Here is a 47,158-nt window from a genome sequence, read left to right on the forward strand (position 1 = left end):
AAGCGTGAATTTCCCACGCGTGTATCAATACGCAGGTCTTATGGCAATGTTTTATCTGATATCTTCTATTCTTTCCTATATCCTGTCTGTATTGATGATTACAATCAGTCGAAAGGTAGTATATCAGATGCGTAAGGATGTCTTTGACCGAATGCTTAACCTGCCAGCCGGTTATTACGATACCCATCAGACAGGAGATATCATAAGCCGTATTTCTTATGATATTGATACAGTAAATGAATCTCTGTCCAGTGACTTAATTCAGATACTTACCACGCTGGTGACGGTTGTGGGGGCTCTTTATATGATGGTGATTATCTCTCCAAAGCTTGTGCTGGTATTTGTAATAACGGTGCCGTTATCAGGTCTGATGACCAGATTTATCACGAGCCGAACAAGACCTCTGTTTCGTGAGCGGGCCAGAAGCCTTGGAGCACTCAATGGTTTCGTGGAAGAAACGGTTACTGGGCAAAAAAGTATTAAAGCCTATTGTGAGGAAGAAGAGGTCATACGTAAGTTTTCTATTAAAAATAAAGAGGCTGTGGAAAATTATTATAAATCAGAATATTATGGAAGCATGACAGGTCCAATGGTCAATTTCATTAATAATCTGTCCCTGACCTTAATCAGCGTATTTGGTGCATTCCTTTATCTGACAGGTGTCATGTCAGTGGGCCAGATCTCCTCCTTTGTACTCTATTCCAGAAAATTCTCCGGTCCCATTAATGAGGCCGCAAATATTATGAACGATCTTCAGTCTGCCCTCGCCGCGGCAGAGCGGGTCTTTAGGCTTATGGATGAAATTCCGGAGCAGGAAGACAGAAAAGATGCGGTGGTAATTTCTGATTTAAAACAATCAGTCAAAGGCTGTGTAGAATTTGCTCATGTGGATTTTGGATATGAGCCTGGAAAACCCATACTGCAAAATCTATCCTTAAAAGCAGAACCTGGTAAGCTGATTGCGATTGTAGGTCCCACTGGAGCAGGGAAAACAACTATTATAAATCTGCTAATGCGCTTTTATGAGGTGGATGGCGGTAAAATTACCATTGATGATATGGATATAAGGGATCTGACCAGGAAAAGTCTCAGAAAGGCATTTGCCATGGTATTACAGGAAACATGGCTGTTTCAGGGAACGATCTATGAAAACCTGGCTTACGGAAAAGAAGATGCAACTTTGGATGATGTGGTAAAAGCGGCAAAAGATGCACGGATTCATTCCTTTATTGAGCAACTGCCGGAAGGCTATAATACCATCTTAAAAGAAGATGGAACAAATATATCTAAGGGTCAGAAGCAGCTTTTAACCATAGCAAGAGCTATGTTGCTTGATAGTAAAATACTAATTTTGGATGAAGCAACTTCGAATGTGGACACAAGAACTGAAATTCGGATTCAGCAGGCTATGCGTCGCCTCATGGCAGGAAAAACCTGTTTTGTAATTGCACACCGTCTCTCTACCATTCAGGATGCAGATCTGATCGCGGTTATTTACCAGGGGGGAGTTGCAGAGCAGGGGACTCATCAGAGTTTAATGGAAAAACGGGGCAGATATTATGAAATGGTCATGGCTCAATATGATTCTTAATAAGGGAACGGATGAAACAAAATCCGTTCCCTTTTCCTGGCTTTTACTGGTAATCACAAACTCCGGCCCATTTATTCAGAAGCTCTGCTTCTTCCGGCCGTTTCTTGGAAAGCTGGGCAGCTGCAACAATAGGAAGCCATGACTGAACATACTTTTTCGCAGTTCCGGTCTTCTTACAGAACAGGTTCATATACATATCTGCCTTATTCTGGTCCTGCAGACAGAACAGCAGATAGGTTCTCGCTACATCTGCACTGGCATTGCCCTGAGTGGCATGAACCCAGTCCAGAACAAACATGGTTCCGTCTTCCTTTACAATGATATTGGAGGGGTTAAAATCGCCATGGCAGAGTTTTGTATGCTTTGGCATGCTGTCAAGCTGAGTGCGCATGTCATATCTTGTTACGTCACCAAGCTCTTCAATGTCCTGGATCTGCTTGGATATTTTATCCTTCAGCTTATTTAAATGGGGACAATGCTTAGACATGACATTCAGGTGAAGATTTACCATCTGTTCCATATATTCAGGCAGTTTATCCGGATTTTCATCCATAAGCTGCTGGAGGGTTTTGCCTTCAATAAAGTCAAAGGTAATGGACCACTGGTTATCAAAAACACCGACTTCCAGTACTCTTGGAACATTAATTCCGCCAATTTCTTCTACTCTGGCGCTGATCAGTGCTTCGTTTAATACTTCAGCCTTTGGAAACTCAGCGTTAAAAACCTTAATTGCCTTTTCACCATCGTGAAAGACCTTTTTTGTTGCTGTTGTAGCGATTAATTCTGCTGCCATATGAACCTCTCCTTCCATCTTTGAGTCTAGCATATTAAGTAATTTTATACGTTTATTTTACTACAAAATACCGAAAAAGTATAGCAATTTATAGAAATATATAGAATAAATTACCAAATAATTTGTGAATCAGAAACAAAATATGGCTGCTCCATAAGCTGGAAGCGGATAAGCAATGGAATAATCCTGACCATCCCATGGAGTCTTTTCAGATTTATAAACCAGAGCTGTTTTTGCTTTTTTATACAGACCGTTGGAAGTATCCATAACAATTGTGTATTTTCCTGATTTTGGCACACCCACACGGTACTCAGGACGGGATACTGGAGTAAAGTTAAGAACAAACAGCAAGCTGCCCTGCGTGTCCTTTCCATGCCTTATAAAACTGAAAATACTATGCTCGTTGTCATTGGCATTTATCCAGGAAAAACCTTCCCAGACATAATCATTGTCATAAAGTGCAGGAAATTTCCGATACAGGTGTAGAAGATCTCTGACATAATTTTGAAGATCTTCCCCAAGGGGTTCTTTGGCCAGATACCAGTCCAGGGAATCTTTTTCATCCCACTCGTGGAACTGTCCGAAATCCTGTCCCATAAAAAGCAGCTTCTTGCCGGGATGACCAAGCATGAAGGTATAACCAAGTTTTAAATTAGAAAACTTATCCTCAAGAAGTCCGGGCATTTTGCCAATCATGGAACCTTTTAAATGAACCACTTCATCATGGGATAATACAAGTATATATTTTTCACTGGTAAAATATGTAATTCCAAAGGTCATTTTATGATGATTATATTTTCTGAAATACGGATCCAGCTTCATGTACTCCAGAAAATCATGCATCCAGCCCATATTCCACTTAAATGTAAAGCCAAGACCTGAATTTTCCGGCTTCTCCGTAACCTTTGGCCAGGCAGTGGATTCTTCTGCAATTACAACAGCACCTTTTCCTCGTTCCTTCATAACGCTGTTTAAGTGTTTAAAGAACTCAATTGCCTCAATGTTTTCATTGCCGCCCAGGCAGTTTTTCACCCATTCACCCTGGGATCTTCCGTAGTCTAAATACAGCATGGAAGCGACAGCATCCACCCGCAGCCCGTCGATATGATACTTTTCTACCCAGTAAAGAGCATTGGCAATCAGGAAATTATCAACCTCATACTTGCTGTAATCAAAAACCTTGGTTCCCCAGTCAGGGTGTTCCCCTTTACGTGGATCTGCGTATTCATAACAGGCCTCTCCATCGAATTCGGAAAGTCCGTGGGCATCCTTGGGAAAATGTGCAGGCACCCAGTCAAGTATGACTCCAATTCCATTCTGATGCATGTAATCAACAAAGTACATGAACTCTTCCGGTGTCCCGTACCGGGAAGTAGGAGCATAATAACCGGTCACCTGATAGCCCCAGGAACCGTCGTAGGGGTGTTCTGCAATGCCTAATAGCTCTATGTGGGTATAACCCATATCCTTTATGTATTCTGCCAGTTCATGAGCAGCTTCTTTGTATGTATAAAAACCTTCTTTATCCTCTCGGTTTTTTCTTTTCCAGGATCCTAAATGAACCTCATAAATGCTTAATGGCCCTGATAATGGATCCTGTTCTTCCCTTTTTGCAACCCATTCCAGATCATTCCACGAATATACAGATAAATCTGCAGTAATAGAAGCGGTCTGTGGGCGGAACTCTGCATAAAAAGCATAGGGATCCGCTTTAAAAAGAATCTTTCCGCTGCGTGTGGTCACAGAATATTTGTATAACTGTCCCAGACCGACTCCTGGTACAAACACTTCCCAAATTCCGGAGTCGGCTAAGGGAACCATAGGATTTAAGTCAGGGTTCCAGCCGTTGAAATCTCCCACTACACCAACCTGACTGGCATGAGGTGCCCAAACAGCAAAATACATTCCCTGTTTTCCGTTGCATGTTTTTGGATGAGCGCCCAATTTTTCATAAATTTCGTAATGCCGGCCGTTGTTGTATAAATACCGGTCAAGCTCAGTAATAAAACCTGTTTCCAATTCATTCGTTAAATCTTCCATTTGCTCACCCCTCCATTTTGGTACACGATTCCACAGGCAGAAGCAGCGTTTGCAACAGGTTACGTATTAAAGCGGGTTTTTGTCTGACTATACTTCACGGCTTTTAAAACGACGCAAAAGAAACTGGTAACGTAGCTGTGCGGCATTAAGCTCGTAAATGTAACAGTCAATTAATGTCGGGTCAACGACCTGTTCAAAATGATTTCTTGCTGCATCAATGGCGGTTTTGGAACGTTCGATTTCTTTTCGTAAATTCCGTTCCTCTTCCGTAAGGGAAAAGTGATTTCCTAACAATAAATTTTTCATACGATCATCTCCAGATAACAAATTAACGAGGTACTTATAAAACTCAGTATATCTGGAAATTGGAACTTTATTCATCTATTGCCTGAATCTCCATAAATTTATTGGACTGGATCCATAAAATTCTGGAGATACTGCCCAAGAGTACATAACTTTCTTGTGCTTTCTCCAAAGGTAAGAAAGTAATAATTAGCAGTTCCTTCCTGTCTGGCAGACACCAGTCCTGCTTCCTTGAGAATCTTTAAATGATGAGATATGGCCGGCCGGGATAAGTTTGTCTGATCCGTGATCTCGTTCACGTTCATTCCCCGGATATTTGTCTGAAACGAATCCGTACTGGCCAGAACTTCAATAATTGTTAGCCGGACCTCGTCTCCCAATGCAATAAAAAGCGGCATGCAGCTTTTGAAAAGCTCAGAAAATTCGCTATTTGCCACCTGAAACATCTCCTTTGGTTTAAAATAGTAAACTAATATTATATTAACACCCGGGGTGAAAAAGGTCAACTGATATTGTGTAAAATCACTTATATAAAATAAAAATATGATGAAATATTGTAAAATTTTACAATAAAACACGATCCGTGTTACATTCACCTGTTTAACAGTTTTTAAAAAAGTTGTAAAAAGCTGTTGACTTTTGTATTTATCTTGTGCATAATAAAGTCAGAATCCCGCATACGTTCTGTATACGGACTCTCTCATTATCAATGAATTGGAATTCTTTATTCCGTCGTTCAAGGCCGATATTCCGGCACTATTTCCAGATTTATAGTTTAAATAAAGGGGATGATATTGTAAAATTTGTGGTATTATTTTTTATTCTCGCAGCAGGTTCTTATTTTGATGTAAGAGAACACAGAATACCCAACAGGCTGGTGCTGACTGGTGTGGCGGGGGGAGTTATTTTATTTGGCTGGGAGGCAGGGAATCATGCAGTACTATGGGGAGCCATGTTGTTTTTGAGCCGTTTCTTAGCGGTAACAGCGTTGTTTTTTCTTTTGTTTCTAACTCGTATGATTGGAGCCGGTGATATTAAAATCATTGCTTTGATATTCGGATATCTGGGTTATGGCAACGGTTTTGCAGCAGTTGCCGGAGGTTTCATAATAGGGGCATTCTGGTCCCTGGTTCTAATGACTGTGAAAGGCTGTACCTTTCAGCGGTTTTCTTACTTTCTGACCTATGTCAGGTCATTGATTCAGACAAAAAAAATTACAGCTTATTATAGTTCCGCCCGGGATGGGTACGACGCAGTAATTCCGTTAGGATTCTGTATGTTTTTAGGAACAATACTTACGGTTGTTTTCTTTTATCAAGGAGGTTTGAAATGACAAAACGTATTATGGCAATATACGATGCGGACTCTGAATTCGGAGAACGGTTTGCAGAATTTGTAAATTTTAAAGAGAGGATTCCTGTGTCTAGTGTGTCGTTTTCATCGCTAGAGGAGCTTAAAAGCTACAGCTGTGATCATAATATTAAACTTCTGCTCATTAGTTCTAAAGTTTCAAACCAGGAGATCGGGCAGATTAGCGCAGAAAAAGTTGTTCTGCTTGAAGAAGAAAAAATTATTCCTGCAAATGAGTCCTATCCCAGTGTTTATAAGTACCAGGCGGCGGATCGCCTTATTCGGGAGATTATGGAACAATACTGCGCAGATCTGGAAGAGACAGGATATACCACACTGTCTGAAAGAAGCAGGGTGATAGGTGTCTATTCACCAGTAAACCGTTGTTTAAAAACATCCTTTTCTCTGGCTATGGCCCAGCTTTTGTCACGGGACATAAAGGTTCTTTACTTAAATATGGAAGATTGCTCTGGTTTTGGGAGTTTGACAGGAGAAGAGTATAAAAGGGGGATGTCAGATCTGTTTTATTATTACAGACAGGGCAGCTTTTCATTTGGACGGCTTGGTTCTGTTATATATACATGGGGAGATCTGGATTATGTGCCGCCGGTTCAGTATCCGGAAGATCTGGCATTTATTTCATCTCAGGAGATAGCGGGACTAATTAAGCAGATCTCTAAGGAGAGTACATACGGTACCATTATTCTTGATCTGGGGCAGATGGGAAAAAGAGCGGCTGACGTTTTGGAAGTATGTGACGGAATCTATATGCCTGTAAAAGATGATTGTGTATCAGCAGCCAAAGTTGAAGAGTTTGAAGCATACCTTGCTGCTTCCGGTCACAATGCCGTAATGAGCAGGATTCAGAAAATCAATCTACCCTATCACTGCACCTTTGGCAGAAAGGATAATTATCTGGATCAGCTTTTGTGGAGTGAATTAGGAGATTATACCCGGCAGCTGTTAAGAAAACAGCCATAGGGAGGGAGAAGATATGAACGAAGAACAACGCATCAGGATGCGGGAAGATATTATGCTGGAACTAAATCAGCATCAACAGATTTCAGATGAAGAGCTTTACACCATGATCGATGAGAAGATAATCAGATTGGGAATGACTCAATATCTGCCCTTAAGAGAAAAATTAATATTAAGAGGCTGGCTGTTTGACTCCTTCAGACGCCTGGGGATTCTTCAGGAGCTGGTAGATGATAAAACTGTCACAGAAATCATGGTAAATGGGGCAAATAACATCTTTATTGAGCGAAATGGCCGTATGGAGCGGTGGGAAAAGGAATTTGAGAGTCAGGAACAACTGGAAGATATGATTCAGCAGATTGTCAGTCGTGTAAACAGGACTGTGAATGTTTCAAGACCCATTGCAGATGCCAGACTGGGCGACGGTTCCAGGGTTCATGTTGTCCTGCCCCCGGTTTCCATTGACGGACCAGCTGTTACAATCAGAAAGTTCCCAGAACCTATCACCATTGCTAAGCTTTTAAAGCTGGGATCCATAACCAGTGAAGCAGCAGACTTTTTAAAAGCAATTGTGGAGGCTGGATATAATATTTTCATCAGCGGAGGAACCAATTCCGGTAAAAGTACTTTTTTAAATGCCCTTTCTTCTTACATCCCCCAAAACGAGCGTATTGTAACAATTGAAGATTCTGCAGAGCTTCAGATCACTCATATCTCCAATCTGGTACGTCTGGAAACGAGAGGTGCCAATGGAGAAGGGGAGGGAGAGGTAACCATCGGCGATTTAATAAAGGCAGCTCTTCGCATGAATCCATCCAGGATTATCGTGGGTGAAGTTAGAGGAAGAGAAGCACTTGATATGATTTCTGCCATGAATACCGGACATGATGGAAGTTTAAGCACCGGGCATGGAAACAGTCCAAAGGACATGCTGTCAAGGTTAGAGACCATGGTGCTCATGGGAACAGATATTCCTCTTTTGGCGGTGCGCAGTCAGGTAGCGGCAGCAATTGATATCTTAATTCATTTAGGCAGATTAAGGGATAAAAGCAGACGAGTCTTATCAATTGTGGAGGTAGCTGGATATGAAGAAGGTGAAATCAGACTTAATCCCATTTACCGGTTTGAAGAAGGGGAAACCGACGGGGGAGATGCAAAAAAAGTTGGGGGAAGCCTTAAGAAGGTTGGAGATCTTAAAAACACAGAAAAGCTTAAAGCAGCAGGCATTGAATTATGATATTTATATCCTTTCCATGAGGGAGTGGCTATATTATAGTGGACAGGGAGTCTTAATTGCAGCACTTTTTTCTTATATTTTCTATCGCAGTCTGGTGGTATTTCTTATTTTCATTCCTTTCGGAATTATAGTTCCGTTGACAAAAAGAAAAGAATTAAAAGGCAGACAGCTTCAGCAGTTGAATCTGGAATTTAAAGAAGGCATTTTACTTCTCTCCTCCTTTTTAAGTGCAGGTTATTCAGTAGAAAACTCTATTATTTCTGCGTCAGGAGAATTATCTGTTCTTTATGGCGAAGAGGGACTCATAACAAAGGAATTCCGGTTCATTGAGAGCCAGATTCATATGAACCGGTCCGTTGAGCAGGCATTTCTAGAATTTGCATTAAGAAGCGGCCTGGATGATGTGAAGAACTTTGCAGAGGTATTTTCCACTGCAAAACGCAGTGGAGGAGAATTGGTTTCTATTATCAGTCATACAGCAGATGTAATTCGGGACAAAGTACAGGTTAGGCAGGAGATTCTGACTATGACGGCTTCCAAGCAGTTTGAACTAAAAATAATGAATCTTATTCCTTTTTTCATAGTCATTTATATTGATTTCACATCCCCAGGCTTTTTTCAGATTATGTATACCACTGGAGCGGGGAGAATTTTAATGACCATATGTATGATCCTTTATATGATTGCTTACCACATAGCAAAGCGAATTATGGAAATTGAGATATGATTGGGGAGCCTTATGAAAAAACAATTAAATATTAAATGGAGACCGCCTGTAACAAAGGTACAGGCTGCATGTGCAGCGGGCGGAATTGTTTTATATGCAGTTCTGGAACTTTCCACTTTTTGGGGCAGGCAGGATGTGTTTTACGGAGAGGGACTTAAAAGAGCCGGACCAGGGCAGGGAGAGAACATTTATGAGGTTTTGGTAAAAGGACTGGATAAAGATCAGGAAGATAAAAAATTATTAATAGAAATTCCTGTTAGGGAGCGGAGATATACAGACAAAGAAGCAGAGGACCTGTTTGATCAGCTGGAAACCCAGCTTCCAACCCAAATACTTTCAGAAAATGATTCTCTTAACTCAATAAGACAAAATCTGAACCTGAAAACAAGACTGGACAGTTTTGGATTAACCGTGCGCTGGGAAACCAGTGACCCTGAGCTCATTGACTCCTTCGGAACAGTTTATAACAAGGATATTCCTGAAGCAGGGAAAGAAATTCTGATTCTGGCTATGGTATCAGATGGTATCCACCATCAAAGCTATCAATACAAATGTAAAGTATATCCACCTGTTCTGACGTTGGAAGAGAAAAAGAAAGCAGCCTTTCAAAAATGGGCAGATGATCTTGATACGAAGCAGCAGACAGATACATCACTTATTTTACCGGATGTATATGAAGGACAAAAACTCAAGTACTCTAAACCAAAAGAAGGAAGTTATGGGATTTTACCTGTGCTTGGTCTTGTGCTGGCTGTACTTTTGCAGGTCAGGACTCAGATTGAAAAGCAGAAAAAAATCAGGCTGAGAGAGCAGCAGCTTTTAATGGATTATTCAGAGGTGGTTTCAAAGCTTGTAGTTTATATTGGAGCAGGTTATACAGTAAGGGGGGCATGGGAACGAATTGCAGCAGGATACAGGGAGTCTCTTAAAAATGGAAGGCGTGTCATGCGCCCGGCTTATGAAGAGATGGTACATACGGCATCACAGTTAAAAAGTGGTTTGTCGGAAAGCCGTGCTTACAATGAATTTGGAAGGCGTTGCAGCCTCCAGCCATACATAAAGCTTGCAGCTTTACTGGAGCAAAACCAGAAAAATGGAGGCAGGCAGTTAAGAAATGCACTTGATATAGAAATGGCTTCGGCTTTTGAGCAGAGAAAGAATGCAGCCAGAAAGCTGGGAGAAGAAGCAGGTACAAAGCTTTTGCTGCCCCTTCTTCTAATGTTATTCGTTGTCATGACTATGATCGTAGTGCCTGCATTTCTTGCATTTTACTAGAGAGGAGGTGATACCATGGCCTTAATATTAAAAGAGCAGATCCAAGATTTTATAAAAGAAGAAGATGGAGTAGGGGTTATTGAGATTGTATTAATTCTGGTAGTTTTAATTGGACTTGTTATAATTTTTAAAACTAATATTAAAAAATTGCTGGATGGCATTTTTGAGGAGATTAATAAGCAGTCGAAAGAGGTGTATTAATGCACAACAATGGTCATATAACGGTATTTCTAAGTTTAACCCTTTTATGCATTGTCAGTTTGATGTGCGGACTTTTAGAGTCCGCACGGACTGCAGGAACGAGATGGTATTTAAAGATTGCTGCGGATTCCGCAATGGATTCTGTATTTAGCAGATATCACAGAGAGGCGTGGGATAAGTACCGGATTTTTCTTCTGGAAGATAAAAGCGGGAATGATCTGGAACAGAAATGGCAGGAGTATATAGCACCATATATGGAGCATTCTGGCTGGTATGGTGTGAATATAGAGGGTGCCAATGTGTTACATCGTGACCTCATAACCAGCGCCGGTGGGAAATATATGAAGCAGGAGATCCTGGATTATATGAAGTATGGAATTTTTGATCACATACCAGATGAGGCAGGAGCCGTTACAATGCTTGCTGATCTTAAGGAAGCTGCTGTAGTAAAAGATCTTTCCACGTCATATGGGGAACATACAAAAGAAGCAGTACGTCTGGAGCATGTGATTGAAGAAATTAATAGTTCCTTAGAAAAGCAGAAACAGATCTGGAATGAGGCAAATTCATGTTTGGGCAATTACAATGGACAGGAATTTATAAAAAAAGCGGTTGAATTGGAAAAAGAGACGGATCGTATACCGGCTCTTGTAAAATCTTATGGAAATATTGCAGATAAATTATATGTTCAGTTACAGCTGACAAAAAGCAAAAAATCAGAAGAAATGGATCAGTTAAGCGATCCAATCCAGATAACATTAAACAGTGATACCGATTGGTTTGATTCTTATGTGAGGCAGGATGGAGAAAGGCGAAAAGAAGTCGAAGCACTTGCCACAGAGGCTATTAATATTAAGAACACAATAGAACATTCAAAAGACCGGGCGTTGGAAGTAGAACAAATAATTGATGAATGGGAAAGCAGTTCAGATGACGATGATGATGATGGACCAGATTTATCTGAGTTATGGGGTTCTGTCAGGGATATCTGGTGTGAAATCCATATTTCTATGCTGCCCTATACCAATGGTGTGAAAGATCCTCAAAAAGAAAAGATTTTAGAAAAGGTGGAAAGTCTTGTGCGAAATGGTCTTATGAGTCTTGTACTTCCAGAGGGGACACAGATTTCCAAAGGGCAGCTTGACCTTAATTCGTTTCCATCTACGATCTATTCAGAGGAACAGGGGGAAATTGATGGTTTGATAGACCGTATTTTATTTGAGGAATACTGTGGACGTTTTCTTACCAGTTTTTTATCAGAAGAAGATAAGGCAGTTAAATATGAACTGGAGTATTTAGTCGGAGGGATGAATAGCGATGAGAAAAATTTTTCGCAGGCTGTAACAGAAGTTCTGGCCATAAGGGAAGGTCTCAATCTGGTACATATTTTAATGGATCAGGAAAAAAGGAAAGAAGCAGAAGCTTTGGCAGGTGTGATTACCGGAGTGACAGGAACTGCCCCTCTTACGGGACTGGTGGCTTTCTTTGTTATGAGTATCTGGGCAATGGGAGAAGCCATTATGGATGTCAGACGGCTGTTACAGGGAGAAAAGGTTGCATTTATCAAGTCAAAGGATAACTGGAGGCTTTCACTTCAGGGTTTGTTGGATTCAGGAAGCAGTGGTTCGTTTGAGGGTGAGGGAAGTGACAATAACGGTGTTAGCTATACTGGATATTTAAAATTGCTCCTGTTTCTCTCCCATAGTACCCGGCAGTATTACAGGCTTATGGATGTTATTCAGATGAATCTTCGGACAACCGATACAGAGTTTCGTATGTCTCATTGCGTATATGGGGCAGAAATTCAGGGAAAAGGGCGTGGGCAGCATTTCTTTTTCGGAGTGCTGGAACCTGTTTATTCCATAGAGGTGCGGACGGAAAAAGCATATTAGGATAAGGAGGCGAATAATTATGCCCTTTTTCAGAGAGTTAATAAAAATCATTTGTAAAGCAAAGGTTACTCTCCAGGTACATTTCCCCTTGACAAGAAAAAATATCTCTGCAAAAAGGGTATTATTATTCGCTTCCTTTCAACCAAAACCGGGCAGTCTGACAATCGAAGCAGCTATGGCACTTCCGCTTTTTCTGTTTGCAGTCATAATACTGATGACGCCAATGAAACTTTTAAATGACGGAAGAAAAGTTCAGACAGCGCTTGAGATTACAGGAGAAGAGTTAAGTCAGTATGTATCAGCTTTAAAAGAGTTAAAAAGAGGCAAAGATTTAAGTGCAGCGGGATTAAATGAGCTCCCGGATGGTTTTCTGGAGGGAATAACAGAACAGAGTATTCTTCTATATGCAAGAATGAAAATGGGAAAATATGAAGTATACCGAGATGCCCAGTCTGTATCTTTTTTAAGATCCTCAGTTTTAAAAGATAAAGAAACCATTGATTTGATTATGGATTATCGGATCCGCCTTCCATTTCCTGTTTTAGGGCTGAAAAGTGTTCCAATGTCCGCCCGGTGTTTCAGGAGAGCGTGGATTGGAAATACACTGTTCTATGAGGAAGAGTCCGGTGATATAGAAGAGATGGTTTATGTAGGAAGAGACAGCACCAGATATCACAAAGAAAGAACCTGCCATTATTTATTCAATCATATAAAGGCAGTGAATGAGAAGGATCTGGAAAGTATCCGCAATACTGGCGGAGGGATATACAAACCCTGCAGCAGATGCAGCAGTCTGGCAAAAGAAGGCAATATTGTCTATATCATGCCGTCAGGTGAAAAATTCCACAGCAGTAGAGAATGCAGCGCAATTACGGCATATGTGAGAATCGTTCCTATATCGGAAGTGATTCATTTAGGTGCTTGTTCTTATTGTTCTCAGTAAGGAGGTAATGATGATTGAACGATTAAATTTTATTATTTTTGGTATGTTTCTTCTGACCGCAGCCTGGGAAGATGGGAGAAAGAAAAGTATCAGTATCTGGCTCCTTTTAAGCGGCGGTGCCGCAGGACTGGCTTTGAGCTTATTACAGAGAGAGAATTGTTTTAAGTTTTCTGGCTGTCTGGTTGGTCTTGCTTTATTAACCTTAAGTAAATTATCAAAGGGATCGGTGGGCACTGGGGATGGCTGTTTCTTTATAATAAGCGGTTTGTTTTTGCCTGCACAGTCCAATCTGATATTATTTTTCTATGGCTTAAGTCTGAGCGGTATTTTCTGCGGTCTGTTCTTTCTGTTAAACCGGGTAAAAGGAATTGATGTTGGAAAAGAGAGAATCCCATTCATTCCATTTCTGGTTCCGGTCTGGCTAATCATGGTGATGAGATGAATAAGCGCTTAAATGGAAGTTATACGGTAGAAGCCGCCTTTGTTATGGCTGTCATATTATTCTCTCTTATGATATCCATTCAGTCTGCCTATCGCCTGAGAGATGAGGTGGCAGGGACTATGGCGCTTTCTGAATCAGTGCAGAGATTAAGGCACAATGAGACGGAGTCGCCTGGTGATGCTGCAAAATGGGCGGTACACAGGGCTGGAACTCCATTTTCATGGAAGGAATATCAATTTGAATTGAACTTGACCGGAAATCTGCTTACCGGAAAGCGGATTAAGGGTACAGGAGAGGGTGGCAGATGGAAGCTTGAACTGGAACAACAAGTATTTGATCCTGAAAATTTTCTAAGAAAGCTGACACTGATCAGTCAGGAGGAATGATATGAATGTTACATATAGACGGGAGATGAAGCATAATTATTTGATTATAGAGCAGGATGATTCCTATATACAGGGATATGAGGAAAACATGCTCAAAGTAAATCAAATAAATGGTTTACTGAAATTCCAATTGATGCAGATTGATAATCGTAAATATTTCTATTATGAAATCACTTCAAAACAGCCTTTAAGTCGAATATTAGAGTTTCACAGCATAAATAAACAGGAACTTATAAATTTAATTACCGGGATTGCCCAGGTTCTTAACCGTCTTCCGGCATATCTCCTTAAAGAAGATCAGATACTTCTACAGCCGGAATTTATCTATATTGAGCCAGAACAGTTTTTTGTGTCTCTCTGTATGATACCTGGAAGAGACCGGAAATTCTCAGAGGAGATGAGAGAATTACTTCGTTATCTTTTGGGAAAGATTAACCATCAGGATAAAGAATGCGTGGTTATGGCTTATGCGTTATATCAGGAGAGTGTAAAGGACAATTACAGTATGGATGCTTTGGCGGAACTGGTTTGCCTACACAATGATAAGCTGGAGGCAAGACAGGAAAAGAAGGAATGTGAGTCTCAATCAGGATTTACAAGTACAGAAAAAGAGGAGATACACGTCATTGAGGAATTTTCAAGTCCCGTACAAACCAAAACCACCGGCTTAGGTTTGTTGAGACCGCTTATTATATCGTCTGTAGTTGTTACTGGTTTTTCAGCTGTGTTGTGGAGTATATCTGGTTACAGGGGAATATTAAGATACTGGTATCTGGTCATAGCAGCAGGAGTATTGTCCGTTTTACTTGGATTCAAATCAACAGGCAAAAATCAATATCAGCACCCAGAGGAAGGCAGTCTCACAAAAGACCGTAGTTATGACAGCGAACAGGAAGAGTGGCAAACTGCTTTTTATGAAAGTAAGGAGGAATCGCAAGTTCTGCTTAGATCAGCGGCAGGTGAAGAACCCTTACAGACAGTGCTACTTAATAATAGTCAAAAAGATATGCAAGTAAAGGTTTTTAAATCTGCAAGTCCTGGAATTCCAGATATAATAATTACATATACTCCCTATCTCATAGGCAAGCAGGAGGGATTGGTGGATTATGTTCTTAATGGAGAAGCAATCAGCCGGATTCATGCGAAAATAGAGAAGGAAGGAAATGATTACTGTATCAGTGATTTAAACTCTACCAATGGCACATATGTCAACGGTCGGCTTCTGGAAACAAACGAAACAGTTTTATTAAACGAGGGAGATGAAATTTTTATCGCAAATTTTGCGTTTATATTTACATAATCTGTCAGTTTATGATAAAATAAGCATATTATAGTTCAGAAGGAGCGCTTCAATGGATGAATTTAGCAGGCGCAAGAAGGCCTTTGTCAATATTGGTCTCATTGCGGTGAATATCATTTATTTTCTATACCTGGAGATGAATGGATCTACCGAGGATACCCAGTTCATGGTTTCCCATGGGGCTATGTATGCGCCGCTGGTTATTGAAAGAGGGGAGTATTACAGGTTAATCACTTCCACGTTCATGCATTTTGGAATAAATCATATTATGAACAACATGCTGATTCTGTTCATTCTGGGAGATAATCTGGAACGTGCACTGGGGCATATTAAATACCTGCTTTTTTACTTGATCTGTGGTGTAGGAGCGAATGTTGCTTCCATGATTATAAATCTGTCTGGATATAGAAATGTGGTTTCCGCTGGCGCTTCCGGTGCCATTTTTGGAGTAATCGGTGGCCTTTTATATGCTGTGGCAGTTAATCGTGGGCAATTGGAAGACCTAAGCACCCGCCAATTGGTTGTGGTAATTTTATGCTCTCTGTATTTTGGCTTTACCAGCACAGGTGTTGATAACGCGGCCCATATTGCGGGTCTTATCATAGGCATTATAATGGGAGTTATTTTATATCGCAGACCCAGGAACGGTCGCAGCCGGTAGTTATGGAAAAAATGCTGGAAGGAGGTGAGTGTGTGAGAGAAGATGACTGCATTTTCTGTAAAATTGCAAATGGGGGTATTCCCTCAGAGACAATTTATGAGGATGACATGTTTCGTGTAATTATGGATTTAGGACCAGCTTCCAAAGGGCATGCCCTGATTCTTCCCAAGGAGCATTACAGAGATATCTGTGATCTGGATGAAGATACGGCAGCAAAGGTCCTTCCATTGGCAGCAAAAATAGGAGTCGCCATGAAAAAGGCGCTGGGATGCTCCGGGTTCAATGTAGTGCAGAATAATGGAAAAGAGGCAGGCCAGACGGTTTTTCATTTTCACGTGCATTTGATTCCCCGTTACGAGGAAGGTCCTGTTATGGTTTCCTGGATGCCGGGTAAGGCAAGTCCGGAAGAACTAGCACAGACAGGAGCCGCCATCAGGAGCGCCCTGTAATCAGAGGGGCATATGATATGAGCATACATGAAGATGAAAATCTGCTGCTGCAGTCCATATATGGTAAATATCAGGGGCTGTTGCGACGAATAGCTAAAACACTGAATGTACCGGATCTGGAACTTGATGATGTGGTACAGGAGACATTTATTTCTTATTTTGAGAATTATTCATTAACATGGTCAGACACGCGGAAAAAAAGCATGTTGATCAAAATATTAAAACGCAAATGCATAGACTCTCTTCGCAAAAATGGTCATTATGAGAAAGTAAGTCTTGATGAGGAAGATGCATCCAACGAGATGGCGATGCTCGCAAGATATGTGGTAACGGATCCTCTTGAGGTAGTTCTTGGGGAAGAGTCTGTTTTAAAAATCACCAGTGAGATTTCCAATATGAGAGATGAGTGGAAGGAGATGGCTGAACTATATTTTCTGGAACAGCTGACGATTCCGGAGATCTGTGAGAAGCTTGAAATACCGGGAACGGTCTGCCGTTCCCGGATTTATCGGACAAGAGTCTGTTTAAAGAATATACTCGGTCCAAATTATAATACTGATTAATTTTTGGAAACCAGATTCTCTATCATTTCTATAATTGTATTAACAGCATCATGAAGTTCGCTGCTTTCCATTTTTGAAAGATAGGTCTGACGGTTAGCAAAAGTATCTGTAATGGCCTGCAGTAAGGTGTCTCCATTTAAGCTTTCTTCTTCCAGAAGATAACTAAATCCCTGTTTTGAAAAAGATTTGGCATTTAAAATCTGATCACCTCTGCTGGCAGCAGCGGAAAGGGGTATCAGAATATTAAGTTTTCTTAGTGCCAGTATTTCACAGATCGCGTTGGCACCAGCTCTGGAAATCATTAAGTCAGCAGCAGCAAAAAGATGTTTCAAAGGGGCATCTACATATTCGTACTGTACATATCCATGGACACCAGCAAGGCTTTCATCCAGATTGCCCTTTCCGCAGATATGTATGATCTGGTAATTGTTTAATAGTTTTGGAAGGATGCCCCTTATAGCGTTGTTGACGGTTACAGAACCAAGGCTGCCTCCGATGATTAGTATAACAGGCTTATTGTCGTTTAGCCTGGCATACTTTAATCCAGTCATCCGGTCGCCCTCTAAGAGTTCTTTTCGAATAGGGGATCCAGTTAGTGTTGCCTTATTTTTCGGGAGATAGCTGAGTGTTTCCGGAAAATTACAGCAGACACGGGTTGCAGCCGGAATGCAGATTCGGTTGGCAAGGCCGGGAGTCATGTCTGATTCATGTATGATTACCGGTATTTTTAAATGCTTTGCAGCTAACACGACTGGAACGGCAACAAAGCCGCCTTTGGAAAATACTATATCAGGTTTGTAACTTTTAATCAGTTTAAGAGCTTCTCCAAATCCCTTTATTACACGAAAAGGATCCGTAAAGTTTTTGATGTCAAAATATCTTCGGAATTTACCTGTTGAGATACCGCTATATGGAATCTGAGCATTCTCGATCAATTTTCGTTCAATTCCCTGATAGGAACCAATGTAACGAATCTCATATTTTTTTTCTTTTAGTGAAGGAATTAAAGCCAGGTTCGGGGTAACATGACCGGCAGTACCGCCGCCAGTTAATATTATTTTTTTCATAGAAAAGCTGCCTCCCAAATTCGATATACTATTATAGTAAACGTTAGTGGTAAAAAGTCAACCCCAAAGCGTATGAGAACCAAAGGATAACCAAACATAAAGAGGTATAGACGTGGAGCAGAAGAAAGTTTCCATCAATAAGTGTTCCATCTTTTATTTGTTTCATACAAATCATAATTCAAGAGAGAAACTGGAAGCCCGTTTGCTTGATTATATGCAGAAACACCCGGAATTAACACCGTCTGTGCCTGCGCCTCCGCCAGATGAATTTCAAAAGATTATGGCAGAGTTTAATAAAAGGGGATCCAAGACAATTGTAAGAAAGCAGCTGAAAGTACTGCATTACTGTAATTTTGTCATTCACTTTTTTCAAAAGATTGTCTTTATTTTTGAGAGAAAGACTTTGAAATAAATGCAGAGAATGAAAAGGAAGTCGCCGGAATAGATTATAATAATTAACGGATAGTGAGTAAAACTATGGGATTTTTATTATTTCTCTCTGAGGCTGCGGTTCCGCTGATCATTTTTTATATTGTTGGATTTGGCATTTTATCAAAGCGTCCGGTGTTTGATGATTTTTTAAACGGCGCAAAAGATGGCATGAAAACGGTTGCAGGCATTATGCCTACACTAATTGGTCTGATGACAGCGGTAGGAGTACTTAGGGCATCCGGGTTTTTGGACTTTCTGGCAAAGCTGCTTACAAAACCCGCATCTTATTTATTTCTTCCGGCACCGGTTGTGCCGGTTATTTTAGTTCGGCTGGTCTCCAATTCGGCGGCCATCGGGCTTGTTTTGGATATCTTTAAAAAATATGGTACAGATTCTTATATTGGATTTATGACTTCTGTTCTGATGAGTTGTACTGAGACGTTATTTTACTGCCTCAGTGTTTATTTTGGTACTGTTAAAATCAGAAAAACCAGATACACTCTTGGAGGAGCCTTAACAGCAACTGTTGCTGGTATTGCTGCCAGTGTATTTTTAAGCCGGTTTTTGGTATAAAAGGAAATTAATCATTTTGATTTAAGAATTTCATAAGAATTCAGGTGGTTGTCTTCGTATACATAATCATGTATAATTACGAAGAAGCTTTTATTGTCATATAGATTTGAAGGGGATAAACGTGGATACTTACGGAACTCTTAACGAAGTACTGGTAAGGCTGTTTCGAGACGTAATGGATATCGAACAGCAGGCTATCATTACACAGGAATTTAATAATATCACCAATAATGATATGCATGTGATTGAGGCGATCGGAGTCGGAGAACCTAAGAATATGTCCGCTATAGCCAGAGAATTGTCTGTCACAGTGGGGACATTGACCATAGCCATGAACAGTCTTGTTAAAAAAGGTTATGTTACCCGCCAAAGGGGAGAAGAAGACCGGCGCGTTGTATATATTTCTCTTTCAGATAAAGGAAAACAAGCCTATGAACATCATGCTACATTTCATCGGGAGATGATAGCCGGAATGATAGAAGGGCTAAGCGAGAATGAGGTAGAAGTTTTAATCAAAGTTCTGACCAAACTGAATAAGTGGTTTCGAAGTCTTTAACAGAATTAAAGGAGGCAATACGCATTTATGAAAAAAATTATTTTATATTTAGTGAGCGCTATGCTGATGGTATCCCTGGCTGCCTGTACACCAACCCAGCCAAAGATGGAGACAACAGCACCTGATCCACAGGTAATGGCATCAACAGGAGGCGCCAGTGATAAAGTTCCTGACCCTAATGCAGAACCGATGGAAATTATTTCTGTATATAGTAAGAATGAAAATAAGACTGGTTTAAATCAGGCGATGGATGCAGTGGACAAGCTGACTGCAGATGCAATCGTAAGTAAACTTATAGAATACGGCGTATTAGAGGACGGCACAAAGGTTCTGAAATATGATTCTGCTAATGGAATTGGTACGTTGGATTTATCTGCAGTTCCACAAAGCGGTTCTGGTGATGACAGACTTACCCTTACAGCCATTGGCAACACCTTTGTAGAGAACTTTGAACTGGATAAATTAAAACTTTTGGTGAATGGTAAAAATTATTCCAGCGGTTCTATCAAACAGGGCGATAATGATTATCTGGAATATGTAAAGAATTATAAGGAAATAAAATAAAAAACAGGCAAAAGCCAATGGATCTTATGGCTTTTGCCTGTTTTATTTTAATATCAACTTCTAAGCTGTTTTGCCAGCCAGTTGCGGAAAGCAGGCTGAATTACTGAAAATGGAGCTGGCCCCACATCAAGCAAGAAAGTATGAAAGTCTTTTAAGTTAAATTTATCCTTTAAGACTCTCTCCGCCGTGTTTCGCATTTCCATGATTTCCAGATAGCCTACGTAATACTCCATATAATTGGTTGGATTTTCCACCAGGCTGTTGTAGATGGAATCTACGATGTCTGTATTTTCCACGTTATAAAAGGTTCCAAGATATTTAGCGGTAGCTTCCTTATCCCAGCCTTCATAATTGATACAGATATCAAGGTAAGCGTAAATTCCCAGCGTAATGGCTGTATTATGTGCCAGAAGCTTGCCAAGTTCTGGATCCAGCCCGTTATCTAATGTATAGGAATAATATTCTACATAGGTAGCCCATCCTTCGGAATAGCTTGAAAATGAAAGGATACTCCTTAAATCATTTGGTTTTTTGCTTAGGAAGTATACGTTCTGATATAAATGTCCGGGATATCCTTCGTGAGCCAGAGTAGTATAAAGGTCATCATTTTGAAAACGCGGGTTGTTGTTGATGTAAATAACATTATTCTGGTACTGGTCCAAAGGGGGCACCAGGTAAAAGGCCGGGCTTAAAGAGGATTCCAAAGCGCTTGGCACATACTTAACTGTGTAGTTGCAAGGTGGAAGCTCTGGAAAATCTGTAGTAATCTGAGATTTTAAAGATTCCAGTATTTCTTCCGGTTTTGTGTACTTAAAGGAGTAATGATCCAGAGAGTCAATCACTTCAGGATGATCTTTCGTAATCTGTCCCAATGCCCTGATATCACTATTCATCTGTTTTTCAATGGCTTTTTTCAGGCTTTTGACTGAATCATAGGAGGTACCGGTATTGGAGTTTACCAGATATTCAAAGTATTTCTTTCCGTCGGGATACCAGGAAAGACCTTTGTCATTGGTTCCGGTTCCAATTAGAGCTGTGATACCGCTTATTAAATTCTTATAGGCAGGAACAAAATGTTCTTCCAGAACTTTGATATTCTGCTTCTTATATTCTGCTTTCTCCTCATCGGTTAAGTCTGTCAGGGAATCAATTCTGGTATTGAAGGTTTCCGCAAGGAAGCTGTGATCCGGCTGTATTAAATAAGCTTCACAGGATTTTAAAACATGGTCAGCTGCAGCATCTGACATAAAAAGTCCTGCCTCTGATTTCTTCTTTTCGAATTCCATTATCTGCCCGTAATACACGTCAATGGAAGACAGCAATGATAGATAATGGTCTACATCCGCTTTATTGTTGAACGTATACTCGGCAAACAGAACAGGAAGCTGGGCCTGAATTCCTATGGTCGTGGTCAGCGGCTGGGCGTAGAGTTCCATACCATCAGAACTTAATTCGGTATTAACGTAGGAATACAGAATCTGATATGTAAGCCTCTGGTCGGCAGTCAGCTTCCGGGGGTTAAAGCTTTCCAGCTTTTTCTTTACCTCCTGAAGGTCCTTTGTACCCTGCTTCATCTTATCCAGAGAGTAATCTCCAAGAGTGAGAGGAACCGAATTAATTCCTCTGGAAGCAGGATCGGCAATACTGAAATGAAAACTGATGCCGGAATCGCTGATTTCATCCCGGAATAAGTCTGCAGTAAACTGATCGAATGCTTTCTGCATGGATATATCCTGGGCATGGTATTTTTCGTATTGGGCATCGGAAGGCGTTCCCGTCTGTCTTGGAGGTGGTGTACAGGCGCAAAACAGAGAGGCCGCCAAGACAATGGAAAGGATACGGCGTCCCTGCCTGATGATCATGTTTTTCATATTAAGATCCTCCACAATTCACTAATATTATTTATATGTTTATAAGAAAAAAGTAATGACAAAAGGTCAGATCCTGAAACTTACCTGCTTGACAAACGGGAACGAAACTATTACACTAGGGTTACTGACAATTGATTCATTTGAGAATGCTGAGAAAAGAAGAGTAAGAAACCCGCCTCATGTACAGAGAATTCCGGTAGCTGAAAAGGAAGCCTGAGCGTATTTCCCAACATGGCCTTGGAGCAGCGAAGTTGAATTGGCTTAATAAGCCTTTAAATTTCGACGGTCACACCCGTTATCGTGTCAGACTGTTATTATATACCAAAAGCATCATTCTGGAAAGCTTTTGATTAGAACGCAGCCGGTGAGGTCTGTGTCGTAAGGCATGGATAAATTAAAGTGGTATCACGGGATAGTGCCCCGTCTTTAAATTTCCTATGTGGATTTTTTAAGACGGGTTTTTCTTTGTTGGGAAATGATTCACCCTGCATCTCATTATATTTCTGGAGGAAAAGATTATGTGTAAAGATTCAAACAAAAAGCCATATTATATCACCACAGCCATTGCATACGCATCCGGTAAGCCTCACATTGGTAATACCTATGAGGCTGTTTTAGCTGATGCCATAGCAAGATTTAAAAGAGAAGAAGGATACGATGTATTTTTCCAGACAGGAACGGATGAACACGGACAAAAGATTGAGGAAAAAGCTGCAGCAGCAGGCATAACTCCCAAGGAATTCGTAGATCAGGCTGCTGGTCAGATTAAAACTATCTGGGATCTGATGAATACCTCCTATGACAAGTTTATACGTACTACGGATCCGGATCATGAAGCACAGGTTCAGAAGATATTTAAAAAACTTTACGATCAGGGTGATATCTATAAGGGATATTATGAAGGTTTATACTGTACTCCATGTGAATCTTTCTTTACTGAGTCCCAGCTGGTAGACGGCAAATGTCCGGATTGTGGACGTGAAGTAAAACCGGCAAAGGAAGAGGCTTATTTCTTCCGTATGAGCAAGTATGCAGATCGTTTGATCCAGCATATTAATGAAAATCCTGATTTTATTCAGCCCGTATCAAGAAAGAATGAGATGATGAACAACTTCCTTCTTCCGGGACTTCAGGATTTATGCGTGTCCAGAACCACATTTACATGGGGAATCCCGGTCACATTTGATCCAAGACATGTTACTTATGTATGGCTTGATGCATTGACAAATTATATTACAGGAATTGGGTATGACTGCGATGGAAATAACAGTGACCAGTTTGCAAAACTGTGGCCTGCAGATCTTCATCTGATTGGTAAGGATATCATCCGCTTCCATACTATTTACTGGCCAATTTTCTTAATGGCACTGAATGTACCCCTTCCAAAACAGGTATTTGGTCATCCATGGCTGTTGCAGGGAGACGGTAAGATGAGTAAGTCAAAGGGTAACGTTCTTTATGCAGATACACTGGTAGACTTCTTCGGAGTGGACGCAGTTCGTTATTTCGTTCTTCATGAAATGCCTTTTGATAATGATGGAGTCATTTCCTGGGAGCTGATGGTAGAGCGCATGAACTCTGATCTTGCCAATATTCTGGGCAACCTTGTTAACCGTACCATTTCCATGTCCAATAAGTATTTCGAAGGTGTGGTAAGAGACGGCGGTATCACAGATGAGTTTGATGAGGATTTAAAAGCAGTTGTACTTGAAGAGGTAAAAAAGGTCGGCGAGAAGATGGAGAAACTCCGCGTCGCAGATGCGATTACTTCTATTTTTAATATCTTCAGAAGAAGTAATAAATATATTGATGAAACAGCACCATGGACTCTTGCAAAGGATGAGGCTTCAAAAGCCCGTCTGGAGACGGTTCTATATAACCTGACAGAAGCGATTACCATCGGAGCATCTCTTTTGGCTTCTTTTATGCCGGAGACCTCTGCTAAAATTCTTTCTCAGCTTAATACAACAAAAAGAGAACTGCCCCAGATGAATGAATTCGGTTTATACCCATCTGGCAATAAGGTAACCGACAAGCCTGAGATTTTATTTGCCCGTATGGATATGAAGGAAGTGATGGAGAAAGTGGAAGCTATGCATACAGCTGCAGAAGGTGCCACAGAGGAGAAAGAATCACAGGAAGATGACGGAATTGATATAGAGGCAAAAGCAGAAATTGAATATGAGGATTTTGCAAAGCTGCAGTTCCAGGTGGGTGAGATCATTGCCTGCGAAGCAGTAGCAAAATCTAAAAAACTCTTATGTTCCAAAGTTAAAATTGGAAGTCAGGTAAAACAGATTGTCAGCGGCATCAAGGCCCATTACTCACCAGAAGAAATGGTTGGTAAAAAAGTTATGGTTGTGGTAAACTTAAAACCAGCGAAGCTGGCTGGTGTTTTATCCGAAGGCATGCTTTTATGTGCGGAAGATGCACAGGGCAACTTATCTCTTATGGTTCCGGAAAAGGCAATGCCGTCAGGAGCGGAGATCTGCTAATAAAAAGCTGTTTTAAGAACAGGAAAAGATGATAATGAGGCCGGATTTTTATAATCCGGTCTTATCGTTTAAGAGGAGGACTTGATGACAGAATCCACTGCTTTCCAAAAGAAAGGAATTTCAGGAAATACCTTAAAGATCATCGCGATCATAACCATGCTGATTGACCATATTGGTGCGGTTGTAATTGAAAATGGGATATTGAAGTATCAGGACCCTTTACTGATGCAGACAATCCTGGCTACGCCAGAAGGCGTAAAGTGGAGTACCATTGATTTTGTTCTCCGAACCATTGGAAGAATATCCTTTCCGATTTTCTGCTTTTTGCTTGTTGAGGGTTTTCTTCATACCAAAGATGTTAGAAAATACGGAATCAGGCTTTTGGCATTTGCTTTAATTTCAGAAATACCGTTTGACCTTGCGGTTTTTAACAGCTGGTTTCACCCCGGGTATCAGAATGTATTTTTCACCCTTTTTATCGGTCTGTGGGTGCTTGAGTGGTACCAGAAGGCCATGGGTGATCCCCTTCGGCAGTTTCTGGCAATCGGAGTGGGATGTGGGGTATCCATACTGCTGAAATCAGATTACAACTTAGACGGAATAGTATTGATACTGATCATATATATATTTCGAAATAATAAAAAACTTCAGACAATATTTGCAGGAATAATGGCTGCATTAATCAGTGCAAGCTGTTTTGGAGCAGGAATATTTGCTCTTTTGCCGATCCACTTGTATAACGGGAAAAAAGGTGAAAGGAATTTAAAATATTTATTTTACGGATTTTATCCTCTTCATTTAATCCTGCTTTATATTGTTCGGTTATTGATTACAGGCTGACAAACGTTTTAAAGGAGATATCTATGATTTTTGATACACACGCTCATTACGATGATGAAGCATTTAATGAAGACAGAGAAGAGCTGCTTGCAAGTCTGCAGTCTCATGGCATAGAAGCGGTTACCAATGTTGGAGCCAGCATAAAGACATCAGAGAATACCATTAAACTCACAGAGAAATATTCTTATATATACGGGGCAATCGGTGTTCACCCCAATGAGACTGGTGAGTTAAATGATGAGAAGTTAAACTGGCTGAAAGAAAATTCCAGCCGTAACAAAATAGTGGCCATTGGCGAAATAGGTCTTGATTATTACTGGGAGGAACCAGATCATGAAACACAGAAGACCTGGTTTGTGCGGCAGCTGAATCTGGCTAAGGAGGTAAAGCTTCCGGTTATTATTCACAGCCGTGATGCGGCAAAAGATACCCTTGATATTATGAAGGTGGAGCATTCCCAAGATGTAGGCGGTGTGATTCACTGTTTTTCCTATGGAAAAGAGATGGCCAGGGAATATCTGAATATGGGCTTTTATTTGGGAATTGGGGGTGTGCTGACCTTTAAAAATGCCAGAAAGCTGAAAGAAGTGGTGGAATATATGCCTTTGGATCAGCTGGTGCTTGAGACAGACTGCCCTTACCTGGCCCCTGTTCCCAATCGGGGAAAGCGCAATTCTTCCCTGAATCTTTCTTATGTTATTGATGAGATTAGCGCTATAAAAGGAATTTCCAGGGATGAGGTTGTGGAAGTTACCAACCGGAACGCTAAAAAGCTTTATCATCTGTAAAAAAGACAAAGAGTTGGTAAGGAGTTTGTGTGAAAGAAATCAATGAAAAAACCCATATCATGATATTGAAAAATACCCAGGAAAGCGATTTAGACTTCGTGGTTGAATGGGAACATCAGCCTGATAATGCTCAGTATGTTGGACAGTGGACAAGACAACAACATAGAGTTTCCTTGTCTCAGGAAGACATATTGCATTTGTCAATAGAAGAAAGATCCACCAATAAGCTGATCGGATATGTAATTTTAGCTGGTATTACAAATCCAAATCACAACATTGAATTTCGGAGAATTGTTATATCAGATAAAGGTCACGGCTTTGGAAGAGAAACTCTGAAGTTAGTAAAAAAAATCGCCTTTGAGCAGTTAAACGCACATAGATTATGGCTTGATGTCAGATATAAAAATCAGAAAGCACAAAGACTATACAAGTCAGAAGGCTTTGTTGAAGAAGGCATACTAAGAGAATGTATTTTATATCATGGCAGTTATGAATCACTGATAGTTATGTCAATTCTGAAAAGTGAATATGTTAATCAATATGATTTATAGTGTTAGCTTTTCTAAATATCATATTTAGTGGCGGGTATCCGGACTTCGGACCCGTCTTATATTTATTGACTTTTTGTTTATAATAAGATACCATTGATTAATAAAAAACGATAGGAAAATGTGTATGCAAAATAAATTAGGCAACCCTCAAAATACAATCCAGATCATCCAAAAATATGAGTTCGCATTTCAAAAGAAGTTCGGACAGAATTTTTTAATTGATACACACGTACTTGATAAAATCATTCTGGCAGCAGGTGTAACCAAGGATGACTGCGTTTTAGAGATCGGTCCTGGAATCGGTACGATGACTCAGTATCTGGCAGAAGCAGCAGGCCATGTGGTTGCAGTAGAGATCGATTCAAACTTAATACCAATTCTAAAGGAAACGCTGGCTGATTATGATAATGTAACTGTAATTCATGCAGATATTTTAAAGACTGATATTAATGAACTGACTCAGAAATTTAATGGTGGACGCCCCATAAAGGTAGTGGCAAATCTGCCTTATTATATTACCACGCCCATTATTATGGGACTTTTTGAAGGTCAGGTACCCATTGATAACATTACAGTCATGGTGCAGAAGGAAGTGGCAGACCGTATGCAGGTAGGACCAGGTTCCAAGGATTATGGTGCACTTTCACTGGCTGTTCAATATTATGCAGAGCCATATATTGTAGCCAATGTTCCTCCCAACTGTTTTATGCCCCGTCCCAACGTGGGTTCAGCGGTGATCCGCCTGACCAGGCATAAAAATCCCCCTGTCAGTGCACAGGATCCGGGACTGATGTTTCGCCTGATCCGGGCATCCTTTAACCAGAGAAGAAAAACACTTCAAAATGGTTTAAATAACTCTCCTGAGGTTCCTTATACCAAAGAACAGATTATATTGGCAATTGAAAGCCTGGGTCTTTCCCCGTCTGTGAGAGGAGAAGCGCTGAATTTAGAGCAGTTTGCGGCACTTGCCAATTATTTTACAAATATAAAAGAATAGTATAACAGGAGGGCCTATGTCGGATTCGCTTATTACGAAACGTGCAATTGCAGAAGCATTGAAGCAGGTGTGCAAAGAGAAACCATTTGATAAGATATCCATATCAGATATTACGGCAGTATGTGGTCTGAACCGGCAGACCTTTTATTATCACTATCAGGATAAATATGAACTATTAAGCTGGATTTATTATAATGAAAATTTTGCTGCAATTGCAGATGATATCAGCCTTGATAACTGGAATGAGAAAATCCATGAGCTTTTGAGTAATATGAAACAGGAAAAAAACTTTTACGTAAATACCATAAAAGAGCAGGAACATACCTTTGAGAGTTATTTGTATGAGATGACAAAAGCATTATTTTCTGAAGCAATTGAGTTACTTGATGAAAAGGGAAAACTGACCTTTGAAGAACGGGATTTTGATGCGGGATTTTATGCCTATGGTCTTTGTGGAGTAATCATGGACTGGGTAAAAGAAGGAATGAAGATGGAGCCAAAAGAAGTTTCAAAACGGTTAAAAAGCCTCGCCAGGGCTACGGAGCGGATCGGATATATTCGCAGCCAGGCGGAGCTTTAAGCCAGTTTCTGAATGATCAGATTCAGGCAATCGTCTCTGGAACAATTTTTTATCATGATAAGCAGTTCTTCGTAAGTAAAAAGTTCACTGGAGGCGGGGCTGAATTTTTGTAACAGTTCCCTTAAGTTACGGGCGGTCCGTTCCGGTGCTTTCTGACCATTTTTAAGTTGATGAAAAAGTGCTGTTTTTAAAACGCTTTCCCGTATATGGTTGTGTAACGTTCCCGACATGGATAGTCCTCCTTATTCATTATTTTCATTGTAAAAGAATATATAAAAAATTACGATAGACAATATAGAAGAATTGTCTGGTTTTTCGACACCATTTTGCGGGTGTCGTTTTTTTATACAGGAACAAAAGCATGTATGGTGACGATAAAAATGTTATATGATAATATAAGTTTATCAATTGATTTTAAAAGAGATTGGAGTGTGGCTTATGTTAAACAAAATGGAGAAAAGTAACATGATGAAATTGCTGGCACTGGGGGCGGCAGCTACGGCAGCAGGTGTGGCTGCCAAGACACTGTATGAACGTACTGGGAAATCAAAAAAGGCAAAGCGGATGGATTCCAAAAACAATTCCGTTATTCCAAAAGGAAAGGCTTATTTTGTAGGAGGCGGCCTTGGCAGTCTTGCGGGAGCAGCCTATCTGATCAGAGACTGCAAGATGCCCGGCAACCAGATCACCATCTTTGAGGGAATGCCCATCTTTGGTGGAAGCAATGACGGTATCGGTACTCCTGAAAAGGGATTTGTCTGCAGAGGGGGACGCATGCTCAATGAAGAGACCTATGAAAACTTCTGGGAGCTGTTTCGATCCATTCCCTCTTTAAGCAAACCGGGAAGAAGTGTAACAGAAGAAATTTTGGATTTTGATCATGCGCATCCTACCTCAGCCAAGGCAAGGCTCATTGACAAAGATGGAACCATACTTGATGTGAAAAGTATGGGATTTAATCAGAAAGAACGTATGGCTTTACTGAAATTAATGAATACACCGGAAGAAAAGCTTGATGATATGACCATTGAAGAGTGGTTTGCAGATTCGCCCCACTTTTTTACCACTAACTTCTGGTATATGTGGCAGACTACCTTTGCATTCCAAAAATGGAGCAGTCTATTTGAATTCCGCCGTTATATGCGCAGGATGATATTGGAATTCTCCCGTATTAATACATTGGAAGGCGTTACAAGGACGCCTCTCAATCAATATGACAGTGTAATACGTCCGCTTGAAACATATTTAAGAAAAGAAGGGGTTATTTTTGCAGAGAACTGTACAGTAACTGACATTGACTTTGCAGAAGGAGATGAGATTACGGCTAAAGTTCTTCATCTGACTGATCATGGGGTTACCCGTACGTTAGAATTGGAAGATGACGATATCTGCATTATGACCAATGCATGCATGACAGACAGTGCTACATTAGGTGATCTTCATACACCAGCGCCAGCGCCTGTTTTGAGGCCCATATCCGGGGAATTGTGGAGTAAAGTGGCAGTGAAAAAGCAGGGACTTGGAAATCCATATCCATTTTTTGGAGATGCCAGCGAAACCAACTGGCTGAGCTTTACCGTAACCAGCAAAGGAAACAAGCTTTTAAAGCTTATTGAGGACTATTCCGGCAACGTTCCGGGAAGCGGAGCCTTAATGACCTTTAAGGACTCTAACTGGTTAATGAGTATTGTTGTTGCTGCGCAGCCTCACTTTCCGAATCAGCCCATGGATCAGACCATATTCTGGGGCTATGGCTTATACACCGATAAAATAGGAGATTATATCAAGAAACCAATGAAAGACTGTACAGGAGAGGAACTTCTTACAGAACTTCTTTGCCACCTTCATATGGAAGACCGCAAGGATGAGATAATGGCAGATGTGGTAAATGTAATCCCGTGCATGATGCCATATGTAGATGCCCAGTTCCAGCCGCGTAAAATGGTTGACCGTCCTGAGGTGGTTCCTGCCGGCTCTACCAACTTTGCAATGATCAGTCAGTTTGTTGAGATCCCGGATGATATGGTATTTACGGAAGAGTATTCAGTTCGTGCTGCAAGAATAGCAGTTTACACACTGATGGGTATTGATAAAAAGATCTGTCCGGTTACACCATATGTGAAAGATCCTAAGGTATTAATAAAGGCAGTGCAGACCTCCTACCGATAAGATATATTAATAATAATGTCTTTGTGAGCCAGACGAAATATAGGTATCAATCGTCTGGCTCTTTGATGCTTTATCACGGTACAACCTTAATATACAATAGTTTAATGCGAAAAAGTTCGTTGCATGATCGTCCCTTTTGTGATATGCTATTACTCGTGCTGTCCTTGAAGGACGGACGAATGAACGTAAATACGGAGGGAAGTATTATGAAGAAAACAGCAATCGTATTAGCGGCTGTTCTTGTCTCTGGTCTCGTTTTAAGTGCATGCGGAGGTACCGGAAAGTCCGGCGCAGCACAAAGCGGAACTGAGAAGACCACAGAAGCAGCAGCAAACACAGAAACAGCAGCAAGCACCTCAACAGAGCCACTTGACCTGGCAGTGCAGATAGGATCTGATCCCGAAACCATTGATCCGGCTCTTAGTACAGCAATTGATGCATCCAACATCATTATGCATGCCTTTGAGACTCTTATGACATTTGATGAGAACAACAATATCGTTTCCGGTCAGGCAGAATCCTATGATGTCAGCGATGACGGACTTACTTATACGTTTCATTTAAGAGACGGCTTAAAATGGAGCGATGGTTCTGATTTTACTGCAGAGGATTTTGTATATTCCTGGAAACGTATGGCTGATCCTGCTACAGCAGCACCATATGCAGCAGATATGCTTTCCGTGGTAAAAGGTTATGACGAAGCAGCAGCAGGCAATGTTGATGCACTGGCAGTTTCTGCTCCTGATGCAAAAACATTCGTAGTTGAGCTTTCTGGTCCTTGTACATATTTTGACAAAATTGTGACTCATGCAAGCATGGCACCAGTGAAAAAGGATGTAGTGGAAGCGAAAGGCGACCAGTGGTCCCTTACTCCGGATACCTATATTTCTAACGGTCCGTTAAAGATGGTCGAGTGGGTACCAGGTTCTCACATCACATTTGCTAAGAATGAAAATTACTGGAATGCTGACAGAGTTACTTTAAATACTTTAAAGTTTGTTCTTATGGAAGATCAGAACGCCGCATACAGCGCATACAGGACAGGTGAGGTACAGATGATTCGCGATGTGCCCACTGAAGAAATTCCAAACCTTAGAGATTCCGCTGAATTCCATTTAGAACCACGTATGGCAACATCCTATACAATTTTTAATACCCAGAAGGAACCCTTCAACAATGCAAAAGTACGCCGTGCATTAAGCCTTGCAATTGACCGCGACTATATTGCCAATACCCTTATGATGGGAACTGCTCTTCCTGCCTCCAATTTCGTAGGGCCTGGTATCTCTGATGATAAAGAAGGTTCTTCATTTGAAGCGGTAAGCCGTACAAATAACGGCGGTGACTATTTCAGCGTAGATAATTATGCGGCAGATCTTGATAAGGCAAAAGCCCTGCTGACTGAGGCTGGATATCCTAACGGGGAAGGATTCCCTGCAATTGAATATATGACCAATGATGCAGGCTACAACAAAGCAGTTGCTGAGTACTTGCAGAGTGCATGGAGCGAGCTTGGAATCAGAATGGATATCAAGATTGTTGAATGGTCTACATTCACACCAACCCGCCGTGCCGGTGATTTCCAGATCTGCCGTGGAGGATGGGTTTATGATTACGATGATCCTTCCAACATGTTGAATCTGTTCTCAACTGAGAGCGGAAACAATGATGGAAAATACTCCAATGCAGAAGTAGATAAACTCCTGACTGAGGCAAGAACTACAGCTGATAGAACGGAGCATTTTGATAAGCTTCATAAAGCAGAAAAAATCATGATGGAAGATGCTGCAGTATCTCCTCTTGTATATTCCAGTGATTATTATCTTCAGAAACCTGAAATTAAAGGAACATGGCATTCTCCATATGGCTACTGGTTCTTTATGTACGCTACAAAATAATCCAATAAAAAGCCTTCTGTCAGCGGTTATACCACCTGACAGAAGGCTTTTTTTATTCAATGGTATCATCATAAGAAGCACGGACACCGCCGATGTATTTTGGTCTGGTACGGGCTGCAACCACATGGGCAGAGCCAATATACTGGGTTTTTATGCGAATGGGAACGGCTACAGCTTTCAAATGCATTCCGATCAGTGTATCTCCAATATCAATTCCAGCATGAGCTTTAATCGATTCTACTGCAACCGGATGTTCAAGACTATGGTAGGCCGCAAGTGAGAAGGAGCCGCCGGCCTTAAGCTGCGGCACAACATTGACCGGTTCATAATGATAGAACTCCGCTGCTTCCCTTTCTAATATGAGTGCCCTGTTTAAATGCTCACAGCACTGGGCAGCCACATAAATTCCCTGTTTATGAAAGACTTCATAAATAGCCGAAAATACTGCCTGGCCGATCTCTGCACTGGAATGAGAGCCGATTCTGTGATCGGATATCTCACTGGAAGAGCAGCCGATCACTACCAGGTCCTTTTCCTTTAAATGAGATGCGTCCAAAACTTCTTTTGCGGCTTTACCTGCCTGCTTTCTGATTTCATCTAACATAATCCGGCACCTTCCTTCCTGTACAGTCTGTCTGTTTGATTATAAGGCTGCACGAATGGCTTCAGCCATTTTCTCATACTCATCATCAGTTAAATATACTTTATCCGGATTCATGGTAAATGTGCCACCCCATTCATCTCCGCCATTGTATTTGGGAACAATATGCATGTGAAGATGACAGCCTGTATCACCATAAGCGCCATAATTTACTTTATCCGGATTAAAAACCTTGTGAATGGCTTTGGATACTTTGGAAACTTCAGCAAAAAATGCATTTCTCTCTTCATCGCTGATATCAATCATCTCGCTGACATGATCCTTATATGCAAGAATGACTCTGCCTTTCTTGCTCTGTTCTTTAAATAAATATAAAAAGCCTGTTTCCATTTCACAGACAGGATAACCAAATTTAGCAACCAAGTCTCCTTTCATACAATATGCGCAATTTGTGTCTTTCATAATCATGTACCTTCTTTCCAGTAGTTTGTTTTTGATTTCTGAACCTATTTTATCAAAATACAGACGGAATGAAAAGAGAGCACAGTAATTATTTTATACCATAGCACAAAAAAACAGCTTCTTTCCAGAATCTGGTAAGAAGCTGTTTTATGATTATTCTTATTTGGATCAGGATCTGCTTTTTATGTGAGTTGCAACTTTGACATCTTCTTTTTTAATATGGTTGATCAGCCAACCTGCAATCGCACTGTTTACTTCGCCAACCAGTGCAATGGTAGGACCTTCCTTATCAAGCTTCTGGCAGATTCCTGCAACTACCTTCTTAAACTCTTCATGATAGCGTTTGTGATTTGCATAATCGGGATACTGGCTCTGAAGCTGGAGCTTTTCCTCGTCTCCAAAATGCTTGGCAGTATAATCCTGTAAAAACTTAGTAGTATTAGCCAGCTCTGCACGGCCTTTGCCGGTGGAGCAGGCCGTCAGTAAATTATTGATCGCATCAATCAGCTGACGGTGTTCTGAATCGATTAACTGGTTTCCGGTCTCCAGATCCTTTGTAAATGCGTATGCCATATGTACACCTCTTTCGTTATAAATAATGTAAGTATATTCTACACTAAACCTACGAAAAAACCAACTGTTAATTTTCCCGCCAGCTCAGATATAAATTAGCAACTACATCTTCAATGGGTGATTTTTTAATTTCCATATCAAGGATTTGGGGAAAATCAGAAAGTAACCCCAAAACCTCATGGATTCCTAATACATTCCGGTCAAATTCGTATTCGTGAACTCCACTTTCCGTTTTCAAAAGCCGCATACCCGGAATGGAGAGTGGTATCTCTTCTTTTGCTGTAGTAAGGACAATCCGGTAAAAGCCTCCCATTACATTTCGTAGTTCATCAAAATTTCCGTCAAATGCAATTCGCCCCTTGTTAATAAGAATGATTCTCTGGGCCATTTCCTCCAGATCGTCCATATCATGGCTGGTTACCACCACCGTTGTTTTACTCTCAAGATTAATCTTCTTTAAAAACCGGATCATCTGCTGCTTGGCAAGTACATCAAGACCAAGCGTAGGCTCATCAAGAAAAATCAGTTCCGGACTGTGAAGCAGAAGCATGGCAATATCCGCCCGCATTCTCTGCCCAAGGCTCAGCTCTCTGGTAAAGGTTTTTAAAATATCAGATAGATCCAAAAGTTCTGTAACCATCTCCAGATTCTTTTTGTAAACGGGATCCGGAATGTTCCACACCTCCTTTTTCCATTGAAAGCTGGATATCACCGGATGGTCCCACCATAATTCTGTGCGCTGGCCAAACAGGACTCCAATTTGACTCATAAGCTTGATCCGGTCTTTGGCGGGATTTAATCCCAGTACAGATACCGTTCCTTGTGTAGGCATGAGAATACCGGAAAGAATTTTTATTGTAGTGCTTTTACCGGCACCATTGGCACCTGCATAAGCAACAAATTCCCCTTTCTTTACCTGAAGCGATATGTGATCAAGAGCTGTTACTACCCGCTTTTCCGGGTGAAGAAGATTTTTAATAATGTCTCGGGCATTGCCGCTTCGCTGCCACTGGCAGTATTCTTTTGTTATATTATCGATGGCCAAAGCCGGAATATCTTGGAGAACCATAGGTTTCATAATATTTCATTCCTTTCTTAAATGTGATAATTGCTATTAATGAAAAAATCGTGGCTGCCATGGGCAGATAGAACGCTTTCGGAACTAAAATTGCCTCTACCCCATATTTCCCGGCTTTTATTAAAAGTGTGGAGGGAAGCCAGGCACAAAGACCAACAGGAATCAAGGACAAAAAAATGTGCTTTTGAAAGCCTCTCATATTACCCAGCGGGTAAGTTTTTAATGAAGAAAACAATTCCTTCCCCACCCCGGCAATCTCCTCTGCAGCAGCAGGGGCATAGAACGCAGAGCAGGAAATCAGATAGATAAATGACATCACAATAACAATTGAGCAAATGCTGTAAAAAAGAAACAGCAATAAAGTAAAGGCGTTTATAGGTAAACCAGCTCTTATGGCACCGTAAGCAGTAAGCCCTGTTCCAAAAATCAAGATGGGAGAACCGGAAACAGGGGAAAACCCCTGTGCCAGAAGTTCCGCCCAAAGAGGAACCGGCTGGATCATTATGTGGTCAAGCTGCCCCCGGCCAATAATCCGGCTGACCATGCCTGTATTGTTGCCGATAAAAAATACCATGTAAATACCGTCAATAAAGAGAGCGTAACCCATCATAAATAAAATTTCATTTTGGGTCATACCGGAAAAGTTCTTAAAATTTGTGGATAGCAGGCAGACACCTGCAATGGTGCAGCCACCGCTAACAACATCTGAAACCAGTTGAATAAAGAAATAACGGGTATCCCGTAGAAACCATAATAAATCCATTTTTGCATATTGCCTGTAAAGCCTGATTAATATTTTAAAATTATCCACCAAAAGAGATCATCCTTTCTTTGCTTTTATTAAATACGTAAATAGCAAGAGCCCATAAACTAACAGCCCAGAAAAACTGAAGCGCCAGAATCCTGAATGGAAAATGGGCAGTGCCGGTGTAGATAGTTAAAGGTCCATGGGCAACTGAGCCCAACGGAAGCAGGGAAAAAAGCGTTCCCAATTTTTTTGGAAATAATGAAAATGGTATCATTTCTCCGGAAAGCAGGGAATAAACTGCCTCTCTGACAGCAAGAGCCGCAAAGCACCCATTTTTCAGATTCATTGCAAGAGAAGCGAACAGCAAATCTATGGCAAATCCAATACAAATTGCCAGCAGCAGGCTTATGAAAGAGAGAATCCCCATACGTAAAGAAGCAGGCAACGGACTGACAGAAAGAACCGGTGCAAAAAGCAATAATGGAATACCCAGAAATAAGAAGTTGGGAACCCAGAATCGGCCAATGGTTTCAGAAATAAAGCTTGCTTCAATTGCCATGGGTCTTAAAAAACGCCCAATGACGGATCCCTCCCACAAGGACGAAGTGGCGGGAGAAATAATATTTAATTCCTCATGTAATACGGCAGACATCAGTGTGTAGGTCATTAACTGGTTTACTGATACATTTGCTGGCAGAGCATTCGTCTCTGCCAAGGTCTTCCAGACAAAGGTCAGCATAATGAACTGGACAATCTGGACAACGTATCCTCCAGCTACACAGAGAAAGCCTCCGTCAAAAATTTGTTTCGAGCAGATTAAAGTTGTGGAGCATACGGCTCTTGAGAGAGAGCCGCAGCCGGACAGAATGGTTTTTACCTGTTTCATAGGTCATATCCTCCATATTGTGTGTTTAGAATCAAAGTGGAAAATGTCCGTTCAGACTGCCATTTCGAAAAAAACGCACAAAAAAACCCGGTGCAGGAGCATCCGGGCGGAAAATCAACCGAAAAACCAGTGGTAAAACCTACCGGCTAACAGAATAATTTTCAGATGAGACGCTGCCTTTTTCGTAAAAATGGGCGCACTGATACACGGACGCGTCAAAATTACCGAAAACTGCAGAGATATTATTAATATTAGTCCATAATGAAGTAGCTTTAATAGATATATTTCTCACAGCGTCTCACCTCCTTTTAAAAAATTTAACTCATTATATCATTGTAAGCTATATACGTCAAGATTAGTTGGTTTCCCATTTTGACAGTGCTGCTTCATCGGCCACAATAATTACATCCGGATGGAGTTGCAGAATGGAAGCAGGAACTTTTGGTGTCACCGGCCCGCAAAGGGCATTGTAAAGAATTTCAGCCTTATCCTCACCACTTACCATTAACAGGATTTTTTTGGCTCTGATAATTGTACCGATTCCCATGGTATAAGCCTGGCGCGGAACCTGATCTATAGATTCAAAAAATCGCTTATTCGCTTCAATGGTGCTTTCCTGTAAGTCAACAATGTGGGTATCTTTTGGGAAGATATCGGAAGGCTCATTAAATCCGATGTGCCCATTATGACCAAGCCCAAGAATCTGTAAGTCAATGCCGCCCAGATTTCTGAGAATCTCTTCATATCTGGCAGCTTCTTTTTCTGCATCTAGTTCCATACCATCAGGTATATGAGTATTGGTTACATCAATATTTACGTGCATAAATAAATTTTGCTTCATAAAGTGGTAGTAACTCTGGTCATTGTCTCTGGTTAATCCCTTGTATTCATCAAGGTTTGCTGTTTTTACCCGGGAAAAATCCAAATCCCCTTTGTTGTACCATTCAATCAGCTGTTTGTAGGCACCCACAGGTGTAGAACCGGTAGCGAGTCCCAGAACACAGTTTGGTTTCATAATGATCTGGGCAGATATAATATTGGCTGCTTTTCGGCTCATGTCATAGTAGTCTTTTGCACGGTAAAGCTTCATTTTTATCATCCTCCACATATTGGAAAAAATTTTTATTTTATTCTTTCATTAGGATATCATTTTTATGTCATAGATGCAATGGCATTTTGCATAAAATAGTGATAAAGGAGTGGTGGCATGTCTAACTATCGAAGACTAATCTCATATATTTATGCCTACGAAGGCGGAGTCAAAGGAAAAAACATCGGATTTGCCAAGATAGAGACGAGAGGAATCCAGTGCAAAATTACGGTAAGTGTGAAAAGAATTTATGTAGGCGGTAACGACATTGGAGTGTATCTATTGGCTGGAGAACAGGAAATATACCTTGGTAATATCTTCATACGAGGTGGTTCCGGTGAATTCAGAGCCACAGTATCCGTAAATGATATTGAACGTTCCGGTTTTAACATGGACCAATGTTTTGGACTGACCATACATGATGTAAAAAATACATGGAGATCTTATACCACCATATGGGAGGACGCAGTTGCTCATGCGGCGGCAGTTGATCTGGAAAATACAGATTCTGCTGTAAAAGAAAATTCTGCCATATCGGAAGAACAGATAAAAAAAGCTGTTCAGGAGATAGAAAAAGAGTTTCCACTGGAAGGTGGAGATAATCAGGATACAAAAAATGAAGAAGAGATTCTTCACCAGGCGGAAAGTCCGGTGTCATCCGACAGTGAGCCAAGCCCGGAGGCCGAAAGCCTCATGCCTGAGATCCAGCAGATGACAGGTTTCTTACCGCAAGATGGAAATACCAGAACCGCAGTAACCGTAACCGGTCCAACTGCAGGAGGAAGGCAGGGGAATCCTCCTTCAGTCACTGCGCCTGCGCCGGATAGACAGCAAAACGCACGCCCGACCATGACTGGCCCGATTCCTGGCTGGTGGCAGGAACCACGTCCAACCGGACCAATGCCCAACGGGTCAATGCCAACAGCGCCAATACCTAATGGTGCAATGCCACGGTCAATGCCGACAGGACCAATGTCTCCTTTACCGAAACCAACCAGTCCGGCTTCTCCAGCGCCGCGTCCAACGGGTCCGATGCCAACAGCACCGATGTCTGCAGAGTCCATACATACAGATCCGTCTGAAGAGACTCAGACCGTTTTACAAAGTCAGCAGGAATCGGTTCCCTTAATGCCAAAGCCCATAATGTTTGATGCTGAAGATGGCGGATTAAAAGAATCTGTTCAGATGAGTTCAGGCGACGCAGGTCTGGCTGAGGATACAGATGTATTTCTTGAGCCCGAGGCAGGAACTACCCGTTTGTACCGCGCAGATGCCGCAATAAAAGAAACGAAAGACCAAGACCATACGGAACCAAAGCTTGGTGATCCAGAGGTACTGGAACATTTGCGCCAAAATGAAAGCCAGGAAGAAAGTCAACATAGTGTGATTTGGGAAAAATTAAGAAAAGAACATACCAGGATTCTGGCATTTGATTATGAAGACGGCTGTGAAATTCTGACAATCAAACCTCAGGATATTGGTCTTCTTCCCAGAGATGCATGGGTATTTGGAAATAACAGTTTCTTATTACATGGTTACTACAATTACCGGTATCTGATCCTCGCCAGGCTTAACACGGAAGGAACACCCCGCTATCTGCTGGGAGTCCCGGGACATTATTACAGCAATGAACGATATATGGCATCTATGTTCGGTTTTCCTAACTTTGTGCTGTCAAAAGATCAGCCAATGGAAGATGGACGTTTTGGATTCTGGTATACCGACATAAAAGTAGGGGGCTGAAAAGCCCCCTGGTTTGCGTTAAAAAGATTCACCCCGGAGTATGGTGCCCGGAAGAAATGGTTTTAGAATTTTTAGAAATCCCTTCAGTTCACTATCAGAAAAAGAAGTGTAGCCCGGGCATAAAACCTGATCAGAATCCACATAATTTTGAAGAAAGTACTGGGAATCTCCCTCCAGCCAGTTGCCGATATCCACGAAATCCCCCATTGTATGAATCCCTTTTACCACTGTGGTGCGAAATTCGTATGGGATACGGTTTTCCATTAAAAATGCAGCGCTTTCTTCCACGTTCCTTATTTTAAGATCCCCGGTTCCAGCAGCTTTCTTATAATGCTCCCGACCGGATTTTATGTCCATGGCTATATAATCCAGAAGCCCTTCTGTAATCAGCTTTTTTAATACATCAGGACGATAACCGTTGGTGTCAAGTTTAATTAGATAACCCAGTTCCCGGATTTTTCGGATCAATGACTCCAGTTCTACAGTGAGTGTGGGCTCTCCGCCGGTAATACAGACACCTTCCAGAATCCCTTTTCTCTTTATAAGAAAATCTAAAATTTCTTCCTCTGAGAACAGTGACGCTGCATCGCTCCCGATCAATCCGCTGTTATGGCAAAAAGGGCAGCGGAAATTACAGCCGCCCAGAAAAATCGTGGCAGCCACATGACCTGGATAATCCAGAAGTGTTGTTTTTTGAAGACCACATAACTTCATCTATTCACCATTCCTTTATTTCATGATATACTTAGGACAAGTATACCACATTAAACAGCAAAGAGGAATCATTATGACAATAGATGAAAAATATATGTGTCAGGCAGTTACACAGGCAAAAAAAGCAGGAGCAGTTGGTGAAGTCCCCATTGGCTGTGTGATTGTTTATGAAGACAAAGTGATAGCCAGAGGATACAACCGGCGTACATCAGATAAAAATGTGCTGTCCCATGCAGAAATCATTGCAATCCGGAAAGCCTGCAAAAAGCTGGGTGACTGGAGACTGGAAGACTGTACCATGTATGTAACCCTGGAACCCTGTCCCATGTGTGCGGGAGCGATTGTACAGTCAAGAATGAAGAAAGTTGTGGTTGGCTGTATGAATCCCAAGGCAGGATGCGCAGGCTCTGTACTTGATTTGTTCCATGAAAAAGGGTTTAATCATCAGGTGGAAATGGAATCCGGAGTATTAGGGGAAGAATGTGCCCAGATGATGAAAAAATTTTTTAAAGAATTAAGGGATAATAAAAAACAAAAAATGGAAGATACAATTGCCCCCTAAATCCTTGACAATCCGGTGGTTTCCATGTATACTTAACTGCGATTAAGTCATAATACGTCATAAAGTTTCCGTGCAGCCGGGGAGATAGCGGTGCCCTGTACCTGCAATCCGCTCCAGCAGGGGTGATGTCTCACCCAGGGCCGGCTATTGTAGGGCTGCCCCTGATAAGTGACGATGACGTTTGGGTCTTACGCAACAGATCTTCATGAACCGTGTCAGGGCAGGAATGCAGCAGCACTAAGTGGAACCTTCTGTGTGCCGTGAGGGTGCCTGGACCGAGTTAACTGTCAGGGTAACGCCTGTGATAGCGGTTCAAAGTGAGACGCACGGATTAAAATATAGTTATCAGGACGCCGGGGAGCAGTGAATTGCTTTGCGGTGTTTTTTCATTTTTAATATTTCCTTACATTATCTTATGAAATAAAGTTTTCCCTTGCCCCACATTCCCCTTTGTATTATAATTGAGAATAAAATGGGTATAATAGTACCTATTTCCAAATAACAAATCTAATCAAAGAAGAGGTGTGCTTTTATGATGAGAATTGGAATTCTTACAAGCGGCGGTGACTGCCAAAGCTTAAATGCTACCATGCGGGGCGTTGCCAAAGCATTGTACCGGCTGTTTGATGATATTGAGATTGTAGGATTTGAAGACGGTTATAAAGGTCTTATTTATGCGAATTACCGTGTGATGAAGCCGGAAGAGTTTTCTGGAATCCTGACAAAAGGGGGAACCATACTTGGAACCTCCAGACAGCCGTTTAAACTGATGCGGATACCGGACGGGAACGGTCTCGATAAGGTAGAAGCGATGAAGCACACCTATAAGAATTTAAAGCTGGAATGTCTGGTTGTCCTTGGCGGCAACGGCAGCCAGAAGACAGCCAATCTCCTTAGGGAGGAAGGCTTAAACGTTGTATCGCTGCCTAAGACCATTGATAATGACTTGTGGGGAACTGATATCACCTTTGGCTTTCAAAGCGCGGTTAATGTGGCAACCAATGCCATTGACTGCATCCATACAACAGCTGCTTCCCATGGACGAGTCTTTATTGTCGAAGTTATGGGTCATAAGGTAGGCTGGCTGACTCTCTATGCAGGGATCGCCGGTGGAGCTGATATTATTCTGGTTCCGGAAATTCCATATGATCTGAATGTAATTATAGAAGCGTTAAAGAGCAGAACCAGAGAAGGCAAGAAGTTTTCCATTATTGCCGTTGCAGAAGGCGCTATTTCCAAAGAGAATTCGGTGCTGACAAAAAAAGAACTGAAAGAAAAAAAGAAGAATGGCGTGATTTACCCTTCTGTGGCCTATGAGATCGGAGCACAGATCACCGAACGGACTGGACAAGAAGTCAGGGTTACCGTTCCAGGTCATATGCAGAGGGGCGGAGAACCATGTCCATATGACAGAGTGATTTCCACCCGCCTTGGGGCAGAAGCAGCAAAACTGATAAAGAATAAGGAATATGGCTACATGGTGGCAGTTAGCAACAATGAAATTGTTAAGGCGCCCTTAGCTGAGGTGGCCGGTAAATTAAAAACCGTCGATCCGGAATGTTCCATCGTTAAGGAAGCCAAGATGATCGGAATCAGCTTCGGCGACAAATAAGGAGTAACAGGCATGTCATATACGGCATTATATCGGAAATGGCGCCCTTCATCCTTTGCAGATGTAAAGGGACAGGACCATATTGTGCAAACACTTAAAAACCAGATTATATCCCAGCGTATCGGGCATGCATATCTGTTCTGCGGAACCCGGGGAACCGGTAAGACCAGTATCGCAAAGATTTTCGCAAAAGCAGTCAATTGTGAACAGCCTTCAGACGGCAGCCCCTGCGGGGAATGCCATACCTGCAGGAATATAGCAGCAGGTGCTTCATTAAACGTTGTTGAGATTGATGCGGCATCAAACAATGGTGTGGAGAATATCCGGGAGATCAGAGAGCAGGTTCAGTATCCGCCTACGGAAGGTAAATACCGGGTTTATATTATCGATGAGGTTCATATGCTTTCAACAGGAGCATTTAACGCATTATTAAAAACCCTGGAAGAACCTCCCTCATACGTTATATTTATTCTGGCAACAACAGAAGTGCACAAGATTCCGGTCACAGTATTATCCAGATGTCAGCGCTATGATTTTAAACGTATCACAGTTGAGACAATTGCTGAACATCTGAACGAACTTACACAAGCAGAACAGATTCAGGTAGAGGAGAAGGCGCTGACTTACATTGCCAAATCGGCAGACGGAGCGTTAAGAGATGCTTTAAGTCTGTTAGATCAGTGCATTGCCTTTCATTACGGAGAACTGCTTACCTATGATAACGTACTTGATGTGCTTGGAGCAGTGGATATTACGGTATTCGGAAAGCTGTTTCAGGCCGTTGCACAAAACAAAACAAAAGACTGCATCGCATGTCTGGAAGATATGGTGATTCAGGGTAGAGAGTTAGGACAGTTCGTAGTTGATTTTATCTGGTATTTAAGAAATCTTTTGATTATTAAATCAGTGGATAACGGAGAGAATCTTATAGATATGTCAACGGAGAACCAGAATCTGTTAAGAGAGGATAGTGCTCTTGCAGATTCTGAGACACTTCTCCGGTATATCCGTGTGTTCTCAGATCTGTCTAATCAGCTGCGCTACGCTTCACAAAAGCGTGTGCTGATAGAAGTTGCACTGATCAAGCTGACCCGCCCTCAGATGGAGCAGAACTATGATTCGATTCTGCAACGCATCAAAGGCATTGAAAAACAGCTGGAGAGCGGAACATTTCTGCAAAAAGGAGAAGCGTCCGCAACTGTTGAAGCCAGCTTAGGTGCGGGTGAGGCAGAGACACTTACTCCTGCTCAGAGAGTTGCACTTCCCCAGGGGCAGTTAGAAGATTTAAACCTGATACGAAGTGATTGGGGGAAAATTATACGGGAACTGGGTGGTCCCATACGGGCCAGTTTTCGGGAGACTGTGGTGGAACCCGCAGGTGAGAACCGGCTTTGTGTGGTCTTTTCCGATCAGAGCAATTTTATGATTGGAAGCAGAGAAACCACCATTGCGGATATTGAACGGTATGTGGAGGATCATTATAAAAAATCCATTGCCTTTCAGACAAGGCTCAGGGGCGGCGGCGAACGTATGGATACCATTTACGTCAGCGACGAAGAATTGAAAGCCAATATTTTAATGGACATAACAATAGAAGAATAAAATGATTATGAAAATATAGGAGGATTACACCATGGCAAAACGTGGCGGTTTTCCAGGCGCTATGCCTGGCAATATGAACAATTTAATGAAGCAGGCACAGAAGATGCAGCGTCAGATGGAAGAGACGACAAAAGCTCTCGAAGACAAAGAATATAAAGCGACAGCAGGCGGCGGAGCGGTTACCGTAACAGTTTCAGGTAAGAAAGAAGTAACTTCTGTAAAATTATCCCAGGAAGTGGTTGATCCCGATGACATTGAGATGCTGGAAGATTTAATTATGGCGGCTACCAATGAAGCGTTCCGTCAGATGGAAGAAGACAGCAGTTCCGCTATGTCTAAATTAACCGGTGGAATGGGAGGATTAGGCGGAGGATTTCCGTTCTAATTATGGATTATTACAGCAGTCAGATAACCAGATTAATTGAAGAGCTTTCAAAGCTCCCCGGTATTGGCAGTAAATCAGCACAGCGCCTGGCATTTCATATTATTAATATGCCGGAGGAGCAGGTAACAGGCCTTGCTTCATCCATAACAGAGGCAAAACGTAACGTGCATTACTGCAAAGAGTGTTTTACTTTGACGGATCAGGAGCGCTGCCCCATTTGCAAGAGTGAGAAACGCAATCATAAGGTTATTATGGTGGTGGAAGATACCAGAGATTTAGCTGCCTATGAAAAAACCGGAAAGTTTGAAGGCGTTTACCATGTGCTCCATGGAGCCATATCCCCTATGCTGGGAATCGGACCTGGAGATATTAAGCTGAAAGAATTAATGCAGAGGCTGCAGGGAGATGTGGAAGAAGTGATCATAGCCACAAACTCCAGTCTGGAAGGTGAGACAACAGCCATGTACATCAGTAAGCTGATCAAACCTACAGGAATCAGGGTTACCCGCATAGCCAGCGGTGTTCCCGTTGGCGGAGACTTAGAGTACATAGATGAGGTGACATTGTTACGGGCTCTGGAGGGCAGAGTCGAACTGTAACTCATTTGCCTTGTTAGGAGATGCAAAGAATGGATAAGTACGAGTTTAATATAAAAGTTGAACAAATTAAAAAACTGGTCGGTAAAAACGACTATGAGACGGCTATGAAGATCGCCGACACAATCGACTGGAGAAGAGTCCGCAACACCAATTTGCTTTCCATGGTAGCCATGGTATACGAGAAAAATGAGGATTATCAGGAGGCAAAGGAGATCCTTTTACAGGCGTTTGAGCGGGCGCCTATTGGAAAAAGGCTTCTCTATAAGCTGGCAGAGCTGGCCATTAAAGAAGGCAATATCGAGGAAGCCGAAAGCTATTATAAGGAATTTGGAGATCTGGCTTCTGAGGATCCCAGACAGCAGCTTCTCCGTTATATGATTTTAAAGGCAAAAGGAGCACCGGCCCAGCAGCTCATTCATTCACTCGAATCCTATACCAGTGTGGAGCTTGATGAAAAATGGCTTTATGAACTGGCGGAACTTTACAGCCTTGCCGGAATGGCGGAACGCTGTGTAGAGACTTGTGACCGTATTATGCTGATGTTCGGACTTGGAAAATATGTGGAAAAGGCAATGGACTTAAAAGTTCAGTATGCCCCTTTGACAAATTACCAGATGGATCTCATAGAAAACAGAGATAAATATGAAGCCAGACTTCGTGCAGTAGAGCAGGAGTACGGCACCGGTAAAAAAGTAAGTGTACAGCTGGAACCGGAGATCGATTATTATCAGGAAGAACCGGAGATCAGCCAGTATTCCAACATGGTATATGAGGAATCAGTGGAAGAGGATTATGAAGCCAGCATGCAGGAAGCGGAAGTACAGGAGTCTCTCGCCAGAGAGATGTCCAGAATTTCTTATGAAGATCCGGTTGTTGAAGAAGAACCGGCTGCAGAACATACCAGAGTGCTGGAAGATATCCGCAGAGTAGGACGCAACATTTCCATATTCCCAAGAACAGTGGAAGATTATATACCGGAAGAGGAAGAAATGGAAACATACTCCGAACCGGTAATTGAAGAGGAAGAGCCTCAGGAGTTTGACCAGGAGATTTACGGTATCCAGTCAGCTGCTACTGCAGAGGAAGATGAAGTATATGATCTGCCTCAGGAAGAAAGCTTTGATAATGAGGAAGAGCAGTATTCTAACTATTATGAGGCAGAAGAAGCAGCATATCCGGAGGAAGACGGAAGCGGATATCATTTCCCCCAGCAGGAAGAAGGGGAAGAGTTTGCTTTTGAGGATCTGTATGAAGATGAGGAAGAAGAGGCTATTGAAGAGCCTGTCCGCAATCATCTTATGATTGAGGCCAGAACTCCTGAAAAGGGACTTCAGATGGCAGTAGAAGCATTAAAGCAGATTCATAAGGAAAGCGGTGTGAATAATCCTGTTGCCAAGATTTCAGGATCCAAACTTTCAAAGCGTGGAGTGTTTGCTTCTGCAGATAAGCTTTCTGGAAAAGATTTAGTGATCGAAGAAGCCGGAGACTTAACTCCGGAAGCTCTTGATGAGTTAAACCAGCTCATGGAAAGAGATGCCAGCGGAATGATCGTAGTTTTAATCGATAATCCGAAGCAGATGGAAACACTGCATCAGGACCATCCGGTTCTGGCCAGTAAATTCGAATGCATTGGAAGCGGAGAGGAAGCTCCGAATTCTGAATCTGAACCTGTGCCTGCTCAGAGGAATTCCCGGGTTGTACAGGAGAGAGATAGGTATCAGCACGATCCGGTAATGCAAAATAATGCTGTGGAATACCAGCAGAGTCAGGAATACCATTACCCTGAATCCGGTGAGTACGATCAGTATGACGAGTATAATCAGGAGCAGAATTACGAAGATAGTGATTATTACGAAGAATCTGAATCTGAACCTGTGGACGAGCCCTCCTTCAGACAGCAAAGTCAGCCTGAGTATTCCGGCGAGGAGATGGATATCGACGAATTTGCACAGTATGCCTGCCGGTATGCCAACGAAATTGACTGTAATATT

The 47,158-nt window shown here is 41.7% G+C and carries 48 protein-coding genes, 1 other RNA gene and 1 pseudogene (2 of these 50 only partly in view); 35 read left to right on the forward strand and 15 right to left on the reverse strand.

Annotation, left to right across the window (positions count from 1 at the left end):
- Positions 1–1,591, forward strand: partial view of an ABC transporter ATP-binding protein gene (locus ACOAOT_RS21885; protein WP_420218883.1) — the 3' portion only. The gene continues 167 nt to the left of window position 1, outside the view; only the last 1,591 of its 1,758 coding nucleotides appear in the window; its start codon lies off the left edge, out of view; its stop codon occupies positions 1,589–1,591.
- 43 nt (positions 1,592–1,634) lie between these two features.
- Here the strand turns inward: ACOAOT_RS21885 and ACOAOT_RS21890 are convergent, their stop codons facing one another.
- The 4 genes from ACOAOT_RS21890 to ACOAOT_RS21905 all read right to left on the reverse strand — a co-directional run bounded on the left by ACOAOT_RS21890 (position 1,635) and on the right by ACOAOT_RS21905 (position 5,173).
- Positions 1,635–2,384, reverse strand: a complete 750-nt coding sequence (locus ACOAOT_RS21890; protein ID WP_420218884.1) for a phosphotransferase family protein — start codon at positions 2,382–2,384, stop codon at positions 1,635–1,637.
- A gap of 129 nt (positions 2,385–2,513) precedes the next feature.
- On the reverse strand, positions 2,514–4,424 hold the full coding sequence (gene glgB, locus ACOAOT_RS21895; RefSeq protein WP_420218885.1) for a 1,4-alpha-glucan branching protein GlgB: 1,911 nt from the start codon (positions 4,422–4,424) through the stop codon (positions 2,514–2,516).
- Between the two features lie 87 nt (positions 4,425–4,511).
- Entirely contained in the window at positions 4,512–4,730 is a 219-nt protein-coding gene (locus ACOAOT_RS21900) for a YaaL family protein (protein ID WP_104439700.1), read from the reverse strand.
- A 98-nt stretch (positions 4,731–4,828) separates the two neighbouring features.
- Entirely contained in the window at positions 4,829–5,173 is a 345-nt protein-coding gene (locus tag ACOAOT_RS21905) for an ArsR/SmtB family transcription factor (protein ID WP_420218886.1), read from the reverse strand.
- A gap of 359 nt (positions 5,174–5,532) precedes the next feature.
- Here ACOAOT_RS21905 and ACOAOT_RS21910 point away from each other — a divergent pair, with 359 nt between their 5' ends.
- The 14 genes from ACOAOT_RS21910 to ACOAOT_RS21975 are packed head-to-tail and all read left to right on the forward strand — an operon-like array spanning position 5,533 to position 17,131.
- Positions 5,533–6,060: a prepilin peptidase gene (locus ACOAOT_RS21910; RefSeq protein WP_420218887.1), complete on the forward strand. Its 528-nt coding sequence runs from the start codon at positions 5,533–5,535 to the stop codon at positions 6,058–6,060.
- Positions 6,057–7,058: a P-loop NTPase family protein gene (locus ACOAOT_RS21915; RefSeq protein ID WP_420218888.1), complete on the forward strand. Its 1,002-nt coding sequence runs from the start codon at positions 6,057–6,059 to the stop codon at positions 7,056–7,058. Before ACOAOT_RS21910 ends, ACOAOT_RS21915 begins: the two co-directional genes overlap by 4 nt.
- A 37-nt stretch (positions 7,059–7,095) precedes the next feature.
- Positions 7,096–8,292: a TadA family conjugal transfer-associated ATPase gene (locus ACOAOT_RS21920; RefSeq protein ID WP_420219466.1), complete on the forward strand. Its 1,197-nt coding sequence runs from the start codon at positions 7,096–7,098 to the stop codon at positions 8,290–8,292.
- The gene (locus tag ACOAOT_RS21925) at positions 8,282–9,019 is read left to right on the forward strand and encodes a type II secretion system F family protein (protein WP_420219467.1); all 738 of its coding nucleotides are present in this window, start codon (positions 8,282–8,284) and stop codon (positions 9,017–9,019) included. Before ACOAOT_RS21920 ends, ACOAOT_RS21925 begins: the two co-directional genes overlap by 11 nt.
- A gap of 12 nt (positions 9,020–9,031) precedes the next feature.
- Positions 9,032–10,294 (forward strand): immunoglobulin-like domain-containing protein, encoded by a 1,263-nt coding sequence (locus ACOAOT_RS21930; RefSeq protein WP_420218890.1) that lies wholly within the window; start codon positions 9,032–9,034, stop codon positions 10,292–10,294.
- Between the two features lie 15 nt (positions 10,295–10,309).
- Positions 10,310–10,495 carry a Flp1 family type IVb pilin gene (locus tag ACOAOT_RS21935; protein ID WP_420218891.1) on the forward strand — a complete coding sequence of 62 codons (186 nt, stop codon included), beginning with the start codon at positions 10,310–10,312 and terminating at the stop codon, positions 10,493–10,495.
- Complete coding sequence (locus tag ACOAOT_RS21940) at positions 10,495–12,387, forward strand: DUF5702 domain-containing protein (protein WP_420218892.1); 1,893 nt, start codon at positions 10,495–10,497, stop codon at positions 12,385–12,387. Before ACOAOT_RS21935 ends, ACOAOT_RS21940 begins: the two co-directional genes overlap by 1 nt.
- 19 nt (positions 12,388–12,406) lie before the next feature.
- Entirely contained in the window at positions 12,407–13,330 is a 924-nt protein-coding gene (locus ACOAOT_RS21945; RefSeq protein WP_420218893.1) for a hypothetical protein, read from the forward strand.
- Between the two features lie 10 nt (positions 13,331–13,340).
- Positions 13,341–13,772 (forward strand): prepilin peptidase, encoded by a 432-nt coding sequence (locus tag ACOAOT_RS21950; RefSeq protein WP_420218894.1) that lies wholly within the window; start codon positions 13,341–13,343, stop codon positions 13,770–13,772.
- Complete coding sequence (locus tag ACOAOT_RS21955; protein WP_420218895.1) at positions 13,769–14,158, forward strand: hypothetical protein; 390 nt, start codon at positions 13,769–13,771, stop codon at positions 14,156–14,158. The genes ACOAOT_RS21950 and ACOAOT_RS21955 overlap by 4 nt, the downstream gene beginning before the upstream one ends.
- A gap of 1 nt (position 14,159) precedes the next feature.
- A complete protein-coding gene (locus tag ACOAOT_RS21960; RefSeq protein WP_420218896.1) occupies positions 14,160–15,458 on the forward strand; it encodes a DUF6382 domain-containing protein in 1,299 nt (432 codons plus the stop codon).
- Positions 15,459–15,510: 52 nt separating this feature from the next.
- Complete coding sequence (locus ACOAOT_RS21965) at positions 15,511–16,119, forward strand: rhomboid family intramembrane serine protease (protein WP_420218898.1); 609 nt, start codon at positions 15,511–15,513, stop codon at positions 16,117–16,119.
- A 32-nt stretch (positions 16,120–16,151) separates the two neighbouring features.
- A complete protein-coding gene (locus ACOAOT_RS21970; protein WP_420218899.1) occupies positions 16,152–16,568 on the forward strand; it encodes an HIT family protein in 417 nt (138 codons plus the stop codon).
- 17 nt (positions 16,569–16,585) lie between these two features.
- Positions 16,586–17,131: an RNA polymerase sigma factor gene (locus ACOAOT_RS21975; RefSeq protein ID WP_420218900.1), complete on the forward strand. Its 546-nt coding sequence runs from the start codon at positions 16,586–16,588 to the stop codon at positions 17,129–17,131.
- On the opposite strand, the gene murG is transcribed toward ACOAOT_RS21975, so the two are convergent.
- Positions 17,128–18,198 carry an undecaprenyldiphospho-muramoylpentapeptide beta-N-acetylglucosaminyltransferase gene (gene murG, locus ACOAOT_RS21980; RefSeq protein ID WP_420218902.1) on the reverse strand — a complete coding sequence of 357 codons (1,071 nt, stop codon included), beginning with the start codon at positions 18,196–18,198 and terminating at the stop codon, positions 17,128–17,130. The genes ACOAOT_RS21975 and murG overlap by 4 nt on opposite strands.
- 112 nt (positions 18,199–18,310) lie before the next feature.
- On the opposite strand from murG, the gene ACOAOT_RS21985 reads away from it, so the two are divergent.
- The 4 genes from ACOAOT_RS21985 (at position 18,311) to ACOAOT_RS22000 (ending at position 20,323) form a co-directional block, all read left to right on the forward strand.
- Positions 18,311–18,610 (forward strand): hypothetical protein, encoded by a 300-nt coding sequence (locus tag ACOAOT_RS21985; protein WP_420218903.1) that lies wholly within the window; start codon positions 18,311–18,313, stop codon positions 18,608–18,610.
- 65 nt (positions 18,611–18,675) lie between these two features.
- Positions 18,676–19,203 carry a spore maturation protein gene (locus ACOAOT_RS21990; RefSeq protein ID WP_104439688.1) on the forward strand — a complete coding sequence of 176 codons (528 nt, stop codon included), beginning with the start codon at positions 18,676–18,678 and terminating at the stop codon, positions 19,201–19,203.
- Between the two features lie 106 nt (positions 19,204–19,309).
- Positions 19,310–19,759 (forward strand): MarR family winged helix-turn-helix transcriptional regulator, encoded by a 450-nt coding sequence (locus ACOAOT_RS21995; RefSeq protein ID WP_104439687.1) that lies wholly within the window; start codon positions 19,310–19,312, stop codon positions 19,757–19,759.
- A 27-nt stretch (positions 19,760–19,786) separates the two neighbouring features.
- Entirely contained in the window at positions 19,787–20,323 is a 537-nt protein-coding gene (locus ACOAOT_RS22000; protein ID WP_420218904.1) for a GerMN domain-containing protein, read from the forward strand.
- Positions 20,324–20,376: 53 nt separating this feature from the next.
- Here the strand turns inward: ACOAOT_RS22000 and ACOAOT_RS22005 are convergent, their stop codons facing one another.
- Entirely contained in the window at positions 20,377–22,194 is a 1,818-nt protein-coding gene (locus ACOAOT_RS22005) for a DUF885 domain-containing protein (protein ID WP_420218905.1), read from the reverse strand.
- A gap of 518 nt (positions 22,195–22,712) precedes the next feature.
- Here ACOAOT_RS22005 and metG point away from each other — a divergent pair.
- The 6 genes from metG to dhaS all read left to right on the forward strand — a co-directional run bounded on the left by metG (position 22,713) and on the right by dhaS (position 28,445).
- Positions 22,713–24,689: a methionine--tRNA ligase gene (gene metG, locus ACOAOT_RS22010; RefSeq protein ID WP_420218906.1), complete on the forward strand. Its 1,977-nt coding sequence runs from the start codon at positions 22,713–22,715 to the stop codon at positions 24,687–24,689.
- Positions 24,690–24,773: 84 nt separating this feature from the next.
- Complete coding sequence (locus tag ACOAOT_RS22015) at positions 24,774–25,529, forward strand: TraX family protein (RefSeq protein WP_420218907.1); 756 nt, start codon at positions 24,774–24,776, stop codon at positions 25,527–25,529.
- 23 nt (positions 25,530–25,552) lie between these two features.
- On the forward strand, positions 25,553–26,317 hold the full coding sequence (locus tag ACOAOT_RS22020) for a TatD family hydrolase (RefSeq protein WP_420218908.1): 765 nt from the start codon (positions 25,553–25,555) through the stop codon (positions 26,315–26,317).
- A gap of 29 nt (positions 26,318–26,346) precedes the next feature.
- On the forward strand, positions 26,347–26,868 hold the full coding sequence (locus tag ACOAOT_RS22025; protein WP_420218909.1) for a GNAT family N-acetyltransferase: 522 nt from the start codon (positions 26,347–26,349) through the stop codon (positions 26,866–26,868).
- A gap of 124 nt (positions 26,869–26,992) precedes the next feature.
- Positions 26,993–27,865: a 16S rRNA (adenine(1518)-N(6)/adenine(1519)-N(6))-dimethyltransferase RsmA gene (gene rsmA / locus ACOAOT_RS22030; protein ID WP_420218910.1), complete on the forward strand. Its 873-nt coding sequence runs from the start codon at positions 26,993–26,995 to the stop codon at positions 27,863–27,865.
- A 16-nt stretch (positions 27,866–27,881) separates the two neighbouring features.
- Positions 27,882–28,445 (forward strand): dihydroxyacetone kinase transcriptional activator DhaS, encoded by a 564-nt coding sequence (gene dhaS, locus ACOAOT_RS22035; RefSeq protein WP_170820827.1) that lies wholly within the window; start codon positions 27,882–27,884, stop codon positions 28,443–28,445.
- Here dhaS and ACOAOT_RS22040 read toward each other — a convergent pair.
- Positions 28,442–28,675 (reverse strand): hypothetical protein, encoded by a 234-nt coding sequence (locus tag ACOAOT_RS22040; protein ID WP_420218911.1) that lies wholly within the window; start codon positions 28,673–28,675, stop codon positions 28,442–28,444. The two genes, dhaS and ACOAOT_RS22040, sit on opposite strands and share 4 nt — an antisense overlap.
- Positions 28,676–28,910: 235 nt before the next feature.
- Between ACOAOT_RS22040 and ACOAOT_RS22045 the strand changes: the two genes are divergently transcribed.
- Together ACOAOT_RS22045 and ACOAOT_RS22050 are read left to right on the forward strand one after the other, a co-directional pair.
- Positions 28,911–30,614, forward strand: a complete 1,704-nt coding sequence (locus tag ACOAOT_RS22045) for an oleate hydratase (RefSeq protein WP_420218912.1) — start codon at positions 28,911–28,913, stop codon at positions 30,612–30,614.
- Positions 30,615–30,820: 206 nt separating this feature from the next.
- Positions 30,821–32,512, forward strand: coding sequence for a peptide ABC transporter substrate-binding protein (locus tag ACOAOT_RS22050; RefSeq protein ID WP_420218913.1), 1,692 nt, complete (start codon positions 30,821–30,823; stop codon positions 32,510–32,512).
- A 52-nt stretch (positions 32,513–32,564) separates the two neighbouring features.
- On the opposite strand, the gene ACOAOT_RS22055 is transcribed toward ACOAOT_RS22050, so the two are convergent.
- From ACOAOT_RS22055 to nagB, 7 genes are all read right to left on the reverse strand, one after another.
- Positions 32,565–33,116 carry a TIGR01440 family protein gene (locus ACOAOT_RS22055; RefSeq protein ID WP_420218914.1) on the reverse strand — a complete coding sequence of 184 codons (552 nt, stop codon included), beginning with the start codon at positions 33,114–33,116 and terminating at the stop codon, positions 32,565–32,567.
- A gap of 39 nt (positions 33,117–33,155) precedes the next feature.
- On the reverse strand, positions 33,156–33,575 hold the full coding sequence (locus ACOAOT_RS22060; RefSeq protein WP_349673973.1) for an HIT family protein: 420 nt from the start codon (positions 33,573–33,575) through the stop codon (positions 33,156–33,158).
- Positions 33,576–33,743: 168 nt separating this feature from the next.
- Positions 33,744–34,148, reverse strand: a complete 405-nt coding sequence (locus tag ACOAOT_RS22065; RefSeq protein ID WP_170820823.1) for a bacteriohemerythrin — start codon at positions 34,146–34,148, stop codon at positions 33,744–33,746.
- A gap of 67 nt (positions 34,149–34,215) precedes the next feature.
- Positions 34,216–35,226: an ABC transporter ATP-binding protein gene (locus tag ACOAOT_RS22070; protein WP_420218915.1), complete on the reverse strand. Its 1,011-nt coding sequence runs from the start codon at positions 35,224–35,226 to the stop codon at positions 34,216–34,218.
- A complete protein-coding gene (locus ACOAOT_RS22075) occupies positions 35,180–36,037 on the reverse strand; it encodes an ABC-2 family transporter protein (RefSeq protein WP_420218916.1) in 858 nt (285 codons plus the stop codon). Before ACOAOT_RS22075 ends, ACOAOT_RS22070 begins: the two co-directional genes overlap by 47 nt.
- Positions 36,030–36,860 (reverse strand): hypothetical protein, encoded by an 831-nt coding sequence (locus ACOAOT_RS22080; RefSeq protein WP_420218917.1) that lies wholly within the window; start codon positions 36,858–36,860, stop codon positions 36,030–36,032. The genes ACOAOT_RS22075 and ACOAOT_RS22080 overlap by 8 nt, the downstream gene beginning before the upstream one ends.
- Positions 36,861–37,215: 355 nt before the next feature.
- On the reverse strand, positions 37,216–37,950 hold the full coding sequence (nagB, locus tag ACOAOT_RS22085; protein ID WP_420218918.1) for a glucosamine-6-phosphate deaminase: 735 nt from the start codon (positions 37,948–37,950) through the stop codon (positions 37,216–37,218).
- Positions 37,951–39,267: 1,317 nt separating this feature from the next.
- Between nagB and ACOAOT_RS22090 the strand changes: the two are divergent.
- Positions 39,268–39,693 (forward strand): annotated as a pseudogene (locus ACOAOT_RS22090) (DUF6128 domain-containing protein); the annotation flags it as partial.
- 18 nt (positions 39,694–39,711) lie between these two features.
- Here the strand turns inward: ACOAOT_RS22090 and ACOAOT_RS22095 are convergent.
- Positions 39,712–40,407, reverse strand: a complete 696-nt coding sequence (locus ACOAOT_RS22095; protein ID WP_420218919.1) for an anaerobic ribonucleoside-triphosphate reductase activating protein — start codon at positions 40,405–40,407, stop codon at positions 39,712–39,714.
- Positions 40,408–40,480: 73 nt separating this feature from the next.
- Between ACOAOT_RS22095 and tadA the strand changes: the two genes are divergently transcribed.
- From tadA to ACOAOT_RS22130, 7 genes are all read left to right on the forward strand, one after another.
- A complete protein-coding gene (gene tadA / locus ACOAOT_RS22100; RefSeq protein WP_420218920.1) occupies positions 40,481–40,969 on the forward strand; it encodes a tRNA adenosine(34) deaminase TadA in 489 nt (162 codons plus the stop codon).
- Positions 40,970–41,037: 68 nt separating this feature from the next.
- An RNA gene (gene ffs, locus ACOAOT_RS22105) (signal recognition particle sRNA large type) lies at positions 41,038–41,299 on the forward strand.
- A 202-nt stretch (positions 41,300–41,501) separates the two neighbouring features.
- On the forward strand, positions 41,502–42,581 hold the full coding sequence (locus tag ACOAOT_RS22110) for a 6-phosphofructokinase (protein ID WP_277405455.1): 1,080 nt from the start codon (positions 41,502–41,504) through the stop codon (positions 42,579–42,581).
- A gap of 12 nt (positions 42,582–42,593) precedes the next feature.
- On the forward strand, positions 42,594–44,183 hold the full coding sequence (dnaX, locus tag ACOAOT_RS22115; RefSeq protein WP_420218921.1) for a DNA polymerase III subunit gamma/tau: 1,590 nt from the start codon (positions 42,594–42,596) through the stop codon (positions 44,181–44,183).
- A 31-nt stretch (positions 44,184–44,214) separates the two neighbouring features.
- Positions 44,215–44,568 carry a YbaB/EbfC family nucleoid-associated protein gene (locus tag ACOAOT_RS22120; protein WP_420218922.1) on the forward strand — a complete coding sequence of 118 codons (354 nt, stop codon included), beginning with the start codon at positions 44,215–44,217 and terminating at the stop codon, positions 44,566–44,568.
- A 2-nt stretch (positions 44,569–44,570) separates the two neighbouring features.
- Positions 44,571–45,167 carry a recombination mediator RecR gene (gene recR / locus ACOAOT_RS22125; RefSeq protein WP_097006959.1) on the forward strand — a complete coding sequence of 199 codons (597 nt, stop codon included), beginning with the start codon at positions 44,571–44,573 and terminating at the stop codon, positions 45,165–45,167.
- Between the two features lie 29 nt (positions 45,168–45,196).
- Positions 45,197–47,158: the 5' portion of a tetratricopeptide repeat protein gene (locus ACOAOT_RS22130; protein ID WP_420218923.1), read on the forward strand. It continues 213 nt past the right edge of the window; only the first 1,962 of its 2,175 coding nucleotides appear in the window; the start codon lies at positions 45,197–45,199; the stop codon falls past the right edge of the window.

This window comes from Lacrimispora struthionigena, assembly GCF_048627165.1.
Classification (GTDB): domain Bacteria; phylum Bacillota; class Clostridia; order Lachnospirales; family Lachnospiraceae; genus Lacrimispora.

Excerpts from the sequence above, each read along its gene's own strand:
- ACOAOT_RS21890 (WP_420218884.1), bottom strand. The coding sequence starts at position 2,384 with ATGGCAGCAGAATTAATCGCTACAACAGCAACAAAAAAGGTCTTTCAC.
- glgB (WP_420218885.1), bottom strand. The coding sequence starts at position 4,424 with ATGGAAGATTTAACGAATGAATTGGAAACAGGTTTTATTACTGAGCTT.
- ACOAOT_RS21900 (WP_104439700.1), bottom strand. The coding sequence starts at position 4,730 with ATGAAAAATTTATTGTTAGGAAATCACTTTTCCCTTACGGAAGAGGAA.
- ACOAOT_RS21905 (WP_420218886.1), bottom strand. The coding sequence starts at position 5,173 with ATGTTTCAGGTGGCAAATAGCGAATTTTCTGAGCTTTTCAAAAGCTGC.
- ACOAOT_RS21915 (WP_420218888.1), top strand. The coding sequence starts at position 6,057 with ATGACAAAACGTATTATGGCAATATACGATGCGGACTCTGAATTCGGA.
- ACOAOT_RS21920 (WP_420219466.1), top strand. The coding sequence starts at position 7,096 with ATGCGGGAAGATATTATGCTGGAACTAAATCAGCATCAACAGATTTCA.
- ACOAOT_RS21930 (WP_420218890.1), top strand. The coding sequence starts at position 9,032 with ATGAAAAAACAATTAAATATTAAATGGAGACCGCCTGTAACAAAGGTA.
- ACOAOT_RS21935 (WP_420218891.1), top strand. The coding sequence starts at position 10,310 with ATGGCCTTAATATTAAAAGAGCAGATCCAAGATTTTATAAAAGAAGAA.
- ACOAOT_RS21940 (WP_420218892.1), top strand. The coding sequence starts at position 10,495 with ATGCACAACAATGGTCATATAACGGTATTTCTAAGTTTAACCCTTTTA.
- ACOAOT_RS21945 (WP_420218893.1), top strand. The coding sequence starts at position 12,407 with ATGCCCTTTTTCAGAGAGTTAATAAAAATCATTTGTAAAGCAAAGGTT.
- ACOAOT_RS21950 (WP_420218894.1), top strand. The coding sequence starts at position 13,341 with ATGATTGAACGATTAAATTTTATTATTTTTGGTATGTTTCTTCTGACC.
- ACOAOT_RS21955 (WP_420218895.1), top strand. The coding sequence starts at position 13,769 with ATGAATAAGCGCTTAAATGGAAGTTATACGGTAGAAGCCGCCTTTGTT.
- ACOAOT_RS21960 (WP_420218896.1), top strand. The coding sequence starts at position 14,160 with ATGAATGTTACATATAGACGGGAGATGAAGCATAATTATTTGATTATA.
- ACOAOT_RS21965 (WP_420218898.1), top strand. The coding sequence starts at position 15,511 with ATGGATGAATTTAGCAGGCGCAAGAAGGCCTTTGTCAATATTGGTCTC.
- ACOAOT_RS21975 (WP_420218900.1), top strand. The coding sequence starts at position 16,586 with ATGAGCATACATGAAGATGAAAATCTGCTGCTGCAGTCCATATATGGT.
- murG (WP_420218902.1), bottom strand. The coding sequence starts at position 18,198 with ATGAAAAAAATAATATTAACTGGCGGCGGTACTGCCGGTCATGTTACC.
- ACOAOT_RS21990 (WP_104439688.1), top strand. The coding sequence starts at position 18,676 with ATGGGATTTTTATTATTTCTCTCTGAGGCTGCGGTTCCGCTGATCATT.
- ACOAOT_RS22000 (WP_420218904.1), top strand. The coding sequence starts at position 19,787 with ATGAAAAAAATTATTTTATATTTAGTGAGCGCTATGCTGATGGTATCC.
- ACOAOT_RS22005 (WP_420218905.1), bottom strand. The coding sequence starts at position 22,194 with ATGAAAAACATGATCATCAGGCAGGGACGCCGTATCCTTTCCATTGTC.
- metG (WP_420218906.1), top strand. The coding sequence starts at position 22,713 with ATGTGTAAAGATTCAAACAAAAAGCCATATTATATCACCACAGCCATT.
- ACOAOT_RS22015 (WP_420218907.1), top strand. The coding sequence starts at position 24,774 with ATGACAGAATCCACTGCTTTCCAAAAGAAAGGAATTTCAGGAAATACC.
- ACOAOT_RS22020 (WP_420218908.1), top strand. The coding sequence starts at position 25,553 with ATGATTTTTGATACACACGCTCATTACGATGATGAAGCATTTAATGAA.
- rsmA (WP_420218910.1), top strand. The coding sequence starts at position 26,993 with ATGCAAAATAAATTAGGCAACCCTCAAAATACAATCCAGATCATCCAA.
- dhaS (WP_170820827.1), top strand. The coding sequence starts at position 27,882 with ATGTCGGATTCGCTTATTACGAAACGTGCAATTGCAGAAGCATTGAAG.
- ACOAOT_RS22040 (WP_420218911.1), bottom strand. The coding sequence starts at position 28,675 with ATGTCGGGAACGTTACACAACCATATACGGGAAAGCGTTTTAAAAACA.
- ACOAOT_RS22045 (WP_420218912.1), top strand. The coding sequence starts at position 28,911 with ATGATGAAATTGCTGGCACTGGGGGCGGCAGCTACGGCAGCAGGTGTG.
- ACOAOT_RS22050 (WP_420218913.1), top strand. The coding sequence starts at position 30,821 with ATGAAGAAAACAGCAATCGTATTAGCGGCTGTTCTTGTCTCTGGTCTC.
- ACOAOT_RS22055 (WP_420218914.1), bottom strand. The coding sequence starts at position 33,116 with ATGTTAGATGAAATCAGAAAGCAGGCAGGTAAAGCCGCAAAAGAAGTT.
- ACOAOT_RS22060 (WP_349673973.1), bottom strand. The coding sequence starts at position 33,575 with ATGAAAGACACAAATTGCGCATATTGTATGAAAGGAGACTTGGTTGCT.
- ACOAOT_RS22065 (WP_170820823.1), bottom strand. The coding sequence starts at position 34,148 with ATGGCATACGCATTTACAAAGGATCTGGAGACCGGAAACCAGTTAATC.
- ACOAOT_RS22070 (WP_420218915.1), bottom strand. The coding sequence starts at position 35,226 with ATGAAACCTATGGTTCTCCAAGATATTCCGGCTTTGGCCATCGATAAT.
- ACOAOT_RS22080 (WP_420218917.1), bottom strand. The coding sequence starts at position 36,860 with ATGAAACAGGTAAAAACCATTCTGTCCGGCTGCGGCTCTCTCTCAAGA.
- nagB (WP_420218918.1), bottom strand. The coding sequence starts at position 37,950 with ATGAAGCTTTACCGTGCAAAAGACTACTATGACATGAGCCGAAAAGCA.
- ACOAOT_RS22095 (WP_420218919.1), bottom strand. The coding sequence starts at position 40,407 with ATGAAGTTATGTGGTCTTCAAAAAACAACACTTCTGGATTATCCAGGT.
- tadA (WP_420218920.1), top strand. The coding sequence starts at position 40,481 with ATGACAATAGATGAAAAATATATGTGTCAGGCAGTTACACAGGCAAAA.
- ACOAOT_RS22110 (WP_277405455.1), top strand. The coding sequence starts at position 41,502 with ATGATGAGAATTGGAATTCTTACAAGCGGCGGTGACTGCCAAAGCTTA.
- dnaX (WP_420218921.1), top strand. The coding sequence starts at position 42,594 with ATGTCATATACGGCATTATATCGGAAATGGCGCCCTTCATCCTTTGCA.
- ACOAOT_RS22120 (WP_420218922.1), top strand. The coding sequence starts at position 44,215 with ATGGCAAAACGTGGCGGTTTTCCAGGCGCTATGCCTGGCAATATGAAC.
- recR (WP_097006959.1), top strand. The coding sequence starts at position 44,571 with ATGGATTATTACAGCAGTCAGATAACCAGATTAATTGAAGAGCTTTCA.